44 protein-coding genes (1 of these 44 only partly in view) are annotated in these 49260 nt (G+C 72.3%); 26 read left to right on the top strand and 18 right to left on the bottom strand.

Annotation, left to right across the window (positions count from 1 at the left end; translation table 11 throughout):
• Positions 1–256 precede the first annotated feature (256 nt).
• Positions 257–2803, bottom strand: a complete 2547-nt coding sequence (locus ACZ63F_RS08850) for a helicase-associated domain-containing protein (protein WP_469709799.1) — start codon at positions 2801–2803, stop codon at positions 257–259.
• A 237-nt stretch (positions 2804–3040) separates the two neighbouring features.
• Between ACZ63F_RS08850 and ACZ63F_RS08845 the strand changes: the two genes are divergently transcribed.
• The 3 genes from ACZ63F_RS08845 (at position 3041) to ACZ63F_RS08835 (ending at position 6686) form a co-directional block, all read left to right on the top strand.
• Complete coding sequence (locus ACZ63F_RS08845) at positions 3041–4669, top strand: PstS family phosphate ABC transporter substrate-binding protein (RefSeq protein WP_469709798.1); 1629 nt, start codon at positions 3041–3043, stop codon at positions 4667–4669.
• Positions 4670–4748: 79 nt separating this feature from the next.
• Complete coding sequence (locus tag ACZ63F_RS08840) at positions 4749–5687, top strand: hypothetical protein (protein WP_469709797.1); 939 nt, start codon at positions 4749–4751, stop codon at positions 5685–5687.
• A 354-nt stretch (positions 5688–6041) separates the two neighbouring features.
• Positions 6042–6686 (top strand): HAD family hydrolase, encoded by a 645-nt coding sequence (locus tag ACZ63F_RS08835; RefSeq protein ID WP_469709796.1) that lies wholly within the window; start codon positions 6042–6044, stop codon positions 6684–6686.
• On the opposite strand, the gene ACZ63F_RS08830 is transcribed toward ACZ63F_RS08835, so the two are convergent.
• Complete coding sequence (locus ACZ63F_RS08830; protein WP_093501502.1) at positions 6659–6913, bottom strand: hypothetical protein; 255 nt, start codon at positions 6911–6913, stop codon at positions 6659–6661. The genes ACZ63F_RS08835 and ACZ63F_RS08830 overlap by 28 nt on opposite strands.
• A gap of 188 nt (positions 6914–7101) precedes the next feature.
• Between ACZ63F_RS08830 and ACZ63F_RS08825 the strand changes: the two genes are divergently transcribed.
• The gene (locus tag ACZ63F_RS08825) at positions 7102–7485 is read left to right on the top strand and encodes a cold-shock protein (protein ID WP_093501504.1); all 384 of its coding nucleotides are present in this window, start codon (positions 7102–7104) and stop codon (positions 7483–7485) included.
• A gap of 66 nt (positions 7486–7551) precedes the next feature.
• On the opposite strand, the gene ACZ63F_RS08820 is transcribed toward ACZ63F_RS08825, so the two are convergent.
• The 4 genes from ACZ63F_RS08820 to ACZ63F_RS08805 form a co-directional block, all read right to left on the bottom strand.
• The gene (locus ACZ63F_RS08820; RefSeq protein WP_469709795.1) at positions 7552–8400 is read right to left on the bottom strand and encodes a 1,4-dihydroxy-6-naphthoate synthase; all 849 of its coding nucleotides are present in this window, start codon (positions 8398–8400) and stop codon (positions 7552–7554) included.
• Positions 8390–9142: a futalosine hydrolase gene (locus ACZ63F_RS08815; RefSeq protein WP_469709794.1), complete on the bottom strand. Its 753-nt coding sequence runs from the start codon at positions 9140–9142 to the stop codon at positions 8390–8392. The genes ACZ63F_RS08820 and ACZ63F_RS08815 overlap by 11 nt, the downstream gene beginning before the upstream one ends.
• Positions 9112–9585: a DUF2771 domain-containing protein gene (locus tag ACZ63F_RS08810; protein ID WP_469709793.1), complete on the bottom strand. Its 474-nt coding sequence runs from the start codon at positions 9583–9585 to the stop codon at positions 9112–9114. Before ACZ63F_RS08810 ends, ACZ63F_RS08815 begins: the two co-directional genes overlap by 31 nt.
• Positions 9586–9647: 62 nt before the next feature.
• Positions 9648–10991, bottom strand: coding sequence for an MFS transporter (locus ACZ63F_RS08805; protein WP_469709792.1), 1344 nt, complete (start codon positions 10989–10991; stop codon positions 9648–9650).
• Between the two features lie 532 nt (positions 10992–11523).
• On the opposite strand from ACZ63F_RS08805, the gene ACZ63F_RS08800 reads away from it, so the two are divergent.
• The 4 genes from ACZ63F_RS08800 (at position 11524) to ACZ63F_RS08785 (ending at position 18036) form a co-directional block, all read left to right on the top strand.
• The gene (locus ACZ63F_RS08800) at positions 11524–12450 is read left to right on the top strand and encodes a DUF3027 domain-containing protein (protein WP_469709791.1); all 927 of its coding nucleotides are present in this window, start codon (positions 11524–11526) and stop codon (positions 12448–12450) included.
• Positions 12451–12926: 476 nt separating this feature from the next.
• Positions 12927–16043 (top strand): sacsin N-terminal ATP-binding-like domain-containing protein, encoded by a 3117-nt coding sequence (locus tag ACZ63F_RS08795; protein ID WP_469709790.1) that lies wholly within the window; start codon positions 12927–12929, stop codon positions 16041–16043.
• 109 nt (positions 16044–16152) lie between these two features.
• Positions 16153–17079, top strand: a complete 927-nt coding sequence (locus ACZ63F_RS08790; RefSeq protein ID WP_469709789.1) for a hypothetical protein — start codon at positions 16153–16155, stop codon at positions 17077–17079.
• A gap of 174 nt (positions 17080–17253) precedes the next feature.
• Entirely contained in the window at positions 17254–18036 is a 783-nt protein-coding gene (locus tag ACZ63F_RS08785) for a hypothetical protein (RefSeq protein WP_469709788.1), read from the top strand.
• A gap of 117 nt (positions 18037–18153) precedes the next feature.
• On the opposite strand, the gene ACZ63F_RS08780 is transcribed toward ACZ63F_RS08785, so the two are convergent.
• Positions 18154–20556: an HAD-IC family P-type ATPase gene (locus ACZ63F_RS08780; RefSeq protein WP_469709787.1), complete on the bottom strand. Its 2403-nt coding sequence runs from the start codon at positions 20554–20556 to the stop codon at positions 18154–18156.
• A gap of 328 nt (positions 20557–20884) precedes the next feature.
• On the bottom strand, positions 20885–21139 hold the full coding sequence (locus ACZ63F_RS08775) for a DUF2530 domain-containing protein (protein WP_293989033.1): 255 nt from the start codon (positions 21137–21139) through the stop codon (positions 20885–20887).
• Between the two features lie 112 nt (positions 21140–21251).
• Between ACZ63F_RS08775 and ACZ63F_RS08770 the strand changes: the two genes are divergently transcribed.
• Positions 21252–22703, top strand: coding sequence for an NCS2 family permease (locus ACZ63F_RS08770; protein ID WP_469709786.1), 1452 nt, complete (start codon positions 21252–21254; stop codon positions 22701–22703).
• On the opposite strand, the gene ACZ63F_RS08765 is transcribed toward ACZ63F_RS08770, so the two are convergent.
• The gene (locus ACZ63F_RS08765; protein WP_093501526.1) at positions 22696–22890 is read right to left on the bottom strand and encodes a ribbon-helix-helix protein, CopG family; all 195 of its coding nucleotides are present in this window, start codon (positions 22888–22890) and stop codon (positions 22696–22698) included. The two genes, ACZ63F_RS08770 and ACZ63F_RS08765, sit on opposite strands and share 8 nt — an antisense overlap.
• Positions 22891–23044: 154 nt before the next feature.
• On the opposite strand from ACZ63F_RS08765, the gene ACZ63F_RS08760 reads away from it, so the two are divergent.
• Together ACZ63F_RS08760 and ACZ63F_RS08755 are read left to right on the top strand one after the other, a co-directional pair.
• Positions 23045–23482 carry a MarR family winged helix-turn-helix transcriptional regulator gene (locus tag ACZ63F_RS08760; RefSeq protein ID WP_351957023.1) on the top strand — a complete coding sequence of 146 codons (438 nt, stop codon included), beginning with the start codon at positions 23045–23047 and terminating at the stop codon, positions 23480–23482.
• 29 nt (positions 23483–23511) lie between these two features.
• Positions 23512–24861, top strand: a complete 1350-nt coding sequence (locus ACZ63F_RS08755; protein WP_469709785.1) for an MFS transporter — start codon at positions 23512–23514, stop codon at positions 24859–24861.
• 35 nt (positions 24862–24896) lie between these two features.
• Here the strand turns inward: ACZ63F_RS08755 and ACZ63F_RS08750 are convergent, their stop codons facing one another.
• Entirely contained in the window at positions 24897–25415 is a 519-nt protein-coding gene (locus ACZ63F_RS08750; RefSeq protein ID WP_469709784.1) for a GNAT family N-acetyltransferase, read from the bottom strand.
• Positions 25416–25441: 26 nt separating this feature from the next.
• Between ACZ63F_RS08750 and thpR the strand changes: the two genes are divergently transcribed.
• A complete protein-coding gene (thpR, locus tag ACZ63F_RS08745; RefSeq protein ID WP_469709783.1) occupies positions 25442–26014 on the top strand; it encodes an RNA 2',3'-cyclic phosphodiesterase in 573 nt (190 codons plus the stop codon).
• Positions 26015–26202: 188 nt separating this feature from the next.
• On the opposite strand, the gene ACZ63F_RS08740 is transcribed toward thpR, so the two are convergent.
• From ACZ63F_RS08740 to ACZ63F_RS08730, 3 genes are all read right to left on the bottom strand, one after another.
• Positions 26203–27195: an aldo/keto reductase gene (locus ACZ63F_RS08740; protein WP_351957027.1), complete on the bottom strand. Its 993-nt coding sequence runs from the start codon at positions 27193–27195 to the stop codon at positions 26203–26205.
• Between the two features lie 66 nt (positions 27196–27261).
• On the bottom strand, positions 27262–27849 hold the full coding sequence (locus tag ACZ63F_RS08735; protein WP_469709782.1) for a Uma2 family endonuclease: 588 nt from the start codon (positions 27847–27849) through the stop codon (positions 27262–27264).
• An 88-nt stretch (positions 27850–27937) separates the two neighbouring features.
• Complete coding sequence (locus ACZ63F_RS08730) at positions 27938–28621, bottom strand: GDSL-type esterase/lipase family protein (RefSeq protein ID WP_469709781.1); 684 nt, start codon at positions 28619–28621, stop codon at positions 27938–27940.
• A 94-nt stretch (positions 28622–28715) separates the two neighbouring features.
• On the opposite strand from ACZ63F_RS08730, the gene ACZ63F_RS08725 reads away from it, so the two are divergent.
• The 3 genes from ACZ63F_RS08725 (at position 28716) to gcvH (ending at position 30973) form a co-directional block, all read left to right on the top strand.
• The gene (locus ACZ63F_RS08725; protein ID WP_469709780.1) at positions 28716–29714 is read left to right on the top strand and encodes a TolB-like translocation protein; all 999 of its coding nucleotides are present in this window, start codon (positions 28716–28718) and stop codon (positions 29712–29714) included.
• 149 nt (positions 29715–29863) lie between these two features.
• Positions 29864–30403, top strand: a complete 540-nt coding sequence (locus ACZ63F_RS08720; RefSeq protein WP_469709779.1) for a hypothetical protein — start codon at positions 29864–29866, stop codon at positions 30401–30403.
• Positions 30404–30619: 216 nt separating this feature from the next.
• Positions 30620–30973 (top strand): glycine cleavage system protein GcvH, encoded by a 354-nt coding sequence (gcvH, locus tag ACZ63F_RS08715; protein ID WP_469709778.1) that lies wholly within the window; start codon positions 30620–30622, stop codon positions 30971–30973.
• Here gcvH and ACZ63F_RS08710 read toward each other — a convergent pair.
• Together ACZ63F_RS08710 and serC are read right to left on the bottom strand one after the other, a co-directional pair.
• A complete protein-coding gene (locus ACZ63F_RS08710) occupies positions 30907–31383 on the bottom strand; it encodes a hypothetical protein (RefSeq protein WP_469709777.1) in 477 nt (158 codons plus the stop codon). The two genes, gcvH and ACZ63F_RS08710, sit on opposite strands and share 67 nt — an antisense overlap.
• A 194-nt stretch (positions 31384–31577) precedes the next feature.
• On the bottom strand, positions 31578–32696 hold the full coding sequence (gene serC / locus ACZ63F_RS08705) for a phosphoserine transaminase (RefSeq protein ID WP_469709776.1): 1119 nt from the start codon (positions 32694–32696) through the stop codon (positions 31578–31580).
• Between the two features lie 156 nt (positions 32697–32852).
• On the opposite strand from serC, the gene ACZ63F_RS08700 reads away from it, so the two are divergent.
• Together ACZ63F_RS08700 and ACZ63F_RS08695 are read left to right on the top strand one after the other, a co-directional pair.
• Entirely contained in the window at positions 32853–35750 is a 2898-nt protein-coding gene (locus ACZ63F_RS08700) for an FAD-binding and (Fe-S)-binding domain-containing protein (protein ID WP_469709775.1), read from the top strand.
• Positions 35747–36511 (top strand): metallophosphoesterase family protein, encoded by a 765-nt coding sequence (locus tag ACZ63F_RS08695; protein WP_469709774.1) that lies wholly within the window; start codon positions 35747–35749, stop codon positions 36509–36511. Before ACZ63F_RS08700 ends, ACZ63F_RS08695 begins: the two co-directional genes overlap by 4 nt.
• Here ACZ63F_RS08695 and ACZ63F_RS08690 read toward each other — a convergent pair.
• On the bottom strand, positions 36445–36981 hold the full coding sequence (locus ACZ63F_RS08690) for an NUDIX hydrolase (RefSeq protein ID WP_469709773.1): 537 nt from the start codon (positions 36979–36981) through the stop codon (positions 36445–36447). The genes ACZ63F_RS08695 and ACZ63F_RS08690 overlap by 67 nt on opposite strands.
• A gap of 207 nt (positions 36982–37188) precedes the next feature.
• On the opposite strand from ACZ63F_RS08690, the gene ACZ63F_RS08685 reads away from it, so the two are divergent.
• The 6 genes from ACZ63F_RS08685 to ACZ63F_RS08660 all read left to right on the top strand — a co-directional run bounded on the left by ACZ63F_RS08685 (position 37189) and on the right by ACZ63F_RS08660 (position 44409).
• On the top strand, positions 37189–37833 hold the full coding sequence (locus tag ACZ63F_RS08685) for a cysteine hydrolase family protein (protein ID WP_469709772.1): 645 nt from the start codon (positions 37189–37191) through the stop codon (positions 37831–37833).
• Between the two features lie 408 nt (positions 37834–38241).
• Complete coding sequence (locus tag ACZ63F_RS08680; RefSeq protein ID WP_469709771.1) at positions 38242–39369, top strand: lipid II:glycine glycyltransferase FemX; 1128 nt, start codon at positions 38242–38244, stop codon at positions 39367–39369.
• Positions 39370–39655: 286 nt separating this feature from the next.
• Positions 39656–39787 carry a hypothetical protein gene (locus ACZ63F_RS08675; protein WP_382721057.1) on the top strand — a complete coding sequence of 44 codons (132 nt, stop codon included), beginning with the start codon at positions 39656–39658 and terminating at the stop codon, positions 39785–39787.
• A 101-nt stretch (positions 39788–39888) separates the two neighbouring features.
• Positions 39889–42120: an ABC transporter ATP-binding protein gene (locus ACZ63F_RS08670; protein WP_469709770.1), complete on the top strand. Its 2232-nt coding sequence runs from the start codon at positions 39889–39891 to the stop codon at positions 42118–42120.
• 172 nt (positions 42121–42292) lie between these two features.
• Positions 42293–43144: a hypothetical protein gene (locus ACZ63F_RS08665; protein WP_469709769.1), complete on the top strand. Its 852-nt coding sequence runs from the start codon at positions 42293–42295 to the stop codon at positions 43142–43144.
• Positions 43145–43356: 212 nt separating this feature from the next.
• Positions 43357–44409 (top strand): EamA family transporter, encoded by a 1053-nt coding sequence (locus ACZ63F_RS08660; RefSeq protein ID WP_469709768.1) that lies wholly within the window; start codon positions 43357–43359, stop codon positions 44407–44409.
• Here the strand turns inward: ACZ63F_RS08660 and ACZ63F_RS08655 are convergent.
• A complete protein-coding gene (locus tag ACZ63F_RS08655; RefSeq protein ID WP_469709767.1) occupies positions 44379–45236 on the bottom strand; it encodes a TIGR03943 family putative permease subunit in 858 nt (285 codons plus the stop codon). The two genes, ACZ63F_RS08660 and ACZ63F_RS08655, sit on opposite strands and share 31 nt — an antisense overlap.
• A complete protein-coding gene (locus ACZ63F_RS08650) occupies positions 45233–46243 on the bottom strand; it encodes a permease (protein ID WP_469709958.1) in 1011 nt (336 codons plus the stop codon). Before ACZ63F_RS08650 ends, ACZ63F_RS08655 begins: the two co-directional genes overlap by 4 nt.
• 302 nt (positions 46244–46545) lie before the next feature.
• Here ACZ63F_RS08650 and ACZ63F_RS08645 point away from each other — a divergent pair, with 302 nt between their 5' ends.
• The 3 genes in view from ACZ63F_RS08645 to ACZ63F_RS08635 are tightly spaced (each overlapping or abutting the next) and all read left to right on the top strand, a layout consistent with a single transcriptional unit that may run on beyond the window.
• Positions 46546–47340, top strand: coding sequence for a TIGR03084 family metal-binding protein (locus tag ACZ63F_RS08645; protein WP_469709766.1), 795 nt, complete (start codon positions 46546–46548; stop codon positions 47338–47340).
• The gene (locus ACZ63F_RS08640; RefSeq protein ID WP_469709765.1) at positions 47337–49046 is read left to right on the top strand and encodes an acyclic terpene utilization AtuA family protein; all 1710 of its coding nucleotides are present in this window, start codon (positions 47337–47339) and stop codon (positions 49044–49046) included. The genes ACZ63F_RS08645 and ACZ63F_RS08640 overlap by 4 nt, the downstream gene beginning before the upstream one ends.
• Positions 49043–49260 carry the 5' end (the start) of an acyl-CoA carboxylase subunit beta gene (locus tag ACZ63F_RS08635; protein ID WP_469709764.1) on the top strand. 1381 nt of this gene lie beyond the right edge of the window, so only the first 218 of its 1599 coding nucleotides appear in the window; it begins with the start codon at positions 49043–49045; its stop codon lies beyond the right edge, outside the window. The genes ACZ63F_RS08640 and ACZ63F_RS08635 overlap by 4 nt, the downstream gene beginning before the upstream one ends.

Genomic DNA, 49260 nt, shown 5'->3' with positions numbered 1-49260 from the left:
GCGCGGCCGCGGCACCGGCGCCGGTACGGGACTGCTAGCGGGGGCGCAACGCCCCGATAGGGGCGCGGGGAACTGCGCGACCGGCCCCCACGGCGCCGCAGCCGAACGACGGCCCGTCGCGGCCGCGGCACCGGCGCCGGTACGGGACTGCTAGCGGGGGCGCAACGCCCCGATAGGGGCGCGGGGAACTGCGCGACCGGCCCCCACGGCGCCGCAGCCGAACGACGGCCCGTCGTGGCCTCTTCAACGGCGCGTGTCAGTCCTCCGCCAGTTCGGCCACGCCCGTCACCCGGTGCAAGGGATACGTGCGCACCTCGTCGGCCGTGTGGTCGTACGCCGTGACGAAGCCGCCCTCCACGCGGATGGGGGCGATGACGCGCTGGCTGGCCGTGCCCTCGGCGTTGACGTAGCCGATCCAGAGGGTGTCGCCGGTGAGGACGGCGGCCTGCATGGTGGCGAGGGTCTCGGCGGCGGTGGTGCGCGGGAGTTCGCCGCCCTTGACGGCGGCACCCGCGGACTTGCGCGGGGTGGTGGCGGCGAGGTCGCCCGCGCGGATCGCGCGGATCGCCGCCGCGAGGAGCGTGGGGTCCGGTGGCGGCGGGCCCTCCGGTACCGGCTCGGGGGCCGTGCGCGGCGGGGTCCGGTGCGCGTGGGCGCGGGTGATCAGGACGTCGCCCTCGGCGGACTCGGCGGCGGGCGCGTAGCCCATCGCGCGCAGGCCGTCCAGGAGGGCGGCCGGGTCGGCCTGGGTGGCGAGGACCGTCGGGGCCAGGCGGCGCAGGCGCAGGCCCGAGGCCCGCTTGTCGGCCATGATCTCGTTGAGGACGGTGTCGTCGTCGCAGCGGACGTACGCCGAGGCCGCGCCCACCCGCAGGTGTCCGTGCCTGCGGGCCACGTCGTCGATCAGGTAGGCGAGCGGCTGCGGGACCGGTGTCCGGGAGTGCGTGGTGAGGAAGGCGTGCAGGTCGGCGGCGGTCTGGCCGGCGTCCAGGGCGCGGCGGACGGAGGCGGGCGTGAAGCGGTAGACCGTGGCGCCCCCCTTCGACTCGACGTCGGCGAGGACGCCCAGCGCGTCGGCCAGCGGACGGCGCAGCGGGCCCGGGGCGACCGCGGTCAGGTCGGCCTGGAGCAGGACGTGGTCGAGGGGCTCGGGGAGCAGCGGGGCGAGCAGCCGGCCCGCGGTGGCGGTGGCGACGGCCTGCTCGGGCGGGGAGAGAGGTTCGAGGGCGGGGGCGAGGTGGTGATGGCGTACCGGGAGCTTGTCGCCCGGGCCGGGCGGCTGGGCCGCCTGCCCGCCGGGCGGCTTCTCCGCGGCCGGTGCGCCGAGGAGCGCGCGGCCGTGCGCCGACAGTGCCCCGCGCCCGGTCACGCCCAGCAGTTCGGCCTCGGACAGCGTCCAGCGGGCCAGCCGGGTGCGCAGGTCGTCGCCGTGCTGCTGGGGGCCGCGCAGCGGGCGTTCCCAGCGCAGCCGCGCCAGCACCGAGTCGGTGGCGGGGGCGGCGCCCTCCGGGAGCGCGGCGAGGAGGGACAGCACCCGGTGCCGTACCTCGGGGGCGGCGGAGCGGTCGAGGCCGGGGCCGAGCGCGGACAGGGCGCGGTCCTTGGCGTCCCGGCCGCCGACCAGGCCGGAGGTGCGGGTCGCGGTGAGCCAGGCCTCGGCCAGCTGGGCCCAGCGTTCGGCGGGCGGCCGGTCCAGCCACTCGTCGTAGGCGGGGGTGGCCGCGTAGCGTTCGTCGGCCTCGCCGTCGGAGGCGAGCAGCCCGGCCGCGTAGGCCAGCTCGACCCAGAACGCGGCGACCGGCTCGGGCACGTCGAGGGCGACGGCGGTCCGCTTGAGGTCCCGGACGCTCAGGCCGCCCGCCCGCAGCACGGCCGGGCCGCCCTCGTCCCAGTCCTTCAGCAGCTCCTCGACGGTCGCGAGCGCGGTGTACGCCTGCCCGGCGGCGGTCGCGTCCACAACCTGTGGACGGTGGGCGGCGGCCGGCTCGACGGGCGGCGGCACGGGCTCCGGTTGGCGGTGGGCGCGGCCCTCGCGCAGGTGCAGGGCGACCTCGCGGGGCAGGACCACGGTGCCTGGCGCGGTCGGCAGCAGCAGGCCGCGGTCGAGGAGCCAGCGCAGATGGGCGGCCGGCTCGGGGGTGATCTGCCCGTACGGCGGTCCCCAGACCAGCCGGGACAGGACCTCGCGGGACTCGGCGGGCGCGGCGGCGAGCAGCTTCGCCATCTTCTTGCGGTGCCCGAACAGCTTGGTGAGCGCGTCCACCGCGGAGACCGAGTCGTGCGTGGAGGGCAGCCCGGCGGCGGCCACGATCTCCTGGATCCGGCCCGGCGACATCCCCGAGGTGGCTTCCCGCACGGTCGGGCCGAGACCGGTCGGCGACGGGTGCTGCGGGGACGGGGCGAGCACTTCCCGGGCGGTCCGCACCAGCCGCAGCCGGTCGTCGCCGCCCCACACCAGCGCCTGGTCGCGGAGCGCGGCGACGGCCCGCGGCAGCTCGCCCGCGACGGCCGGGTCCCGGCCGTCCCCGCCGTCCCCGGCCATCAGGCCCAGCAGTTCCTGGTACGACGCCGGGTCGCCGGCCACCGCCAGCGCCTCCGCGGTCTGCAGGGCGAAGCGGTCAAGGCGTTCCAGGGCGCGCAGCACCGAGGCGCGGGTGCCGGCCCGGGTGGCCAGCTGGGTCAGGTCGGTGGGGACGGGGGTGACGAGGTCGGGGCGGGCACGCAGGAGTACGGCCAGGGAGGCGTCGTCCCTGGCCCGGAGCGCCTCCGCGAGGGAACGCGGCGGGGTGGCCGGGTTGCTCATCCGACCCACGGTAGCGGGTGCGGGGCGGGCACCGGGATCACCTGTCCCACGGCCGTTTCTGTGTAAAGGGCAGCCACCCGGCGAACAGGACGTTGCGCAGATGTCCGGCGAATGAATTTCAGCGGGAGGATCGCGGCACCGCTGGCACCCCTCGGCACCCGGTCGTCACCCTGGGCTCCCTGACCACCGCGCGATGTCAACCACGCGGTGTGACACGGCGATTCGGGGGATGCGGTCGTGCGAACGCTCGGCGTCGAACTCAACTTCAACAACGTCGTCGCGATCTTCAGCGTCGTGATCCCGGTGCTCGCGTTCTTCTGGGAGTTCGTCGTCATCCGCCGCAAGCGGCTCGGCTACCGCCTCCAGATGGACACCCTGGCCACGGACACCGCGCACGCGCCGAGCGCCGATGTGCTCGCGCGGATGCGGGACGACGGCCACGAACTGGTGGAACCCTCGTTCGTGCTGGTGCGGATCGAGAACGCCGGCTGGCGGGAGATCGTCTCCGGTGACTACCTGACCCCGCCCGACGACAAGACCGGCATCCGGGTGCTGTTCCGGGACCGCCGGGTCGTCGGCATGGCGGTGACCGAACTCAGCCAGCCCACCCTCCGGCACTTCTTCGTCACCACCCGCGACGGCCGGACCCAGGAGACCGACGGCTTCGGAAAGGACTGGGAGGACGGCGTCGGCGTCATCCGGCTGCCCAAGGTGACGCTGAACCCCGGCGCCCACTACAAGATCCTCGCGGTCCTGGAGCGGCGGGGCGGCAGCGAGCACGCGCCCTTCCCGCCGCCGGAGTTCCAGGCCGCCGTGACCGGGGGCATGGACCACTCCTTCGCCTGGGTCCGCTGGCTGGCCCGGCTCAAGCTGGCTCACACCGAGAGCCACACCTTCGCCTCCCGGCCGGCCGTGGGCGGTCTGGTCCTGCTGGCGGCTGCGGTCCTCGTCCAGGCGAGCCTCACCCTGTTCTTCCCCGCCAAGCCCGCCCCGCTGGACTGCGTCGGCGGCACGCTCCACCTGTCCGGCTCCACCGCTTTCGCGCCCGCGGTCACGGCGGCCGCGCAGGAGTACACCAAGCTGTGCTCGGCCAAGGGCGCGCGGATCCCCATCGGCGACGGCACGTTCGTGAACAGCACGGACGGCGTCACCAGGCTGGAACAGGCGGGTACGGACGCCGGGATCAAGGGCGACGACGGGCTCGGCAACCACATCGCCTTCTCCGACGGGCCGTCGCAGGGCAAACACCCCCAACTGCTGCCCCGGCCGGTGGTCTACACCCTGTTCACCCTCGTCGTGAACGAGGACGCGCACGTCAGAACCCTCTCCCTCCAGCAGGTCCGCGACATCTACGCGGGGAAGATCACGCACTGGTCCCAGGTGGGCGGCAACCCCGAACTCCCCATCCACCTGATCAACCGCAACGTGGGATCCGGCACCCGCAACGCCCTCGAACAGCGGGTCCTCGGGAACAAGCCCGTGCCGTCGGCGAAGGTCGCCGACTGCACGGCCCTGGACGACGACCGGTACGGCGTCTGCGAGGTCACCGGCACCGACAACCTGCTGCAGGCCGTGAGCAGGGATCCCGGCGGCCTCGGCTACAGCGAGGTCAGCAGCGTGCCGTCCGGCAACCTGGTCAAGCTGGAGATCGACGGCATGCCGCCCACCCTGGTCGGCGTCGAGCAGGGGACGTACCCGTACTGGCAGACCGAGTACGCCTACACGTACGGCGAACCGCCCGCCGGCTCCATCGCCGCCGCCTTCCTGCGCTACCTCACCGACCAGGGCGGCAAGGACATCCTGCGGGAGTACGGCAACCGCCCCTGCTCGGAGACCCGCTACCCGCTGGTGTGCCGGCCGGCATGAGCCGTGGCCTGCGCTACCGTCGTCCCGACGGGGTAATCCAAGTCGTCCAGGGCAACGCACCGGCCCCGGAGGGGACTTCGTGGGTATCGAGAGCGATCAGGTCGTCTACGAGTATCTGAGCCGCGTCGGGGACATCGCGCACCAGCGCCAGTTGTCGTCGGCCGAGCGGATGCGGCTGGTCTCCGGGCTGCGCAACGACATCGACCGGCAGCGGGCGAAGGCGACCGTCGACAGCCCGGCCGCGGTACGGCGCATCCTGGACCGGCTGGGCACGCCCGACGAGGTCGTCGAGGCGGCGGGCGGTACGGGTACGACGTCGGCGAGGGCAACGCAACCGCCGCCGGGCACGGTCCCCGTCCAGCGGGACGCTGAGCCTTCTTCACCGGCCGAGGACCTGCGGCGCGTGGTACCGCGCCCGCGGCCCGCGGAGCCGGACGGCGGCGGGGCGACGGCGCCGCCGGACTGGTGGCGGGTGGACAGCAGCCCGTTCGGGGACGGCGACGGGGTGCCCGGGTTCGTCGGCGGGGTGGAGATTCCCGAGCTGCTCAGCAGGCCGAGCCTGCGGAAGGCGGAGCCGCCGGACGAGCCGGGCGAGCCGGGCGAGCCGGAGAAGGCACCGGTGGTGGAGGAGGCCGCACCGTCCGGACGGCGCCGGATCCGTGTCGTCCCCCGCCCTGCCACCGGCTGGAGCAACCCCCTCCTGCTGCTCGCCGCCGCCGCGCTCGTGGTGGGCGCGGTCCTCGGCAACTGGTTCGCGCTCGTCCTCGGCTGGGCCATCGCCTACGGCTCCCGGCGGCTCACCCCCGCGGAGACGAAGCTGGCGGTGATGTGGGTACCGGGACTGTCCGTCGCGGCCGGGCTGGTGTGGCTGTGGGGGCGCAGCGCAGGGCGCTGGGGCGCGCCGATCGCCCAGGGGCAGATGAGCGGTGCGGTGGGGGAGACGTGGCCGTGGGTGGTACGGGGCGCTGCGCTGGCCTCGGCCGTGTATGTGGCGTGGCGGTCACAGAGGGCGCGGTAGGGGTAGGCCGGCGCGGTAGGGGGAGGCCGACGCCGTAGGGGGTGGGGCGGTCGGTTGTCGGGCGGCTGCGGGTGGTTCGTGGCTGGTCGCGCAGTTCCCCGCGCCCCTTACGGGGCGCTCCCGCCACCGCTTCTCCCCAGCCGCGCGTCTGTCACAGCTCACAGCCGAGGGCAGCGTCACAGCCTCCCAGCCGCGGGCAGTCGTGCCGCTGGGGCGGCACGGGTGGGCGCGGGCGGCACCCGGCCAGCGCCGGTGAGCGTCCCCACCCCGGCCCCAGCCCCCACCCGCGCAAGCGCTTCCTGCCCACCCCAGCCCCCCACCCACAGTCACCCTCCACCCTGCACAATGACCCATATGACTTCTCGCCCCCTCACCGTCGGCTTCGATCTCGACATGACGCTCATCGACTCCCGGCCCGGCATCCACGCCACCTACGTGGCGCTCGCCGAGCGGACCGGGACGTTCATCGATGCCGATCTGGCGGTGACCAGGTTGGGGCCGCCGCTCGCGGAGGAGCTGGTGCACTGGTTCCCGGCCGAGCGGATCGCGGAGATGAGTGGGCTGTACCGGGCGATGTATCCGGAGATCGCCATCGCGGCGACGCCCGCGATGCCGGGTGCGCGGGAGGCGATCGCGGCGGTGCGGGCGGCCGGCGGCAAGAGCGTGGTGGTCACCGCCAAGTACGAGCCCAACGCGAAGCTGCACCTCAGCCACCTCGGCATAGTCCCCGACGCGGTCGTGGGCGACCTGTGGGCCGAGCAGAAGGCGGTGGCGCTGCGCGAGCACGCCGCGGGCGCGTACGTCGGCGACCACGTCGGAGACGTACGCGGGGCACGCAAGGCGGGAGCCCTGTCGGTGGCGGTGGCCACCGGGCCCTGTGACGCCGAGGAGCTGCGCGCGGCCGGTGCCGACGTGGTGCTCGCCGACCTCACCGAGCTGCCCGGCTGGCTGGCCCGCTACCAGGAGGACGGTTACCGGGAGGACGCCTCCCGCGCCTGACGGCGGCCTGCCGCGACCGACTGGAGCACTCCGGCGGCCGCGACCAGGAAGCCGACGCCCATGAGCATGCTCAGCAGGTACATGTACGTCGGAAAAGGCTTCGCACCGAGGAACAGCGGTATCACGGTGACGAGTGTGGCCACCGTACCGATGAAGAAGACCACGGCTCCGGCACGGACCAGTCGGTCACCGGGCCCGGCGGAATTCGCTTGGGTTTTGTCACGCACTCGACCAGGGTAGTTCCCTGCCCGAAGGAACAACCGGGCGACGTCTTGTCACGCGCCCGAAGACCATTAGCCTTGGTACCGGCGGGTCGTGGTCGACCCGCCCGAGTGCTATCAAGGCCCGTTCCAGAGCTGTTGCATTCAGAAGTTTTCCGAGCAGTTTCCGACGAGATACGAGGACGAGGACAGACGTGCCTACCGGCAAGGTCAAGTGGTTCAACAGCGAGAAGGGCTTCGGCTTTCTCTCCCGTGACGACGGCGGTGACGTCTTCGTCCATTCCTCGGTTCTCCCCGACGGGGTCGACGCTCTCAAGCCGGGCCAGCGCGTGGAGTTCGGTGTCGTCGCCGGTCAGCGCGGTGACCAGGCGTTGTCCGTGGTCCTGCTCGACCCCACCCCGTCGGTCGCCGCCGCCCAGCGCAAGAAGCCGGACGAGCTGGCCTCGATCGTGCAGGACCTGACGACCCTGCTCGAAAACATCACGCCGATGCTGGAGCGCGGCCGTTACCCGGACAAGGCCGCCGGCGCGAAGATCGCCGGGCTGCTGCGCGCGGTCGCGGACCAGCTGGACGTGTAGCCGGGAAGCCGGGCGACCGCGCAGCGGCATATGCCTCTCGGAAGCGGGTAAGTCCCGTGCTTTTTTTCAGGGGAAATCGAGTGCGTGCGGGCCGAGGGGCGGGACGAGTCCCTCGGCCGCCGCGCGGGTGAGCAGTCCGCGCACCGCCGCGTAACCGTCCTCGCCGAGTTCCGAGGTGAACTCGTTGACGTAGAGCCCGATGTGCTGGTCGGCGACGGCCGGGTCCATCTCCTGGGCGTGCGCCATGACATACGGCCGGGAGGCCTCGGGATCGTCCCAGGCCGCGTGGACGGACGTACGGATCGAGTCGGCGAGGCGGGTGAGCGCCTCGGCGCCCAGCGAGCGCTTCGCGATGATCGCGCCCAGCGGGATCGGCAGGCCCGTCGTGTTCTCCCAGTGCTCGCCCATGTCCGCGAGCTTGTGCAGGCCGTAGTTCTGGTAGGTGAAGCGCGCCTCGTGGATCACGAGCCCCGCGTCGACCTTCCCGTCGCGTACGGCCGGCATGATCTCGTGGAAGGGCATGACCACGATCTCGCCGACACCGCCGGGGAGCGTGTCCGCGGCCCAGAGGCGGAACAGCAGGTACGCCGTCGACTTCTCGCTCGGCACGGCGACCGTACGGCCGGTGAGGTCCGCTCCGGCCTCCCGGGTCAGCACCAGCGGCCCGCAGCCCCGCCCCAGCGCACCCCCGCAGGGCAGCAGGGCGTACTCGTCGAGGACGTACGGCAGGACGGCGTACGACACCTTCAGCGCGTCCGACTCGCCGCGCTCGGCCATGCCGTTGGTGATGTCGATGTCCGCGAAGGTCACGTCGAGCGCGGGCGCGCCCGGGACTCGGCCGTGGGCGAGGGCGTCGAAGACGAAGGTGTCGTTCGGGCAGGGCGAGTACGCGATCTGCAGGGGCTCACTGGTCATGCTGGTTCCAACTCTCCAGGGCGGGCACGAGCTTCCCGAAGGCCTCGGTCAGGGCGGCCAGGGCGTCGCCGATGCGCCAGGCGGCGCGGTCGCGGGGGCCGACGGGGTTGGAGACCGCGCGCAGCTCCAGCACGGGTACGCCGTGCGCGGCGGCCGCCTCGGCGACGCCGAAGCCCTCCATGGCCTCGGCGAGGGCGCCCGGATGCCGGCTCCGCAGTACGGCCGCGCGGGCGGCCGTTCCGGTCATCGTGGAGACGGTGAGTACCGCTCCCGGGCGGGCTCCGGTGACCTCGGCTGTCACTCGTACGAGTGAATTTGACGGACGGTGGCTGACGGTCCCGAAGCCGAGTTCGGTGACCGGGAGGAATCCGTCGGCCGTCTCGGCGCCCAGATCGGCCACGGTGATCTCGTCGGCGACGACCAGGGAGCCGACGGGGGCCTCCGGCTGGAAACCGCCGGCGATCCCGGCGGAGACGACCAGTGCGTAGGGGCGGCCGTCGAGCGCGGCGGCGGTGAGGGCGGTCGCGGTGCCGGCGGCGGCGAGGGCCGGACCCACCCCGGCGGCGAGCAGGTCGTACCCGGCGGTGGTGCGCAGCAGTGTCGCGCCCGGCAGCCGTACCTCCGCCGCCGTACCGTCCGGGAACGCCCGTGCCACCGCGTCCCGTTCGGCCGGGACCGCGGTGGCTACGAGGATCCGCGCGGCGGACGTGGTCAGGCGTCCTTCTTGAGCTTGAAGGACCACAGACCCAGCACCGACTTGTCGCCCTCCTTGATGGAGACCAGGGTCGAGTTGCCGGAGGCGCCGTACTGGGCGTTGAAGAACACGCTGCCCGGGATGGTGCGGTAGGTCTTGGTGCTGGAGTCGGTCAGCGCCTGACCGTTCATCAGGATCGTCCAGCCGTTGTCCGCGATCTTCGGGTCGACGCCGAAACGGACCGTGTCGTCCGGGTCCACCTTGATGGACTTGATCCCGGTGTCCTTCAGGCACTTCGTGAGGGAGGCCGTGTCCAGGGCCTTGCCGTCGTTGTAGCAGGTGGCCTCGGAGTTGACCGAGGACGTACCGACCGTGATCGTGGCGATCGGCGTCGGCTTGTCACAGGCAGACAGGACGAGCAGTCCGGCGGAAACGGCGCCGGCGGCGGCGACGACGCGGCGGCGTCGCGAGCGGGAGTGCAGCGTGGTCATGGCCGAAGGCTATCGGGCGGTCCGGGCCGTCTCCCCATGTGGGGTACGGCGTGCCCGGTTCGTTACGCCACTCGCGGGCGGCTGCGGGTGCCGTGCCGGGCGGAGCCGAGCAGGCCGCGCAGGGTGGCCAGCCAGCCGGCCGCCACGATCGCGGCGGCCACCACCAGCCCCAGGGTGCCGTTCAGCGGCATCACGATGCCCACCGCGCCACCGAACACCCAGGCCACCTGGAGCAGCGTCTCCGAGCGGGCGAACGCGGACGTGCGCACCAGTTCCGGAACGTCCCGCTGGATCAGCGCGTCCAGGGACAGCTTGGCCAGCGCCTGCCCGAAACCGGCCGTCGCCGCCAGCACCGCCACCAGGAAGGCGCCGAAGAACAGCGCCGCGACGATCGCCGTACCCAGCACCAGGGCCACCGCCGCCACGATGATGATCTCCGGCGCCCGGGAGCGCAGCCACGACCCCACCGCCGTACCGAGCGCATTGCCCGCGCCCGCCGCGACCCCCACTATCCCGAGCGACACGGCGGCGCTCTCGCCGGTCAGCGGGTGCTCGCGGAGCAGGAACGCCAGGAAGAAGATCAGGAAGCCGGAGAGGCAGCGCAGGGCCGCGTTGGCGCCGAGGGCGTGGGTGACGGCGGGCCCGACCGTCCGCAGCCCCGGCCGCCGCGTCTCCTTCCGGAGCGGGCCGTGCAGATGCTCCTCGTCGGCGGCGAGCAGTGCCACGTCCTCGCCCTTGGCGGAGTCCACCTTGGGCGGCAGCGAGAAGGAGAGAAAGGTTCCCGCCACGAAGATCACGAAGGCGCCGTAGAGCGGCCACGGGTCGCCGATCGCGTGCAGCCCGGCCCCGACCGGGGCGGCCACCCCGGTGGCGAGCAACCCGGCCAGGGTGACCCGCGAGTTGGCCTTCACCAGCGAGAACCGGGGCGGCAGGAGTCTGGGCACGACGGCACTGCGCACCACGCCGTACGCCTTCGACGCGACCAGCACCCCGAGCGCGGCCGGATACAGCTCAAGGCCGCCGCCGGCCACCGCGCCCGCGATGATCAGCGCGAGCAGCGCCCGGGCGAGCATCGCACCGGCCATCGCGGCGCGCCGCCCGTGCGGCAGCCGGTCGAGCAGGGGGCCGATGACCGGGGCGAGGACGGTGAAGGGCGCCATGGTGATGGCGAGGTAGAGGGCGACGCGGCCGCGGGCCTCGTCGGTGGGCACCGAGAAGAACACGGTGGAGGCGAGAGCAACGGTGATCATGACGTCGCCGGCGCCGTTGACCGCGTGCAGCTCGATCAGTTTCCCCAGCCCGGACTCGCCGGCGCCGTGCGCGTGGGTGGCCTTGCGGATGGAGCGGGCGGTACCGGTCACCGGAAGGTGCAGGGCACGCCCGACCGAGCGGACGGCACCGCGCATCCGGCCCGCACCGCTACCGACCCCGACAGCGCGTTGGGGTGACCTCGCGGTTGCCACGTGCTTCATAGTGCCCTGAGAGTGCGGTTCCTAGTGCACTTTGTGGCCAAGCGAGTCGGATGGGGCCGGGGGCGCCGGGGGTACTCCTGGCCGAAGGCCGGGGGAGGAACTGCGCGACCAGCCCGCACCCACCCGCACCCACCCCACAACCCGCCACCACCCCGAAAAAGGCCGCCCCCGCCCTCAGAAAGAACGCCCTCCCCGCGCCCACCCCAAGACCCACCCACGCCCCGTCTCGGAACCGGCCCCCGCCCCACCCCGTCGGCTCTCCCCCTCCCCGCTCGCACGCCGGACTGTCCCCCACCACCGGCGACGGGGTAGCGTGCGTATCTCAGCCATAAAGCAGAATGGATGGCATAGGTGCGCCCGAGCGCGATCGGACGCGGACGTCGATGCGGCCCACAGGTCCGCTCCGTCCGCCCCACCGCCGGAGGCAACCGCACTCGTGAGACGGCGTAGGAGAGAAGCGATACCTGTGAGCGCAGCGACAACGCGAAGCCGCACCCCCGACCGCCTGTGCGCCGAGGCCGTCGACCTCGCCCGTGGAGCAGCCGAGGAGGCCGCCGCACCGGGGGTGGTCGGCGAGCACGCCGGGGCGGTGGCCGAGGGCGATCGCGTGGTCACGCACTTCTTCGAGTGCAAGGAGCTGGGCTACCGCGGCTGGCGCTGGGCGGTGACGGTGGCCCGTGCCTCCCGCGCCAAGGTCGTCACCCTGGACGAGGTGGTCCTCCTCCCCGGCCCCGACGCCCTCCTCGCCCCCGAGTGGGTGCCGTGGAGCGAGCGGCTGCGACCCGGCGACATGGGTCCCGGCGACCTGCTGCCGACCGAGGCCGAGGATCTCCGCCTGGAGCCCGGTTACACCGGCGAGGACGAGCCGGAGCCGAACTCCCCGATCTCCGAGGAGATGGAGGAGCTGGCGGAGGCGGAGGACGCCGAGGTCACCGCGGGCACGCCCGCGCACCTGCCGACGGTCCCCGCCCGCGGCACGATCGCCTCGGTCGCCGAGGAACTCGGCATGCGCCGCGCCCGGGTCCTGTCCCGCTACGGCCTGCACATCGCGGCCGACCGCTGGGAGGAGGCGTACGGCGCCAAGACCCCCATGGCCCAGGCCGCCCCCGCGACCTGCGTGAGCTGCGGCTTCCTCAGCCCCATCGGCGGCTCCCTCGGCCAGGCCTTCGGCGTCTGCGCCAACGAGTTCTCCCCGGCCGACGGCCGGGTCGTCTCCCTCTCCTACGGCTGCGGCGGCCACTCGGAGGCCGCGGTCATGCCGAAGACCCCCCAGCCGGCCCCGCCGGTCATCGACGAGACCAGAGTCGACCCCTTCCCCCTCCGCCCCGCGTCCGACTCCGGTTCGGTACCGACGACGGAGGACGAGACGTCGGCGGAGCTGGGCCACTCCTAGCCGGCCCTCGCCCGGCCTGCCCCCGTCGGCGTGGAGATCCCGTGCAGCATGCTCGGGATCAACACCCCGCTCCGGCTCACGGCCCGCCCGATCCGTCCGCTCCGGCTCACCGACCCGCCGGTCCGCCTGCTCCGGCTCACCGCCTGCCCGGTCCGCCTGCTCCGGCTCACCGCCTGCCCGGTCCGCCCGCTCCGGCTCACCGACCCGCCGGTCCGCCTGCTCCGGCTCTGCGACTGCCTGGTCGGCGCCGCCTTCCGGGGGAGGCGTCGAGCACCGGGGCGACGTCAACCCGGAGGTCCCGCCCGACAGCGTCCGGATGCGGACCCTCGGCTTCAGGATCACCGCGGGGCTGCCGTCCGGCGGCGGAGCCGGCGGCTGAACCGTCCCCGTCGCTCCCGGTCACGGTCGGCGGCCTCGAGCCGACGCTTCCCCGGTGAGGCGGTACCTTCGTGCTCACGTCGACGAGGAGAGACAACGTGAGCAAGTTCGTGCGGCCCGCAGCCGAGGGTGCCGACCCGTTCGGGACCGCTCGTCTTCGGCGAGGTGTCCTCGACGCCTGGGCCACCAGCCCCGCCCGGTTCCGGGAGGACGCCAACGCCGAGGAGGACCTGGTCCTCGGCGGGTACCGGGACCGGCTCGTCGTGGAGCTCGCGCAGAACGCCGCCGACGCGGCGGCCCGGGCCGGGGTGCCCGGACGGTTCCGGCTCACCCTCCGCGACGGCGTCCTGTTCGCCGCCAACACCGGTGCTCCGCTGGACGCGGCCGGCGTCGAGTCCCTCTCCACCCTGCGCGCCTCCGCGAAGCGGGGGGACAGCGAGGGGGCGGTGGGACGGTTCGGCGTCGGGTTCGCCGCCGTGCTGGCCGTGACCGACGAACCCGCGGTCGTGGGCCGGCACGGAGGGGTCCGCTGGTCGCTCGCCGAGGCCCGGGAGCTGGCCGAGGAGACCGCCAGGAACAGCCCGGGGCTGGGCGACGAGATCCGCCGGCGGGACGGTCATGTCCCGCTCCTCCGGCTCCCGTTCGCCGCCGAGGGCACCGCCCCCGACCCGTACGACACGGTCGTGATCCTGCCGCTGCGGGACACCGCCGCCGCCGATCTCGCCGAGCGCCTCCTCGACGCCGTGGACGACGCCCTGCTCCTCGCCCTCCCCGGCCTCGAGGAGGTCGTGGTCGAGAACGCCGACACCACCCGCACCCTGCGCCGCAGTACGGACGGCGCGCTCACCGTCGTGGCGGACTCGCGGGAGGGCACCACCCGCTGGCGTACCGTCTCCGCGCACGGCCCGCTCACCCCCGACCTGCTCGCCGACCGGCCGGTCGAGGAGCGGCTGCGGCCGCACTGGTCGCTGACCTGGGCCGTGCCCACGGACGGCCAGGGCGCCCCCGACCGGCCGCGCACCGCAGCCGTCCTGCACGCACCCACCCCCAGCGACGAGCCCCTCGGGGTCCCCGCCCTGCTCATCGCGTCCTTCCCCCTCGACACCACCCGCCGGCACGCCGCCCCCGGCCCGCTCACCGACTTCCTGGTGCAGCGCGCGGCCGACGCGTACGCCGAACTCCTCGCCGACTGGCGGCCGGTGGGGGAGGGGATCATCCACCTGGTGCCCGGCCCGCTCGGCAAGGGCGAACTGGACGGCGCGCTGCGCCAGGCGATCCTGGAGCGGCTGCCGCGCACCGCGTTCCTGCCGCCCGCCGTGGCGAGCGACGACTCCGACCTCCCGGAGGCGCTGCGGCCGCGCGACGCCGAGATCGTGGAGGGGGCCGGAGCGGACACCGTCCGGGTCCTGGCCGAGGTGCTGCCCACGCTGCTCCCCGCCGGTCTCGAACGCCGTGTCGAACTGCGCACCCTCTCCGTCGCCCGGCTGCCGCTCGCCGACGCCATCGACCGCCTGGCCGGGCTGGAGAGGGACCCGGACTGGTGGTGGCGGCTCTACGACAGCCTCGCCGGCGTCGACCCCGACCGGCTCTCGGGGCTGCCGGTGCCGCTCGCGGGAGGCAGGACCACCATCGGTCCCCGGCAGGTTCTGCTCCCCACCGCGGACGCGGCCGCCGTCGACCTCGAGGTGCTGGCCCGGCTCGGCCTCAAGGTCGCCCACCAGGACGCCGCCCACCCGCTCCTGGAGAAGCTGGGCGCCCTGCCCGCGAGCCCCCGCGCGGTCCTCACCACCCCGCAGGTGCGGGCGGCGGTCGCGGCCTCGCTGGACGACGAGGGGGGCGCGCTCTGGGAGGAGGACGCCCTGGACGCCGAGGAACTGGCGGACACCGTGCTCGCGCTGGTCCGGGACGCCGGTCTCGAACCCGGCGACGAGCCCTGGCTGGGCGCGCTCGCACTCCCCGACGAGGACGGCGAGCCCGCCCCGGCCGGCGAACTGGTCTTCCCCGGCAGCCCGTTCGCCCAGGTGATCAGGCAGGACGAACTGGCCTCGGTGGACGCCGAGCTGGCCGAGAAGTGGGGCGAGGGACCGCTCGCCGCCTGCGGGGTGCTCGCGAACTTCGCGCTCGTCCGCGCCACCGACGTCGTCCTCGACCCGGACGAACTGGAGCCCCGCGAGGGCGACTTCGCGGAACCCGACGACGCGGGCCTGCTCGACGCCGTCGACGTCTGGTGCGAGGACATCCTCGACCGCTTCCCGGACACCCCCGTCCCACCCGTCGCCACCGAGCTCGTCGCCGTCCGCGACCTCGACCTCGTCGACGAGGACCACTGGCCCGAGGCCCTCGCCCTGCTCGCCCAGCCGCCGCTGCGCGACGCCCTCACCCAGCCGGTCCGCATCCTGCTGCCCGACGGCACCCACGAGGTCGTACGCCCGTACACCGCGTGGTGGCTGCGCGGGCACCCGGTCCTCGACGGCCGCCGCCCGGCCGGGCTGCTCGCGGCCGGCGGCGACCCGCTGCTGCGCGGCCTCTACGAGGAGGCCGACGCGACCGGCTTCGAGGACGAGCAGGTGCTGCGGGCGCTGGGCGTACGGACCTCGGTGGCCGCCCTCCTGGACGAGCCGGGCGGCGCCGCCGAACTCCTCGACCGGCTCGCCGACCCGGACCGCTCCGTCTCCGGCGCCCAACTCCACGCGCTGTACGGCGCGCTGGCCGACCTGGACCCGGAGCAGGTGACGCTCCCCGACGAGCTGCGGGCGGTGATCGACGGCCGGGTGGAGGTCGTGGACGCGGCGGACGCGGTGGTCGTGGACTCACCCGACCTGCTGCCGTTCACGGCCGGTGTCCCGCTGCTGCCCGTCCGCCCGTCCCGGGCCGCCGAGCTGGCCGAGCTGTTCCAGGTGCGGCGGCTGAGCGAGTCGGTGACGGGGTCGGTCGACTCGGAGGGCACCGAGCACGACGTCCCCGATCCGGTGCACGTCCTGCTCGGCCCGCGCACCCCGCGGACGTACGTCGAGCACGAGGAACTGGTCGTCGACGGCGTCGAGATCGACTGGCGCCTCACCGGCGACGGCGTCCTGCACGCCGCGACCCTGGAGGGCGTGGCGGCCGGTCTGGCCTGGGCGGCGGGCCAGTGGCCCCGCCGCTTCGAGGTGGCGGCCCTCCTGGAGGACCCGTCCCGGACGGAGGAACTGGCGCGGGACCGCTGGTTCGACTGATCTTCACGGGCCGAGCACAACTCTCAAAGTCTGTACAACTGTTCCCCGGCCTCCGGAGTCTGATCAGCGAGTCAGCAAGACTCGCTGATCAACTCAACGTGGGGAACTCATGCGTATACGCGTCACCGTGGCCGCCGTCTCCGGCGCCCTGGCCCTCTCCGCCCTCGCCGTGCCGGCCGCACAGGCCGGCGGCGGTTCCTCGTACAGCCCCTCCGGCCTGGCGAAGCTCGTCCAGGAGCACCAGGGCACCGTCGGCCGGTCGGCGTACACCGCCTCGACGGCGGACGACGCCGGGGACCCCTACCCGCTGAACCTGACCTTCTCCGCCGTGAAGGTCAACAAGGGCAAGCCGCTCGTCGCGGGCACCACCACCCACGGGACGTTCCCCGTCACCTACACGGTGACGCACGGCGCGGACGTCGACATCCACGCCGACGACTTCCTGATGGACGTCGAGATCTACCGCGGCAATCCCCTCGACCCCACCAACGAGCTCTTCGGCGTCGACTGGCCGACCTGCACGGACACCTCGGCCACCACCGCCGACTGCAAGGGCACCATCGACGTCTACGCGGACGAGGAGCTCTCCAACGCCGACGCCACCACCTGGAAGGCGCTCGGTTTCGCGATCGCCCTCAACGGCCAGGACCCGACCGGCGACGACTGGAGCAAGATCGGCTACGCAGAGCAGGACAACCTGGCCACCACCAGGCTCCAGCGCCTGTCGAAGCTGACCGTGAACGCCGCCCCGGAGCCGGTGAGGAAGGGCAAGACCGTCACGGTCACCGGCAAGCTGTCCCGGGCCAACTGGGACGACGGCAAGTACCACGGCTACGCCGGCCAGTCCGTGCGGCTGCAGTTCCGCAAGAAGGGCTCCAGCACCTACACCACGCTGAAGACCGTCAGGACGTCCTCGACCGGCACCCTGAAGACGACGACCAAGGCGGCGAAGGACGGCTACTACCGCTTCTCCTTCGCCGGTACCGCCAGCACCCCGGCGGTCAACGCGACGGGCGACTACGTCGACGTGAAGTAGCGGCACCGCGAGTAACCCCAAGGGCACGTAATCCGGCCGTCAAAAGAAAAACAACCTGGCCGGATTACGTCTCACTCGTACAACCTTGCTCACCCCTCGTGGATCTGATCACCCGAGTCAACAGACTCCCTAGATCACTTGGGCCTCGCGCCCACTGTTCCCACTGGGGAATCCATGCGCATTCGTGCCACCGTGGCCGCCGTCTCCGGCGCCCTGGCCCTCTCCGCGTTCGTCGCCCCGGCCGCGCACGCCGCCGGCAGCACCACGCTGGACATCACCTTCTCCAACATGACGGTCAACGCCGGCAAGGCGATCGTCGTGCCCGCCACGGGCACCGTGAAGGTCCCGGTCACCTACAAGGTGACCCACGCCGCGAGCCTGAAGACCAGCGACTTCTACGCCGTCCCGGTCATCTACCACGGCACCTCGATCAAGACCTCGGAGTACGGCGTCGCCCCCGACACCGACCCGACCTGCACGGACACCTCGTCCACCGTCCAGAGCTGCAAGGCCACCCTCAACGTGAGCCGCGCCGACCTGGTCAACAGCATCGCCGGCACGTGGCAGAAGGGCGGCATCGCCTTCGACAAGGACGGCAGCCCGACCTTCCAGGACGCCATGGGCAAGGTTCTGGTCCAGCGCCAGTCCAAGCTGACGGTCAACGCCACCCCCGAGCCGGTCAAGAAGGGCAGGACCATCACGGTCACCGGCTCCCTGACCCGCGCCAACTGGGAGACCGGCAAGTACGCCGGCTACGGCAGCCAGTCGGTGAAGCTGCAGTTCCGCAAGAAGGGCTCCAGCACCTACACCACGCTGAAGACCGTCAAGTCCTCCTCCACGGGCGCCCTGAAGACCACGACCACCGCGTCGGTCGACGGCTACTACCGCTACTCCTTCGCGGGCACCTCGACCACCCCGGCCGTCAACGCCACGGGCGACTACGTCGACGTGCAGTAGAGCATCCCCGTAAGGGACAGGGCCCCGTAAGGGGCGCTGGGGGTCCCCCCGGCCGAAGGCTGGGGGAGGAACTGCGCGACCAGCCCCCACCGGGCCCGCGCAGTTCCCGCCACCGCATCACACCGGGTACTTCCGCTCCACCCACTTCCAGAGAAGCTCCAGCACCGCCGACCCCACCACGGCCACGCCGACGGCAGTCCACGGCATCGCCACCCCCACCAGCTTCAACGCGAAGAAGCTCTGCAGCGCGGGCACGGCGAGCACGAACACGAAGGCCACGCCCATCGCGGCCACCAGGGCGATCCGCCACCACGTGTACGGGCGGGCGATGATCGCCAGCACCCACAGCGAGATCAGGAACAGCGTCAGGGTCGCGGCACTGGTCTCGGCGTCCAGGGACCCCGCCCCCGTGTAGTAGTGCCGGGCGACCAGGTACGTCACGAAGGTCGCGACGCCGGCCACCACGCCACCCGGGATCGAGTAGCGCATCACCCGGCGCACGAAGTGCGGCTGGGCCCGCTCCTTGTTCGGTGCCAGGGCGAGGAAGAAGGCCGGGATGCCGATGGTCAGGGTGGAGAGCAGGGTCAGGTGCCTCGGCAGGAACGGGTACTCGACCTGCCAGCAGACCACCAGCACCGCGAGCAGCACCGAGTACACCGTCTTGACCAGGAACAGCGTGGCGACCCGGGTGATGTTGCCGATCACCCGCCGCCCCTCGGCCACCACCGAGGGCAGCGTGGCGAAGCTGTTGTTCAGCAGCACGATCTGGGCGACCGCCCGGGTCGCCTCGGAGCCCGAGCCCATCGAGACCCCGATGTCGGCGTCCTTGAGGGCGAGTACGTCGTTCACGCCGTCGCCGGTCATCGCGACCGTGTGCCCGCGCGACTGCAACGCCCCCACCATGTCCCGCTTCTGCTGCGGGGTGACCCGCCCGAACACGGTGCCCGCGTCGAGCGCCTCGGCCATGCCGTCCCGCTCGGCCGGCAGCCGGCGCGCGTCCACCGTCGTACCGCTGAGGCCGAGCTTGGCCGCCACCGCACCCACCGACACCGCGTTGTCACCGGAGATGACCTTGGCGCGGACGTCCTGGTCGGCGAAGTAGCGGAGGGTGTCGGCGGCGTCCGGGCGGAGCCGCTGCTCCAGGACCACCAGCGCGGTGGCGCGGGCCCCCTGCGACACCTTCGGGTCGTCGAGGTCCCGGCCGGCGCGGGCGAGCAGCAGCACCCGCAGTCCCTGCTCGTTGAGGCGCACGGTCTCGGCCAGCGCCGGATCGTCGGCGCCCAGCAGCACATCCGGCGCTCCCAGCAGCCAGGTACTGGTCTCCCCGTCGCCCTCGCTGAACGTCGCCCCGCTGTACTTGCGGGCGGAGGAGAAGGGCAGCGACTCCACGCACCGCCAGTCCTCGCTGTCGGGGTAGGCGTCGATGATCGCCTGGAGGGAGGCGTTGGGACGCGGGTCGGACTCGCCGAGCGAGCCCAGGACCTTGCGTACGTACGTCTCGTCGACGCCGTCCAGCGCCCGCAGCTCGGTGACGTCCATGCCGCCCTCGGTGAGGGTGCCGGTCTTGTCGAGGCAGACGGTGTCGATGCGGGCGAGGCCCTCGATCGCGGGGAGTTCCTGGACCAGGCACTGCTGGCGGCCCAGCCGGATCACGCCGATCGCGAAGGCGACGGAGGTGAGCAGCACCAGGCCCTCGGGGACCATGGGGACGATGCCGCCGACGGTACGGGCGACGGCGTCCTTGAGCCCGTTGTTCTTGACCACGAGCTGGGTGGCGACCAGGCCGATCGCGGCCGGGACCATCATCCAGGTCACGTACTTGAGGATGGTCGAGATACCGGTGCGCAGCTCGGAGTGGACGAGCGTGAACCTGGACGCCTCCTCGGCGAGCTGGGCGGCGTACGCCTCCCGGCCGACCTTCGTCGCCGCGAACGCGCCGCCGCCGGCCACTACGAAGGAGCCCGACATCACCTGGTCGCCGGGGCGTTTGACGACCGGGTCGGCCTCACCGGTGAGCAGCGACTCGTCGATCTCCAGGCCGTCGGCCTCGGCGCAGACCCCGTCCACGACGATCTTGTCGCCGGGGCCGATCTCGATCAGATCGCCGAGCACGATCTCGCTCGTGCTCACTTCGACGGCGGCTCCGTCCCGGCGCACGGTCGGCCGCGACTCGCCGATCACCGCGAGCGAGTCCAGGGTCTGCTTCGCCCGCCACTCCTGCACGACGCCGATGCCCGTGTTGGCGAGGATCACGAAGCCGAACAGGCTGTCCTGGATCGGCGCGACGACCAGCATGATCAGCCACAGCACACCGATGATCGCGTTGAACCGGGTGAAGACGTTCGCGCGCACGATCTCGCCGAACGAGCGGCTGCTGCGGACCGGTACGTCGTTGACCTGGCCGCGCGCGACCCGTTCCGCGACCTCGGCGGTGGTCAGGCCGGCCGCCCGGCCCGGCGGCACCGGCAGCGGTACGGGATGCACGGGGTCGAGCTCGGCGCCCGCGTCGATGTGCTGCATGCATTCGACGGTACGTGCGGATTTGCGCGTTCACCTGCCGAGTGCCCGGAAGATCCGACCAGGGGAGGACCGAACTCGTGCGCAGGTTGTAGACGCCGAGGCCTTTGCCCACCCGCCCGCCCGACTCGGTCCTCTGAAAAGCCGGGGCACTCCCCGTCCTGCCCGGCTTCGAGCAGGACGCCTGGGCGCTCCGCCGGAAGTGCCGCGATCTGCCGACTGCCGCGCCGTCGTGGCTGGTCGCGCAGTTCCTCCCCCAGCCTTCGGCCGGGGGGGACCCGGTAGCGCCCCTCACGGGGCGCTGCCCGTCCGGCGTCCGAGGGCGAGGTCCCTACTCGGCCGTCGCCCGATGTGCCTTGATCGCCGCGTCCCGTCGCTTCACGTAGTACACGCCGATCAGGCCGAGGCCGCCGCCGGCCAGGCAGGTCCAGATCCACCAGGTGTGGCCGTGGTCGGAGTACCAGCCGTAGAAGGGGAGCTGGGCCAGGAAGAGGACGAACCAGATGATCGTGCCGCCGATGATCGTCGGGACGACAGGGCCCTCAAGGGGCTCGGGTGCCTCGTGCTGGGGGGTCCACTTCGCCATGGCGCTCAGCTTACGCACTCGCCAGGTCTACGCGCGGAGATAGCGATCTGGGCATCATATGTTCATACTGAAACCGTTTATGTTTGACCACTTTCGATCGTAGGAACCTCCAATGTCGACCCCGGCTTCCACTCAGGCCCCCGCCCCCGAACAGCCGGGTGCGACCCCCGCGTACGGCGCGCTGGATCGTTACTTCAAGATCTCCGAGCGGGGCAGCACCCTGGCCCGCGAGGTGCGCGGCGGCTTCGCCACGTTCTTCGCCATGGCGTACATCATCGTGCTGAACCCGATCATCCTCGGCAGTGCGAAGGACATGTACGGCCACCACCTCGACCACGGTCAGCTGGTCACCGCCACGGTCATCACCGCGGCCTTCACGACGCTGCTCATGGGCGTCATCGGCAACGTCCCGATCGCGCTCGCCGCCGGCCTCGGCGTCAACTCCGTCGTCGCGCTCCAGCTGGCCCCGCGGATGTCCTGGCCGGACGCCATGGGCATGGTGGTGCTGGCCGGCATCGTCGTGATGCTGCTGGTCGCCAGCGGTCTGCGCGAGCGCGTGATGAACGCCGTCCCCTACAGCCTGCGCAAGGCGATCTCGATCGGTATCGGCCTGTTCATCATGCTGATCGGCCTGGTGGACTCCGGCTTCGTCACCCGCATCCCGGACGTCGCCCAGACCACCGTCCCGCTCCAGCTCGGCACCGACGGTCACCTCAACGGCTGGCCGGTGCTCGTCTTCGTGCTCGGCGTGCTGCTCACCCTCGCGCTGATCGTCCGCAAGGTCTCCGGCGCGATCCTGATCTCGATCGTCGCGATGACCGTGCTGGCGCTGGTCATCAACGCCGTGGCGCACGTGACCACCTGGGGCCTGACCGTCCCGACCTGGCCCGGCAACCCCGTGGCGACCCCGGACTTCGGCCTGCTCGGAAAGGTCAGCCTCTTCGGCGGGTTCGGCAAGGTCGGCGTGCTGACCGGCATCCTCTTCGTCTTCACGGTCCTGCTGTCCTGCTTCTTCGACGCCATGGGCACGATCATGGGCGTCAGCGACGAGGCCAAGCTGACCGACGCCCAGGGCTACATGCCGGGCATCAACAAGGTCCTCTTCATCGACGGTGTCGCGGTCGCGGTCGGCGGTGCCAGCTCCTCCTCGGCCACCACCTGCTTCGTCGAGTCGACGGCGGGCGTCGGCGAGGGCGCCCGCACCGGCTTCGCCAACGTCGTCACCGGCGGCCTGTTCGCCGTGGCGCTGTTCCTCACCCCCGTCGCCACGATGGTCCCGTCCCAGGCGGCCACCCCGGCGCTGTTCGCGGTCGGCTTCCTGATCCTGGCCGGGTCGGTCAAGGAGATCGACTGGGCCGACTACACGCTCGCGATCCCGGCCTTCGTGACCATGGTGATGATGCCGTTCACCTACTCGATCACGAACGGCATCGGCATGGGCTTCATCACCTTCGTGGTGCTGCGCCTGGCCGCCGGCCGGGCCCGCGAGATCCCGGTCGCGATGTACGTGGTCTCGGCGGTGTTCGCCTTCTACTACCTGATGCCGGCGCTGGGTCTCACGTGACCTTGACCTGGTCGCCGTAGAACCTCTCCGTCTCCTCGACGGCGGCCGAGAACCGTTCGTCGAAGTCGTCCCGAATGAGCGTCCGGACCACGTAGTCCTGGACGCTCATTCCCCTTTTCGCGGCGTGGCACCGGAGCCGGTCGAGCAGCTCCCCGTCTATCCGCAGGCTGAGCACACTGGTCCCCATGGGTACGAGGGCGCCACATCCGGGCGCCCGATGCGTCACTTTCCGGTGATGACTCACCCGGAAGGGTGATCGGAGGGGTTCAGTGGCCGAGGTCACGGGCATATCGGCGTGTCCGAGTGGTCTTTAGGAAGAGTAATGAGTTACTCTAAAGAACATGCCGGACCTTACCCATGGCGACGACGCGGCCGCCGTGAACTCCCTCCGCTCCGCCGTGATGCGACTCTCGCGACGGCTCAAGCACCAGAGGGTCGACGAGTCACTGAGCCCCACCGAGATGTCGGTGCTGGGCACCCTTTCCAACTGCGGCCAGGCCACCCCCGGTGAGCTGGCCCGCAAGGAACACGTGCAGCCGCCCTCGATGACCCGCATCGTGGCGCTGCTGGAGGCCAAGGGACTGGTCCGGCTGGAGCCGCACCCCGAGGACCGGCGCCAGAAGGTCGTCACCAAGACCGAACAGGCCGAGACGATGCTCGAAGAGAGCCGTCGCAAGCGCAACGCGTTCCTGGCCGGCCTGGTCGACGGTCTCGACGAGGACGAGTGGGCGAAGCTCCGCGCCGCCGCCCCCGTCCTGGAGAAGCTCGCACACCTGTAACAGCCGAGAGAAGGAGGAGGCGAATCCGTTTGAGTACGGGACCCGGAACACCTTCCGCCCCCGCACCGACCGCCCCTACTACCCCCGCAGCCCGCAAGTCCTCGATGTTCAGCTCGCTGAGGGTCAGGAACTACCGGCTCTTCTTCGCCGGCCAGGTCGTCTCGAACATAGGCACCTGGATGCAGCGGATCGCGCAGGACTGGCTGGTCCTCAGCCTCACCGGCTCTGCGACCGCCGTCGGCGTCACCACCGCCCTGCAGTTCCTGCCGATGCTCCTCTTCGGCCTCTACGGCGGGGTCCTGGTCGACCGCCTCAACAAGCGGCGCGCCCTCCTCGTCACGCAGACCTCGATGGCCCTGACCGGCATCGCGCTGGCCCTGCTGACCCTCTCCGGCCACGTCCAGGTCTGGCACGTCTACCTCGCCGCCTTCGCCGTCGGCCTCGCCACGGTCGTCGACAACCCGGCCCGCCAGTCCTTCGTCTCCGAGATGGTCGGCCCGGACCAGCTGCAGAACGCGGTCAGCCTGAACTCCGCGAACTTCCAGTCCGCCCGCCTCGTCGGCCCGGCCGTCGCCGGCCTCATGATCACCGGCGTGGGCACCGGCTGGGCGTTCCTCTTCAACGGCCTGTCCTTCGTCGCCCCGCTCGTCGGCCTGCTGCTCATGCGCGGGCGTGACCTGTATGTCGTGCGCCGCACCCCGAAGGGGAAGGGCCAGCTCAGAGAGGGCCTGCGCTACGTCGCCGGACGCCCGGACCTGACCTGGACCATCATCCTCATCGGGTTCATCGGCACCTTCGGCTTCAACTTCCCGGTCTACCTCTCCGCCTTCGCGGACGACGTCTTCCACGCCGGCGCCGGCTCCTACAGCCTCTTCAACACCCTGATGGCGGCCGGTTCCCTGGCCGGCGCCCTGCTCGCGGCCAGACGCGGCACGGCGAAGATGCGGGTGATGCTGGCGGCGGCGGTCGCCTTCGGCGGGCTGGAGCTGGTGGCCGCGGCCGCCCCCTCCCTCTGGCTGTTCTCCCTGCTCATGGTCCCGATCGGCATGTTCGGCATGACGGTCAACGTCACCGCCAACACCACCGTCCAGATGGGCACCGACCCGGCCATGCGGGGCCGGGTGATGGCCCTCTACATGATGGTGTTCATGGGCGGCTCCCCCATCGGCGCGCCCATCGCCGGCTGGATCACGGACACCTACGGCGTCCGGGCGGGCCTCGCCGTCGGCGGTGCGATCGCCGCCGCGGCGGCGACCGGCATCGGCCTCGTCCTGGCCCGGGTCGGCAACCTCCGCCTCTCGGTCGGCTGGCACGGCGGCCACCCACGGGTCCGTTTCGTCCCGAGAGAGCAGCAGGAAGAGCTCGCACCGGCGGCCTGAGACACCTGAAGCCGCGACTGCCGGCCCGGAGGCGACTACAGCCTCCGGGCCAGCACCTGTCCCGGCCAGTCGCGCAGCGCCGTGTAGGTGTCGGTACGGGTGAAGCCGTTGCTCTCGTAGTAGCGGACGAGCTTCCCGTCGGCGCCCGCGTAGCAGTCCACCCGCAGCAGCGCGACGCCCGCCCGCCGGGTCTCCTCGGCCGCGTGCGCCAGCAGGGCGCTGCCGATGCCGTGGCCCTTGAAGCGGCGGTCGGAGGCGAGCCAGTGGATGAACCGCTCGGGCTCACCTGGAGACGGCAGATGGGCCAGGTAGGCGCCGGGCGCGTCGGTCAGGGTGAGCGTGGCGGCCGGTACCCCGTCCGCCTCGGCGAGGTACGTGACCCCCTCGGCCATGTACCGGGCGACCGACTCGGCGGTCTTCTCGTTCGCCGACAGCGGCGTCGTCCCCCACTGCTCGGTCCGCCCCTGCCCCACCAGCCACTCCACGCAGCTGTCGAGCATGCCGAGAATCACGGGTATGTCGTCGGGTCCCGCTTCTCTGATGGTGATCCGCATCGCCCCATGATGGCAGGGTGGTCCGCATGAGACTCTTCGCCGCCGTGCTTCCCCCGGAGGACGTGGCCGCCGAACTCGCCCAACGTGTGGCCGAGTTGAAGAAGCTGCCCGGTGCGGGGGCGCTGCGCTGGACCGGCCGGCCCGGCTGGCACTACACCCTCGCGTTCTACGGCGAGGTCGACGACGACGTCGTACCGGACCTCTCGGACCGCCTCGCCCGCGCCGCCCACCGCACCCCGCCCTTCGCGCTGGCCGTCGCGGGCGGCGGGCAGTTCGGGCACGGCAGGGCGCTGTGGGCGGGGGCCGAGGGCGACCTGGACACCCTGCGCCTGCTGGCCGACCGCGTGGAGGCGGCGGCCCGGAAGGCAGGCCTGCCGATGGGGGAGCACCGCCGCTACAAGGCCCACCTGACGGTGGCCCGCAGCCGGGACGCGGTGCAGGTACGGCCGTACGTGGCGCTGCTCGCCGAGTTCGCGAGCCGGACCTGGACGGTCGGGGAGCTGGCGCTGGTGCGGAGCAGTCTGCCGACGTCGGGGGTGCCGGGGGAGCAGCCGCGGTACGAGGTGGTCGGCCGCTGGGAGCTGGGGGCGGCCGGTTAGGCTCGGTGCCGTGGACCCGAAGACCAGGAACCGGATCATGGCCGGTGCGCTCGTGTTGTTGTTCGTGGTGGTGGCAGTGGCGTCGGCCATGAGGTGAGGGCCGGCCTGCTGGGGAACTGCGGCCGCCGTTGCCGGCCGCGGGCCGTCTGTGGCTGGTCGCGCAGTTCCCCAGCAGGCCGGCGGGGCGCTTACCAGGCGAAGGCCTCCGGAGAGGGGCCCGGGCCCGGGAAGATCTCGTCCAGGCCCTCCAGCAGGTCCGCGCTCAGTTCAAGCTCCACGGCCCGCAGCGCCGACTCCAGCTGCTCCGCGGTCCGGGGGCCGACGATCGGGCCGGTGACGCCGGGGCGGGTGAGCAGCCAGGCCAGGGCGGCCTCGCCGGGCTCCACGCCGTGCTTGTCCAGCAGGTCCTCGTAGGCCTGGATCTGGGCGCGGATGGTGGTGTTGGCGAGGGAGTCCGCGGCGCGGCCACTGGCCCGGCGCCCGCCCTCGACCTCCTTCTTGATCACACCGCCGAGCAGCCCGCCGTGCAGCGGCGACCAGGGGATGACCCCGAGGCCGTACTCCTGCGCGGCCGGGATGACCTCCATCTCGGCGCGGCGCTCGGCGAGGTTGTACAGGCACTGCTCGCTGACCAGGCCGATGGTCCCGCCGCGCCGGGCGGCGATCTCGTTGGCCTGGGCGATCTTGTAGCCGGGGAAGTTGGAGGAGCCGACGTAGAGGATCTTCCCCTGTGTGACGAGGGTGTCGATCGCCTGCCAGATCTCCTCGAAGGGTGTCCGCCGGTCGACGTGGTGGAACTGGTAGACGTCGATGTAGTCGGTCTGCAGCCGCTTGAGGCTGGCGTCGACCGCGCGCCGGATGTTCAGCGCGGAGAGCTTGTCGTGGTTGGGCCAGGCGTCCCCGTCGGCGGCCATGTTGCCGTAAACCTTGGTGGCGAGCACGACCTTGTCGCGGTGGACGGGGCTCTTGGCGAACCAGTTGCCGATGATCTCCTCGGTCCGCCCCTTGTTCTCACCCCACCCGTACACGTTGGCGGTGTCGAAGAAGTTGATGCCGGCGTCGAGGGCCGCGTCCATGATCGCGTGGCTGTCGGCCTCGTCGGTCTGAGGGCCGAAGTTCATGGTGCCGAGGACGAGTCGGCTGACCTTGAGTCCGGTACGTCCGAGCTGCGTGTACTTCATGGTCACCCAGCCAACGGCGTGGAGTGCGCTCTAGGCAAGGGCTTCGGGGCGGTCGGCCGGGGGGAACTAGTCGGTCGGGAACTCGTCGGTCCTGAGGACGAGGCCCACCACCGTGCCGGTCAGGTCGATGTCGGTGCCGAAGTCCACCCTCGTCTCGGTCGCGTAGTCCTCGCCCTTGGGGTTGGTGAAGACGTGGCAGCGGCGCTGGTAGGGGTCGGCGATCAGGTAGACGGGGACCTCGGCCACGGCGTACGCGGTCTTCTTGAGGCCGTAGTCGTTGGCCGCGGTGCCCTTGGAGATGACTTCGGCGACGAACTCGACGTCCTGATGCCGCCAGAGCCCGCTCTCCGTCTTGGCGGCGTCCTCGGCCATCACCGTCACGTCCGACGCGAACCCGTTGAGGTGTCCCGGGTAGTCGATACGGACGTCGGACTTGACCCGCTTCCGGGGATACTTGGTCCGCAACTGCTCGTAGATGGCCGCGATGATCTCCCAGTGGGTGTCCCGCTGCGGCGACATGAAGACGGTCCCCTCGACGATCTCGACCTTGTATCCCTCGGGGGCGGGCATCTTCTCGATCTGCTCGAACAGCTCGTCGAGCGTGATCTCGTCGTCGCTCTTGGCCATCGCGATCCTGTCTTCGAGGACGGTCATCCTGGCGCTCCTCCCCGGCTGCTCTCCGCACGAGTGCAGCCGCGCGGTTCAACGATACGCAGGGTGACCGGGTAGCGGCCGAATTCGGTCAACTGCTGCCGGCCGCGTACTCCCCGCCCAGGTCCCAGCCCTGCCACATCGCCTCCGCGAACGCCGCCGCGATCCGGTGCTCGCCGTTCGCGTTCGGGTGCGTGCCGTCGTAGGTGTCCGTGTCGATGTCGTACGGCTCCGGCGGCGCGGCCATGAGGACCGGGGAGCGTGGCTCGTCGAGGTCGGCCGCCGTCTTCGCCAGGAGTTCGTTGAAGAGGGCCACCTGTTCCGCGAACGGCTCGTCCGTCATCGCGCGGATATTGGGGATCACGGGGAGCAGCACCATGTGGATGCCCGCGTTGGCCTCCCGTGCCGCTGCGACGAAGGTCCGCGCGTTCGCCGCCGTCTGCTCGGCGTTCGTGTAGAAGCCCAGGTCGATCAGGCCGAGGGAGACGAGGAGGACGTCGGCGCGGCAGGCGCGCACCGCCTCCTTGATCAGCGGCGCCATGTGCAGCCAGCCCTCGCCCCAGCCGGCCAGGTGGGCGCGGGGGAAGCCGGGGTCGGCGTAGGCGTACGAAGTCGGCGCCTCGGCCGTCTTGTCGTACAGCGTCTCGCGGGGGCCGACCAGCGTGAACGGGTCGCCGTACGTCGCGCACAGGTGCCGCCACATGCGGTACCGCCATGTGTGCTCGCCCGCGCTGCCGATCGTCATCGAGTCCCCGACGGGCATGAACCTGAGCATCCGCTCATGATGGACGATCAGGGGGAGCGGCGGGGTGTGAGGACCGCCACGTCCGCCGCGTTCGGACACAGCGCGGGATGGCAGGCTTGGGGCCATGCGTCCACGATCGCTCGCCCTCCTCGCCGGTGTCCTGCTCACGGGCGCCCTCGCCGCCGCACCCGCCTTTGCCGCCGGTGACGGCACCGGTGACAAGGGATTCACGATCACGGACCCGCGGATCGCCGAGTCCAGCGGTCTCGCCGCCTCCCACCTGCACCCCGGCATCTACTGGACGCACAACGACAGCGGCGACGGCCCGTACATCTACGCCGTCGACAGCGCGACCGGGAAGACCGTCGCCAGGATCACGCTCAGCGGCGTCGGCACGCCCAGGGACGTAGAGGCCATCTCCATCGGCCCCGACAACCGGATCTACGTCGGCGACATCGGCGACAACCTCGACGGCAGCTGGCCGTACGTCTGGATCTACCGGCTGCCCGAGCCGAAGAAGCTGGTCGACCAGACCGTCCGGGCCACGCAGTACGTCGTCAAGTACTCCAACGGCGCCCGGAACGCCGAGTCGCTGGTGGTGCAGCCCAAGACCGGGCGGGTGTACATCATCGACAAGAAGGAGGACGGCGGGCACCTGTACGAGGGCCCGGCGACCCTCTCCCCGACGGGCACGAACATCTTCAGGCCCGTCGCCTCCGTCGACCTCTGGGCCACCGACGCCGCCTTCTCGCCGGACGGGAAGCAGCTCGCCGTACGCGGCTACTTCGGTGGCATCTACTACGACTGGAACGGCGGGAAGATCAAGCGCGAGGGCCGGCTCGACGTGCCGCTCCAGAAGCAGGGCGAGTCGGTCACCTACTCCGCCGACGGCACCAAGCTGCTGTACGGCAGCGAGGGCGCCGACAGCCCGGTGCAGGCCGAGGACGTGCCGGGCGGGTCGGGCAGGGCGTCGTCGCCGTCGGCCGGCGGCTCGGCCGCCGGGGGCGACGGCGGGAGCTCGCCGAGCGCCGGGGCCAAGGTCGGTGCCGTCGCCGTCGGGGTCGCCGTGCTCGCCCTCTTCGGGCTGCGGCGGCTGCGGCGCCCGTCCGCCCGCCGGCACTGACCGGGCGTACCCCGCACGGCCGCCGGATGTCACTCGTCCGGCCCACCGGCCGGGCGCCCCCGCACCGGGCCGGGCAGGCTGGGAACCGTCCCGCGGGACGGAGCGGCACCAGGCGGCACCGGGTCCCGCCGCACGGAACGGGAGCACCCATGCGCCGTAACGCCCCGCGCCTGACCGCACACGTCGGCCTGCTCACGGCCGCCCTGGCCCTGACCGTCCCCGTCACCGCGGGCCCCGCCGCGGCCGGGAGCGCCCCGCCGGCGCGGGCCGCCGCCGTCGCCGTCCCGCAGGTCCGCTCGGTGCGCCTGCCGATCAGGGGCACCTTCAAGGGCCCGGCCGAGAACATCGCCGTCACGGGCACCCTCGACGTCTCCGTCATCACCGTCCCGAACGCCGCCGGCGGCGGCACCGCGCAGATCATCAGCAGCCTGGACGACACCTCCGGCACCGGCGACCCGAGCGGCGGGACGTACGACCTCGTCGGCGCGGACCGGGCCGGCCTGCCCTTCTCGGCGGCGGCGACCACGACGCTCAAGATCAGTCCCCGCTTCCTGCTGATCTCCCCTCTGGTGCCGCCGAACCCGGTCGTCCCGCCCAACCCGATCCGGCCCGTCACGGTCTCGGTCACCCTCGCCAGCACCGGCGCGATCGGCGCCGTCACCGCCACGGTCGGCAACCCCAGCACCTGACACCCGACGCGGGCTGGCCGGGGTGCCGCCGGGCGGCACCGTGCCGAGCGCGACCTCTACGGCAGGCCCGAGGCGGGCGGCGGGCCTGCCGTACCGCACGGGAGGTGACGCGCTGTCACCTGCATGGTCGACCACGGTGCCCGAAATGCACGGATGTGCGGAGAGGTGACGTCAGGCTGTTCCCGATCGCACCGCGACCGCCGAAGGAGCCCCGACATGTCCCTAGTGCCTGCCGAGCTGCGCTACACCGACGAACACGAGTGGATCCGCACCGAGGCCGACGGCAGCGTGACCGTCGGCATCACCGACCACGCCCAGAACACGCTGGGTGACATCGTCTTCTTCGAACTGCCCAAGGTCGGCAACGAGGTCCGGGCGGGTGACGCCATCGGCGTGGTCGAGTCGGTCAAGGCCGCGTCCGACATCTTCAGCCCGTTGGACGGCGAGATCGTCGCGGTCAACGAGGAGGCCGTCGAGACCCCCGAGGACGTCAACTCCGATCCCTACGACACGTGGCTCTTCAGGATCAAGGCCAAGGGCGGGGCGTCCAGCAGGCTGACGCCGTTGTAGACGCGGCTGCGGATGGCGAGCGCCGGAGTGACGGCGAACGTGACGAAGACCGAGACGACGCTGACCGGGAACAGGGCCGGCAGCGACTGCCCTTCGGGCAGGGTCCTGCCGCCCTCGTGGACGGCGTAGGCCAGGGCCGCGAAGAAGGCGACCACGCAGAGGGCGGCCAGGACGCCGAAGACGACCCTGGTCCTTCGGGCGCGGGCCTCGGTGCGGACCTCGGCCAGCAGGGACGCGTCGCAGACGGGGCAGGTGAGCTCCACGGTCTGCTTGCCGGACTGCGGGCGACGCACCCGGAAGACGCCGTCCTTCCAGGTGATGCGGCGGGTCCTGACGAGGAAGCCCGTGACCTTGTCGCTGAGGATGTGGCGCACCGCGACCTCGACGGTGCCCGGTATCGGTCTGTTCATGTACGCGTGGATCCCCTTCGTCGCACGGCCCGGCAGGGGCGCATGGGGCACACAGTGTCCGGTGTGCGACGAAGGGGACTCAACGGTCCGCGGAAGGCTTTGCCCTGATCATGCCTTCCGCGTAAACCAGCAGCTTGTTACGGGAGTTGGCGTCGGGAAGGCAGAGATCCCCGGGATGCGGCCCGAGGTGCGGGTCAGAGCTTCTCGATGACGAAGTCGATGCACTTCGTCAGCGCCTCGACGTCCGCCGGGTCGATCGCCGGGAACATCGCGACGCGGAGCTGGTTGCGGCCGAGCTTGCGGTAGGGCTCGGTGTCGACGATGCCGTTGGCGCGCAGTGCCTTGGCGACGGCGGCCGCGTCGATCTCCTCGGCGAAGTCGATCGTGCCGATGACCTGGGAGCGCTGGGCCGGGTCGGCGACGAACGGGGTGGCGTACTTGGCCTCCTCCGCCCAGGTGTACAGGCGGGTCGAGGAGTCCTTCGTGCGGGCCGTCGACCAGGCGAGGCCGCCCTGGCCGTTCAGCCACTGCAGCTGCTGGTCGAGCAGGAACAGGGTGGCGAGGGCCGGGGTGTTGTACGTCTGGTTCTTGCGGGAGTTGTCGATCGCCGTGGGGAGGCTGAAGAACTCCGGGACGTGGCGGCCGGACGCGTGGACGCGCTCGGCGCGCTCGATCGCGGCCGGCGAGAAGACGCCGATCCACAGGCCGCCGTCGGAGGCGAAGGACTTCTGCGGGGCGAAGTAGTAGACGTCGGTCTCGGCGATGTCGACCGGGAGGCCGCCGGCACCGCTGGTCGCGTCCACGAGGACGAGCGCGGTCTCGTCGGCGCCCTCGACGCGCCTGATCGGCATGGCGACGCCGGTCGAGGTCTCGTTGTGCGTGAAGGCGTAGACGTCGACGCCGGGCTCGGCCTGCGGCTGCGGGTGGGTGCCCGGGTCGGAGGCGATCACGGTGGGGTCGGCCAGCCAGGGGGCGAGCTTGGCGGCCTTGGCGAACTTGGAGGAGAACTCGCCGAAGTTGAGGTGCTGCGACTTCGCGTCGATCAGGCCGTGGGTGGCGACGTCCCAGAAGGCGGTGGAGCCGCCGTTGCCGAGGACGACCTCGTAGCCGTCCGGGAGCGAGAAGAGGGAGCTGATGCCCTCGCGGACCCGGCCGACCAGGTTCTTGACCGGGGCCTGGCGGTGGGAGGTGCCCATGAGGGAGGTACCGGTGGCGGCCAGCGCGTCCAGCGCTTCCGTCCGCACCTTGGAGGGGCCGGCGCCGAATCGACCGTCGGCGGGCTTGATGTCAGCGGGGATCTGGATGTCAGCCACGGGGTGAGGTTAGCCGGTGGGGGAAACCTGGGCGAAACCTCGTCCGTCGGGTGAGACGGGAGGGCCGAACCCCGAACTCGTGGGCTAGTACGACGATATTCGCGTGGCTGTGGACAAGTGCCGGTGACCGAGCGTGAGCGGATGCATCCTGGACGCATGACAGAACTGGCGGCGGAACTGCGCGGTGCGGTCCGGGGCGAGGTCGGCTTCGATGTCACGTCCCGGGCGCTGGCCACCATGGACGCGTCCAACTACCGGCGGGTTCCGGCCGGGGTGGTGGCCCCCCGGGACGCGGACGACGTCGCGGCCGTACTGGAGGTGTGCCGGGCCCGTGGCGTGCCGGTGGTGGCCCGCGGCGGCGGCACGTCGATCGCGGGCCAGGCGACGGGCACGGGCGTGGTCCTGGACTTCACCCGCCACATGAACCGCCTGGTCGGCCTCGACCCAGCCACCCGTACGGCCGTCGTCCAGCCGGGTCTGGTCCTCGACCGCCTCCAGGAGGCCGCCGCCCCGCACGGCCTGCGCTTCGGCCCGGACCCCTCCACGCACGGCCGCTGCACGCTCGGCGGGATGATCGGCAACAACTCCTGCGGCGCGCACAGCGTGGCCTGGGGGACGACCGCGGACAACGTCCGGGAGCTGGACGTGCTCACCGCGCGGGGGCGGCGGCTGCGCCCGGGGCGGGACTGGGCCGGGGCGCCGGAGGGCCTGCGGCAGCTGGTCGAGGGGGACTTGGCGCGGCTGCGCACGGGCTTCCCCGACCTCCCCCGCCGCATCTCCGGCTACGCCCTGGACGCGCTCCTCCCCGAGCGGGGCGCGGACGTCGCCCGCTCCTTCTGCGGCAGCGAGGGCACGCTGGGGATCCTCACGGAGGCGACCGTACGGCTCGTGGACGCGCCACGGGCGCGTGCGCTGGCGGTGCTCGGCTACGGCGACGAGAGCGCGGCGGCGGAGGCGGCGGCCGGGCTGCTGCCGTACGGACCGCTCACCGTCGAGGGCATGGCGGCCGACCTGGTGCCGTCCCCGGCCGGACTGCCCCGGGGCGGCGCCTGGCTCTTCGTCGAGACGGGCGGCGGGACGGCGGCGGAGGCACGCGCGCGTGCGGAGGCGATCGTCCGGGCCGCGGACGTCCTGGACGCCCTGGTCGTCACCGACGCGGCCGGGCAGCGCGCGCTGTGGCGCGTCCGCGAGGACGCCTCCGGTACGGCGACCCGGATGCCGGACGGCACAGAGGCCTGGCCGGGCTGGGAGGACTGCGCGGTGCCGCCGGCCCGCCTGGGCGCGTACCTGCGCGACTTCCGTGCCCTGCTGACGGCCCACCACCTGCGCGGCACGCCGTACGGCCACTTCGGCGACGGCTGCATCCACGTCCGCATCGACTTCGACCTGCTGAGCGAGGCGGGCGTGGCCCGCTTCCGGCGGTTCTCGGAGGAGCTGGCGGACGTGGTGGTGGCACACGGCGGCTCCCTGTCCGGGGAACACGGGGACGGCCAGGCACGGGCGGAACTGCTCCCGAAGATGTACGGCGCGGAGCTGGTGACCCTGTTCGAGCGGGCCAAGGGCGTCTGGGACCCGGACGACCTCCTGAACCCCGGCATGCTGGTCCGGCCCGCGCCCCTGGACACGAACCTCCGCTTCGCCGTCCTCCCGCGCGAGCCGGTGCCCGTGGCCTTCGGCTACCCGTCCGACGGCGGGGACTTCGCCGCGGCGGTCCGCCGCTGCGTGGGCGTGGCGAAGTGCCGCACGACCGGGCCGTCCGGCGCTTCCGTCATGTGCCCGTCCTTCCGGGCCACGGGCGAGGAGGCGCACTCCACGCGCGGCCGCGCCCGGCTGCTGCACGAGATGCTGGCGGGCGAACTGGTGACGGACGGCTGGCGCTCGACGGAGGTCCGCGACGCCCTCGACCTCTGCCTGTCCTGCAAGGGCTGCCGGTCGGACTGCCCGGTCGGGGTGGACATGGCGACGTACAAGGCGGAGTTCCTGCACCACCACTACGCGGGCAGACGCCGGCCGGCCGCCCACTACAGCATGGGCCGGCTGCCGCAGTGGCTGGGCTGGGCGGCCCGGACCCGCACGGCGCGGCTGGTCAACGCGCTCGCCTCGGTACCGCCGCTGGCGGCGCTCGCCAAACGGCTGGGCGGGATCGCGCCGGAGCGGCGGATCCCCCGCCTGGCGGCGCAGCCGTTCAGCCGCTGGGAGCGGCGCCGGGAGCGCGGGCGCCCACGGGAGCGGACGGCGTACCTGTGGCCGGACACGTTCACCGAGCACCTGTCGCCGTCCGTGGGCCGTGCCGCCGTACGGGTCCTGGAGGCGGCGGGCGTGACGGTCCTGCCACTGCCGGACCGGCGGGGGACGCGCGGCGGCGGGGCGTTCCCCCAAGGGACCCGCAGGGAGCGCGCCTGCTGCGGACTGACGTACCTGTCGACGGGCCAACTGGACCAGGCCCGCGCGGTGCTGCGCCGGACGCTGGACCTCCTGGAGCCGCTCCTGCCGCCGGCGGCCCCGGACCCGGCCCCGGACCCGGCCCCGGACCCGGCCGACGGGGCCGGGTACCCGCCGCCGTTCGTCGTCCTGGAGCCCAGCTGTGCCGCGGCCCTCCGTGCCGACCTGCCGGAGCTGCTCCCGGACGACCCCCGGAGTGCCCGGCTCGCCGCGCGGGTGCTCACCTTCGCGGAGGCGCTGGAACGCCTGGCCCCCGACTGGACCCCGCCCCGCCTGGACCGCCCGGTCACCGGCCAGACCCACTGCCACCAGCACGCGGTCCTCGGTGACGCCCCCGACCGCCGTCTCCGCGAGGCCGCCGCCCTCACCGGCGACCTCGTCGGCGGCTGCTGCGGCCTGGCCGGCAACTTCGGGTTCGAGAAGGGGCACTTCGAGGTGTCGAGGACGTGCGCGGAGGAACAGCTCCTGCCGGCGGTACGGGAGGCGGAGCCCGGCACGGTGGTCCTGGCCGACGGCTTCTCGTGCCGGACGCAGCTGGAACAGCTGGCGGGGGTGCGGGGGAGGCATCTGGCGGAGATGCTGGCCCAGGCGCTGGACGGAGAGGGCGAGTGACGGGCGGCGAGGCCGGGCTGGGCCGGGTGGCGGTGCTCTCCGACGTCCACGGGGTGCTCCCGGCGCTGGAGGCGGTGCTGGCGGAGCCGGAGGTGGCGGCGGCCGACCGCATCGTCCTCACCGGCGACGTCACGGCGGGCCCGCAGCCGGCCGAGACGATCGACGCGCTGCGCGGCCTGGGCGACCGGGTGCTGTGGCTGTCGGGGAACGCCGACCGGGAACTGGTGGAGTACCGCAGGGGGGAGCGCGCCGGGATCCCGGACCCGATAGGCCCGTTCGCGGCGGACGCGCTCCGGGACGACCAGGTCGACTTCCTGGCCGCCCTCCCCGGGACGGCCACCCTTGCGGTCCGGGGCCTCGGCCGCGTCCTCTTCTGCCACGCGACACCACGCGACGACGAGGAGATCGTCCTGGTCGACTCCCCGCTGGAGCGCTGGGCGGAGGTCCTCGCCGCCGTCCCGCCCGACGTCGGCACCGTGGTCTGCGGCCACACCCACATGCCCTACCTGCGTCTCGCCCACGGCCGCCTGGTCGTCAACCCCGGCAGCGTCGGCATGCCGTACGGCCGGCCGGGCGCCCACTGGTGCCTCCTCGGCCCCGGAGCCGACCTGCGCGTCACGCGGTACGACGTCCCGGCGGCCGTCGCCCGTCTCGTGGCGGAGTGCGCCTACCCGGGCATCGGGGAATGGGCCGACTACTTCCTGCGGGCCCGGGCGTCGGACGGGGAGGCGCTCGGGGTGTTCGGGGCGAGAGCGCGATAGCGGGCCAGGGCCTCGCGGGCGTCGGGGACGAAGGAGTCGCGGGCGGCAAGGCCGGAGAGTTCGGACTCCGTCGCCCACGCGTACCAGGCGACCTCCTCGGGATCCGGCCGGAGCGGTCCCGTGACGACGACCTCGTGCAGGCCCAGCCAGTAGGGGGAGATCGCGCCCCGGCACAGGAACTTGAGCACGAAGCGCGGCCGGGCCCGGACCCCCAGCTCCTCGGCCAGCTCCCGTGCGGCGGCCTCCTCGTACGACTCGCCGCTGCCCGCGCCCCCGCCCAGCATCCAGTCGAATTGTCCGGGGAAGCGGGGCATGGTCTCGGCTCTGCGGTGCACGAGAAACCGCCCGTCGGCGTCCCGGCACACGGTCGTCGCTATCCGGTGCAGGAGCCGGCGCCGGACGGCCTCGCCCCGCTCCACCACGCCCACCACTCGGTCCAACTCGTCCACCTGGTCGACCAGTTCGCCCATGACTCCAGGATGGCAGGCACCGGCGCGGCGCCTGCCGTACCGCGGGGCGCGCGCCCGGAGGCGTCCCGGGCCGCCCGCTTGCAGCATGGAGGGGAGTGATCTGTCCACGTTTGACTCTGAGGATGATGAGCGTCATCCTCATTGCGGGTGAGTCCCCGGCAGCGCGGAGATCGTGCGCGGGCCAAGCCCCCCGTGACCTGGGGGTTCGTGACCTGGGAACAGACCGAACAGGAGACCGCCATGGGCTACGACGCCTCGACCACCGCCATTCTGCTGGTCGACCCCTACAACGACTTCCTCAGCGAGGGCGGCAAGGTCTGGCCCCGCGTGAAGGCCGTCGCCGAGGAAGTGCACCTCCTCGACCACCTGCGGGAAGTGGTGGCGGCCGCGCGCGCCCGCGGCCTGAAGATCGTCTTCGTGCCGCACCACCGCTGGGAGCCCGGCGACTACGTCTCCTTCGACTTCCCCACCCCCTACCAGCTCGTAGCGGCCGAGAAGGAGGTCTTCGCCAAGGACACGTGGGGCGGGACGTTCAGCGACGACTTCCAGCCCCAGCCCGGAGACGTCGTCGCCCACGAGCACTGGGGATCGAGCGGCTTCGCCAACACAGACCTCGATCTGCAGCTCAAGCAGCACGGCATCCGCCGCATCGTCCTGATCGGCCTGATCGCCAACACCTGCGTCGAGGCGACAGGCCGCTTCGGCATGGAGCTCGGGTACCACGTCACCCTGGTCAAGGACGCCACCGCCGCCTTCGCCCAGGAGGGCATGCACGCCGCCCACGCCCTCAACGGCCCGACCTTCGCCCACGCGATCCTCACGACCGAGGAACTGCTCGCACAGCTGGGATGACGGCCCGGACACCCCGGAGGCGCCGGACACCCCAAATGTGCCGGACGCGCCGGACGCCCCGGATGGCCGGGGCGCATCGGCGGCGGGTGCGCCGTGGCCGTGCTGCCCGAGGACGTCGGCCCACGCCGACGGGCGAACGCGGGCCGCGTCGGGCGCCGGGTGCCCGCACCAGGTGCGCGCCGTCCCCGCACTCCGCCGACACGCCCTGGCCCACCTGCGCGCCGACACTCCTTGGCCCACCTGCGCGCCGACACTCCTTGGCCCACCTGCGCGCCGAAACGATTCCCGGCAGGCGTGCGTCTGTTGTCCTGGAAGCCGACGCCACCGGTCCCGTCCGCATCCCGTCCGCCGCCCGGCCGGTGGGCGTCGCCCAGTGAGCCGTCGCCGACCTGCCGAGGAGCACCGCCCATGACCGCAGCCCTCCGCCTCCAGCCCATCTCCCGTGCCGAGCACCTCGCCTTCGCCGGGTCCCGCCCCTCCGTCAGCCATATGCAGCTGCCGTCCTGGGGGGACGTCAAGCCCGACTGGGCGGCCGAGAGCCTGGGATGGTTCGACGGGGAGGGACGGATCGTCGGGGCCGGGCTGGTGCTGCTGCGGGCGGTGCCCAGGGTGAAGCGGTATCTGGCGTACCTGCCGGAGGGGCCCGCCATCGACTGGCACGACCCGGAGCTGGAGCGGTGGCTCGACCCGCTGCTGGCGTACCTGAAGGGGCGCGGGGCGTTCGCGGTGAAGATGGGGCCGCCGGTCGCCGTACGGCGGTGGAGCGCGGAGGCGGTGAAGGAGGCCATCGCCGATCCGGCCGCCCGGCGGCTGGGGGACACCGAGCCGACGTCGTACGACGCCCTCGGCGCCGGCCTCGCCGAGCGGCTGCGCCGGACGGGGTGGCGGCAGGCCGAGGCGGGCGGCGAGGAGGGGTTCGCGGCCGGGCAGCCCCGGTACGTGTTCCAGGTGCCGTTCGCGGGGCGGTCGTTGGAGGACATCCAGCGCGGGCTCAACCAGCAGTGGCGGCGCAACGTGAAGAAGGCGGAGAAGGCCGGGGTCAAGGTGGTCCGGGGCGGGTACGAGGACCTCCCCGCCTTCTACGGCCTGTACACGGAGACCGCCGAGCGCGACCGCTTCATCGCGCGCCCCCTCTCCTACTTCCAGCGCATGTGGACCGCGCTCACCGCCGAACACCCCGACCGCATGCGCCTCTACCTCGCCCACCACGACGGCGACGTCCTCGCCGCGGCCACCATGCTCACCGTCGGCGACCACGTCTGGTACTCCTACGGCGCCTCCACCAGCCGCCGGCGCGAGGTCCAGCCCAACAACGCCATGCAGTGGCGGATGATGTGCGACGCCCACGAACTCGGCGCCGCCGTCTACGACTTCCGGGGCATCACCGACACCCTGGAGGAGTCCAACCACCTGCTGGGGCTGCTCCGCTTCAAGGTGGGCACCGGTGGTGAGGCCGTCGAGTACGCCGGGGAGTGGGACTTCCCGCTCAACAAGCTGCTCCACAAGGCGTTCGACCTGTACATGGCCCGCCGCTGAGGCCTGTCCTGGGTTCGCCCGGCCCGGGTTCATAAGCTGGCTCTCAGGTTCATAAGAGAACTCTCAGGTTCGGGGTCGTTATACAGCTGTTACCCAGGTATTCACAGCGCCTGTTTGCCGTTCGGAAGCCGACTTTGCCGTTGCTTGGGAGCTGGGCCGTGTAAGTTTCTCGGTGTCGGGCGGCGGGGATTGCCGAGGATGACGATCCGAAATCCCCGGACGTTGCCCCAAGAGAATTCTCGTACCATCCCGCACCACTTGCACTTCGAACTCTCAAGGAGTCGGAATGAGCCTCAGGAAGCTCGCCCCGCTGCCCCCCAAGCCCAAGAAGCAGCTGCCCCCGCCCCCGCCGCCGAAGCCCAAGAAGAAGGCTCCGAAGCCGGCTCCGAAGCCGATCCCCGGCGGCCAGGACAACTGAGCCGACCGTAAAAAGGACCGACGGTTCGCCGTCGGTCCTTTTTCGCTCGCGAATATCGGTAATTCGTTGGTTCTGGCGTCGGAGGGCGGAGGTGGTGCGAAATGCGCGCGAAGGAGAGCGAAGAAGCGGAATTCGAGGACGAAGTCGCCGGCTCGGAATACGAGGTCGACGACGAGGAGCACGACGAGGGCAAGGATGAGAACGAGGACGAGTACACGCCCACCATCCCGGCCCGCGTCGCCTTCCGCCGTTTCTGGCCGCTGACCAGGGGCCTGCGCGGCTGGCTGGTGATCGTCTGGGTGTGCACGGTGATCGCCGCGCTCGCCGAGACCGAGGCCATCCTGCTCTTCAGCGACCTCACCGACCATGCCCTGCAGAAGGGCTCGCTGAGCGCCTTCTGGAGCCCGGCGGGCACATGGCTGGCCCTCGCGATCGTCGGCGCGATCGTCGCGTACGCCGGGAACTCGCTGGCCGCCTGGGTCACCGAACGCTTCGTCATGCGGCTGCGCGAACACGTCTTCGACCACGTCCAGCAGCTGCCTCCGCACTTCTTCCAGCGCCATCGCCAGGGTGACCTGCTCTCCCGACTGACCAGCGACGTCGAGGCCATCGAGACCATGGTCGTGTCCGGGCTCGTCGGCGCGGCGTCGGCCCTGTTCAGCGCCGTCTTCTACGCGGCCGCCGCGTTCTGGCTGCGCTGGGACCTGGCCGCCGCCACCTTCGTCCTCGCGCCCCTGTTCTGGCTCGCCGCCCGCCGCTTCTCCGGCTCCATCAAGGACGTCTCGCGGGAGGGCCGGGTCGCCGACGGCGCGATCACCTCCGTCGTCGAGGAGTCCCTCGGCAACATCGTGCTGACGCAGGCGTACGACCGCCGCGACGCCGAACGCCGCCGGCTGAACGAGGAGGCGAGCGCCTGGTTCCGCGCCTCCGTGCGCTCCACCCGGCTCAACGAGGCCTACGAGCAGCTCGTCCAGGTCATCGAGACGATCTGCGTCCTCGCCGTCATCGGCATCGGCGCCTGGGAGATCTCCACCGGCCGCATGACCCTCGGCCAGCTCCTCGCCTTCTCCGCCTTCCTCGGCTACCTCTACCCGCCCGTGCGGGGCCTCGCCCAGCTCGGCCTCACCGTCACCGCCGCCACGGCGGGCGCGGAACGGCTGATCGAGATCCTGGACGTGCGGCCTTCGGTCACCGACCCCCGCCGCGGCTCCGGCACCGACGCCGGCCGCCCGGACGGCGCCGTCGAGGTCCGCGACGTCGGCTTCCGCTACCCCGGCGCCGACCGGACCGCCCTGGAGGGCCTCTCCTTCGCCGTCAGCCCCGGTGAACTCGTGATCATCACCGGCCCGAGCGGCGCCGGCAAGTCCACCGTCTCCAAGATGCTGCTCCGCTTCTACGACCCGGACAGCGGCGAAGTCCTTCTCGACGGCGTCCCGATCCGCGACTTCCCGCTGGCCCGGCTGCGCGAGTACGTCACCCTGCTCCCCCAGGAGACCCTCGTCCTGCACGACACCGTCCGTGCCAACATCGCGTGCGGCCGCCCCGGCGCCAGCGACCAGGCCATCGAGGACGCGGCCAGGGCGGCCGACGCCCACGACTTCATCGTCCGGCTCCCCGACGGCTACGACACCAGGGTCGACCCCAACTCCGCCCGGCTGTCCGGCGGTCAGCTCCAGCGCCTGGCCATCGCCCGCGCGATCCTGCGCGACGCCCCCGTCCTCGTCCTCGACGAACCGACCACCGGCCTGGACGCGATGGCCGCCCGCCGGGTCGTCAAGCCGCTGCGCCGCCTGATGGCAGGCCGGACGACCATCATGATCACCCACGACCTCAACCTCGCCCCCGACGCCGACCGCATCCTCGTCGTCGACCGCGGCCGCATCGTCGAGACCGGCCGCCACGACGAACTCCTCGCCCGCGGCGGCGCCTACGCCCGCCTCCACCGCTCCCAGAACAACGCGGTGATGGACACCGGCGAACTCCGGCTCCCGCTGTTCGTGGAGCAGGGCGGCACGGCACCGGCGGCGAACGCCGTGGGGGCCGGAGTACCCCAGGCCTCCTATGCGGCGGTGCAGGGCGGCGGAGACGGTGGGTACGCCTACCAGCAGCCGTACGGGAACATGTACGACTACGACGCGTACGCGGCCGCGGGGCTGTGGCCCCAGCCCGTGTACGAAGCCTCCATGGAGTCAGCGCACATGCAGTCCGCGCATATGGAGTCCGCGCATATGGAGTCGGTCCCTGTGCAGGCCGACTACGGGGCGAACGTGCCCACTGCGCTCCCCGACGGCCGGCCTCTGTTCCGTGACGAGGAGCCCTGGGCCGGCGGCTGAGTCCAACGGGGATGGCGGGCAACACTGGTGAGTCTCCGTCACATAGGTGTTGTTACACACCTATTGCACAAGGGATCTTCAAGATTCCTCCACTTGGTTCGTAGGCTGCGTACGCCAATGGGCTCGGCCGGGGGCGACTCGCCGGGCCCCTCGCGATCCCAGGGGGATTCACATGCGCATACGCGTCGCGGCCACCGTTCTCTCCGGGGCGGTCGTCCTGTCCGCACTCGCCGTTCCGGTGGCCGCTCAGGCGGCGGAACGTTTCGGCCTGCACGATGGGCTCGCCTCCTTCTCCGCCAAGGCCGTCCATCCGAAGGACGCGACCGGGAACATCAAGTTCTCGAAGGGTGTGGTGAACGGCGGGAAGGACATCGTCCTCGGCACCACGACCAAGAAGTCCGTCACCGCCACCTACACCGCCACCAGCGACAACGGCGTCGCGCTGACGGTGGCCGCCCTCTGGCAGGGCACCGACAGCTCCAGCGCGGACGGCATCACCGGCGAACTGGACACCGACGACAACCCCAACTGCGTCGAGTCGACCACCCAGACCGGCGTCTACAGCTGCAAGGCCGTCTTCAACCTCGACGCGTCCACCGACCTGAAGAACAACGGTGCCGCCGGCACCTGGAAGCTGTTCCTCGGCGGCTTCGATCTCTCCACGAACGTCAGCATCGACGACAACGTCGCCACCGCCAAGATCAAGAAGGCGTCCAAGCTGACCGTCAACGCCACCCCGGAGCCGGTGAAGAAGGACAAGACCATCACCGTCACGGGCAGGCTGACGCGCGCCGACTGGAACACCGGCAAGTACACCGGCTACGCGTCGCAGAAGGTGCAGCTGCAGTTCCGCAAGAAGGGCAGCACCACGTACACCACCCTCAAGACCATCACCGCCGGCTCCGGCGGCGCCCTCAAGACCACCACCAAGGCCACCGTCGACGGCTACTACCGCTACTCCTTCGCCACCAACGCCACCACCGGCGCCTCGACGGCCACCGGCGACTACGTCGACGTGAAGTAACGTCCGGCCACCAGCCGAGGATCTCTGAAGATTCGTTTCACTACGGTCGGCCTCGCCCCACACCAAGGGGGCGAGGCCGACCGCGTACCGGCTCGGCGGCGCCGCATCTCACGATCCAGGACAGTTCCATAAGGGGTTCACGCGCCTGTCGAAGTCCATTACCCTGGACTGAGAAGTCCATCGTAATGAACAGCGAATCTCCAGGACCGCCCGTGACCACCCCCAGCACCTCGCAGCCGACGCCGACGTCCACGGCCGCCCCGGTGTCCGCCCCCGCCCCCGCCGCCTCCGGCCTCCCGGGCCGGCTCGGCGCGCTCGGGCCCGTCGGGCTGGTCCTGGCCGGCGGGATCTCCGTGCAGTTCGGCGGCGCCCTCGCGGTGACCCTGATGCCCCGGGCGGGCGCGCTCGGCGTGGTGACCCTGCGGCTGCTCGCGGCCGCCGTGATCCTGCTCGTCGTCTGCCGGCCACGGCTGCGCGGCCACTCCCGCACCGACTGGGGCACGGTGATCGTCTTCGGCATCACCATGGGCGCGATGAACGGCCTCTTCTACGAGGCGGTCGACCGCATCCCCCTGGGCCTCGCCGTCACCCTCGAAGTCCTCGGTCCGCTCGCCCTGTCGGTGCTGGCCTCCCGGCGCGCGATCAGCGTGCTGTGGGCGGGACTGGCGCTGGGCGGTGTCTTCCTGCTCGGCGGCGGAGACTTCAGCGGCCTCGACCCCGTGGGTGTCGGCCTGGCCCTGGCCGCCGGAGCCATGTGGGCCACCTACATCATCTTCAGCGCCCGCACCGGCCGCCGCTTCCCGCAGGCCGACGGGCTCGCCCTGGCCATGGCGGTCGCGGCCCTGCTCTTCCTCCCGCTCGGCATCGTCGGCGCCGGCGGCAGGCTCCTGGACCCGACCACCGTCGCCCTGGGCTCGTCGGTCGCGGTCCTCTCCTCGGTCCTGCCCTACACCCTCGAACTCCTCGCGCTGCGGCGCCTGCCCGCCCACACCTTCGCCGTCCTGATGAGCCTGGAACCGGCCATCGCCGCCCTCGCCGGCTTCCTCGTCCTCGGCCAGGCCCTGTCGGCGACCCAGGCGGCCGCCGTCGCGCTCGTCATCGCGGCGAGCATCGGCGCGGTCCGCTCCCAGGTGGGGCGCGGCCGGCGGCAGGCGGTCGCCGCACAGCCGGGCTCGGCGGTCGCCGCGCAACCGGACTCGGCGGGCGGGGTCCGGCCGGAGCCGGCGGCCCCGACTCAGCCGGAGGGGAACGGCAGCGCGTCCTGATAGCCGTTCGACGGCCGCTGGATCTTCTTCACGGTCTGGGCGTCCAGCGCGACCGGCGCGGACTTCGTGCCCAGCTTCCCACCGGGATGCCAGTTCCCGGTGACGGACACCCAGGTGTTGGCCGCCGGGATGCTGTCGCTGTAGATCCGCACCTTCACGGACTGCGCGTCGGCCGCGCAGCAGGAGATGATGATCCGGGTCAGGTCCCAGGACCCGCCCCCGGGGACGGGCGTGACCAGCCCGCTCATCTCCACGGTCCGCGCCTTGATGGCCAGCGAGCGGTCCTGCTGCACCCGGGTGGTGAAGTCCGTGAGGGTGATGGGCAGCGGCGAGGTCTTCGGCAGCGGGTCGAAGTCGTCCTGCTCCGCGACGACTTTGGCGGGCTGCCGGGACGCGGTGTACGCGCCGAGCGCCGGCGGGGCGTAGAAGAGCAGACTCAGCGCCGGGAGCAGGAGCAGCCAGGCGATCCGGGGGACCGTCGAGTGGTCGTGACCATGGTGCTGTTCGGGCTCGTTGTGGGGTCCGGTCCCCTGTGCGGTGGCTCCATGTCCGTGGGGGCCATGTCCGTGGGGGCCATGTGCGTGGGGGCCATGTGCGTCGGCTCCATGTGCATGGGCGCCATGCCTGCCGTGCCCCTTCCGCTCGCCCCGCCCCTTCCGTGCCGCCGCCTCCACGACGCCCAGTGCCAGCAGCACGAACCCCGACGCGATCAGCAGCGGCCGCATCCCGGGCTTGACGTAGCGCAGGCACAGGTCGGTGAAGAGGGAGGCGTGCAGCAGGCCGAGGCCGCTGAGGACCAGCAGGGTCACCTGAAGCGGACGTCTCACAGCAGCACCCCTCCGACCAGCACACTGCACAGGACCGCGACCACCGTCGTGGCGGCCGAGAAGCGGGCCGCGAAGGCCCGCCCGAACGTGCCCGCCTGCAACGCGATCAGCTTGAGGTCGACCATGGGCCCCACCACCATGAACGCCAGCCGCGCGGTGGGCGAGAAACCGGTGAGCGACGACGCCACGAACGCGTCCGCCTCCGAGCACACCGCGAGGATGACCGCCAGCGCGGCCAGGAACAGCACCGACAGCCAGGGCGAACCGGCGAAGGTGTCGAGGACCGAGCGCGGTACGGCCACGTTGAAGGTGGCCGCGGCCATGGCGCCGACCACCAGGAAACCGCCGGCCTGGAGGAAGTCGTGCTGGAAGCCGCGCCGGAACTCCGTCCAGCGGCTGTGCCCCGGTTGGTGCCCGGTGTGCCGTACGGCGGGCCGCAGCCACTCCTCCCGCCCCAGCCAGAGCCACAGCCACCCCATCACGGCCGCGGTGACCAGCGAGGCGACCAGCCGGGCCAGCACCATGAGGGGGGTGCCGGGGAAGGCGATGGCGGTGGCGGTCAGCACCACCGGGTTGATGGCGGGCGCGGAGAGCAGGAACGCGAACGCGGCGGCCGGGGTGACCCCGCGCCCGATCAGGCTGCTCGCCACCGGCACCGACGCGCACTCGCACCCCGGCAGCACGACCCCGGCGACCCCGGCGACCGGCACGGCCAGCGCGGGCCGCTTGGGCAGCAGCCGCGTGAACACCCGCTCCGGCACGAACGCGTTGATCGCCCCCGAGAGCGCGGTACCGAGCAGCAGAAACGGTGTCGCCTGCACGATCACCGCGAGGCACACCGTCTGCCAGGCCTGCAGCGCGGCCTTGCTGACGCCCTGGCCCACGAGGAAGAGGGCGGTACCGGGCAGGACGGCGGCGGCGACGAGGAGGAGCGGCCAGAAGCGGGGCGGTTCGCGCGGGGGCGGATCGGCCTCGGTCCCCGCGTCCGCGTTCCCCGCGTCCACCAGGTGACCGCTCGCCGGAAGCGCCAAGGCGACGGTCGTCTCCGCCGCTACGGCGAGTTCATCTGTCCTCCGCACGCCCCGCACGCCTCACACATCACTCCATCGCCGGATGTTCGCATCGAACATAGGGCATGCCGGTCCCCCTGCCGTGACGGGTTGGGCCAAGTATTGCCCCAGGGTGACTCCCGATGTCGCCAAGGGCGCCGCCCGGGGCGGCGCTTCCGTGCTCCCGGCCGTGGCCGTGACTGTGCCAAATTCATGCAAGCGTGCTTGATTGTTTCCGGGGGCGCTGCCATGCTCCCCCCATGTCCGATCCGACGCCCGTCATCGACGACCTGCGTGAGGAAGGTGCGGAACTCGACCGGCTGGTAGCCGGGTTGGGAGCCGAGCAGTGGGCTCTCGCCACCCCCGCACCCCGCTGGACCGTCGCCCACCAGATCGCGCACCTCGCCTGGACCGACCACTCCTCGCTGCTGGCCGTGACCGACCAGGACGCCTTCTCCCGCGAGGTCGAGAAGGCGCTGGCCCAGCCCGGGGACTTCGTGGACAACGGGGCGGAGGAGGGCGCCGCCAAGCCCCCCGCCCGGTTGCTTGCGGACTGGCGGGCCGGACGCGAGGCCCTGGACCAGGCGCTGCGCGCGGCGCCCGCACGGGCGCGTTTCCCCTGGTACGGCCCCCCTATGTCGGTCGCCTCCATGGCCACCGCCCGGCTCATGGAGACCTGGGCGCACGGCCTCGACATCGCCGACGCGCTGGGCGTGACCCGCACCCCCACCGACCGGCTCCGGCACATCGCCCGGCTCGGTGTCCGCACCCGGGACTTCGCCTTCGGGGTGCACGGACAGCCCGTGCCCTTCGAGGAGTTCCGCGTCGAACTGACCGCCCCCTCCGGCGAGCTGTGGACGTACGGCCCCGAGGACGCAGGCGACCGCGTGACCGGCCCCGCCCTCGACTTCTGTCTCCTGGTCACCCAGCGCGCCCACCGCGCCGACCTCGCCCTCGAAGCCGCCGGGCCGGACGCCGACCGCTGGCTGGACCTCGCCCAGGCCTTCGCGGGCCCGCCCGGCACCGGCCGCGCCCCGAAGGGCGGCACCCCGTGACCCTGCGGATAGGCAACGCCTCCGGCTTCTACGGCGACCGCTTCGACGCGCTGCGTGAGATGCTCACCGGCGGCGAACTCGACGTCCTCACCGGCGACTACCTCGCCGAGCTGACCATGCTCATCCTGGGCCGCGACCGTCTCAAGGACCCCGGCGCCGGATACGCCCGCACCTTCCTGAGCCAGCTGGAGGACTGCCTGGGCCTCGCCCACGAGCGGGGCGTGCGGATCGTCACCAACGCCGGCGGCCTCAACCCGGCCGGACTCGCCGACGCCGTACGGCGGCTGGCCGACCGGCTCGGCATACGGGTGCGCGTCGCACATGTGGAGGGCGACGACCTCACCGCCGCCCACCCCGGCAGCCTCGCCGCCCACGCCTACCTCGGCGGCTTCGGGATCGCCGAGTGCCTGCGGGCCGGCGCCGACATCGTGGTCACCGGCCGGGTCACCGACGCGGCCCTGGTCACCGGCCCCGCCGCCGCGCACTTCGGCTGGCAGCCGGGGGAGTACGACCGGCTCGCGGGCGCCGTCGTCGCCGGGCACGTCCTGGAGTGCGGAACCCAGGCCACCGGCGGCAACTACGCGTTCTTCGCCGAGGCGGCGGCCGCGGGCCGGGACCTGCGCCGCCCCGGCTTCCCGCTCGCCGAACTCCACGAGGACGGCAGCTGCGTCATCACCAAGCACCCCGGCACCGGCGGCCTCGTCGACGTCGGCACGGTCACCGCCCAGTTGCTGTACGAGACCGGGGGAGCCCGGTACGCGGGCCCCGACGTCACCGCCCGGCTGGACAGCGTCCGGCTGAGCCAGGACGGCCCGGACCGGGTGCGGATCGAGGGTGTCCGGGGCGAGGCCCCGCCGCCCACCCTCAAGGTCGGCCGCAACCGGCTCGGCGGCTTCCGCAACGAGGTCGTCTTCGTGCTCACCGGACTCGACATCGAGGCGAAGGCCGCGCTGGTGCGCGAGCAGATGACCGACGCGCTCGCGCTCGCCAAGTCACCGCCCGCCGGGATCCGCTGGGAGCTGGTCCGCACCGACCGCCCCGACGCGGACACCGAGGAGACGGCCGGCGCGCTGCTCCGGCTCGTCGTACGGGACCGGGACCAGGAGACGGTCGGCCGGGCGCTGACCGGAGCCGCCGTGGAACTCGCGCTCGCCAGTTACCCCGGATTCCATGTGCTGGCCCCACCGGGAAAGGGCGCGCCCTATGGGGTCTTCGAGGATGTGTACGTCCCCCATGGGGAGGTGCCCCATGTGGCCGTCCTCCATGACGGGCGACGGATCCCGGTGCCGCCGGCCCAGGACACCCTCGTACTCCAGGACCCGCCCGAACCACCGCTGCCAGAGCCGCCGACCGAGCCGTACGCGGCCGGTGGTCCCACCCGGCGGGTGCCGCTCGGGCTCGTCGCCGGGGCCCGCAGCGGGGACAAGGGCGGGAACGCCAACGTCGGCGTCTGGGTGCGCTCGGACGAGGCGTGGCGCTGGCTCGCGCACACCCTGACCGTCGACACCTTCCGCCATCACCTGCCGGAGACCGCCGAGCTGCCGGTCACCCGGCACCCGCTCCCCAACCTCCGTGCCCTCAACTTCACCGTCGAGGGCATCCTCGGCGAGGGGGTGGCCGCCCAGCACCGTTTCGACCCCCAGGCCAAGGCCCTCGGCGAATGGCTCCGCTCCCGCCACCTGGACATCCCGGAGGCCCTGCTGTGACGGTCATCGAGACCACCCTCGACACGCACACCCCCGACCACCGGGCGAACCGCGAGGCCATGCTCGCCAAACTCGCCGACCTGGAGGCCGAGCACGCCAAGGCCCTCGCGGGCGGCGGCGCGAAGTACGTCGAACGGCACCGCAAGCGCGGCAAGCTCCTGGCGCGCGAGCGCATCGAGCTCCTCCTCGACCCCGACACCCCCTTCCTGGAGCT

Source organism: Streptomyces sp. NPDC104761, from assembly GCF_055583445.1.
This window is presented reverse-complemented; position numbering and strand designations above follow the sequence as displayed.

What these genes read in the sequence shown, in the direction of transcription:
- ACZ63F_RS08850 (WP_469709799.1), bottom strand. Translation starts at nt 2,803, where the DNA reads ATGAGCAACCCGGCCACCCCGCCGCGTTCCCTCGCGGAGGCGCTCCGG.
- ACZ63F_RS08835 (WP_469709796.1), top strand. Translation starts at nt 6,042, where the DNA reads ATGACTTCTCGCCCCCTCACCGTCGGCTTCGATCTCGACATGACGCTC.
- ACZ63F_RS08820 (WP_469709795.1), bottom strand. Translation starts at nt 8,400, where the DNA reads ATGACCAGTGAGCCCCTGCAGATCGCGTACTCGCCCTGCCCGAACGAC.
- ACZ63F_RS08810 (WP_469709793.1), bottom strand. Translation starts at nt 9,585, where the DNA reads ATGACCACGCTGCACTCCCGCTCGCGACGCCGCCGCGTCGTCGCCGCC.
- ACZ63F_RS08805 (WP_469709792.1), bottom strand. Translation starts at nt 10,991, where the DNA reads ATGCGCGGTGCCGTCCGCTCGGTCGGGCGTGCCCTGCACCTTCCGGTG.
- ACZ63F_RS08790 (WP_469709789.1), top strand. Translation starts at nt 16,153, where the DNA reads ATGCGTATACGCGTCACCGTGGCCGCCGTCTCCGGCGCCCTGGCCCTC.
- ACZ63F_RS08785 (WP_469709788.1), top strand. Translation starts at nt 17,254, where the DNA reads ATGCGCATTCGTGCCACCGTGGCCGCCGTCTCCGGCGCCCTGGCCCTC.
- ACZ63F_RS08780 (WP_469709787.1), bottom strand. Translation starts at nt 20,556, where the DNA reads ATGCAGCACATCGACGCGGGCGCCGAGCTCGACCCCGTGCATCCCGTA.
- ACZ63F_RS08775 (WP_293989033.1), bottom strand. Translation starts at nt 21,139, where the DNA reads ATGGCGAAGTGGACCCCCCAGCACGAGGCACCCGAGCCCCTTGAGGGC.
- ACZ63F_RS08770 (WP_469709786.1), top strand. Translation starts at nt 21,252, where the DNA reads ATGTCGACCCCGGCTTCCACTCAGGCCCCCGCCCCCGAACAGCCGGGT.
- ACZ63F_RS08765 (WP_093501526.1), bottom strand. Translation starts at nt 22,890, where the DNA reads ATGGGGACCAGTGTGCTCAGCCTGCGGATAGACGGGGAGCTGCTCGAC.
- ACZ63F_RS08760 (WP_351957023.1), top strand. Translation starts at nt 23,045, where the DNA reads ATGCCGGACCTTACCCATGGCGACGACGCGGCCGCCGTGAACTCCCTC.
- ACZ63F_RS08750 (WP_469709784.1), bottom strand. Translation starts at nt 25,415, where the DNA reads ATGCGGATCACCATCAGAGAAGCGGGACCCGACGACATACCCGTGATT.
- thpR (WP_469709783.1), top strand. Translation starts at nt 25,442, where the DNA reads ATGAGACTCTTCGCCGCCGTGCTTCCCCCGGAGGACGTGGCCGCCGAA.
- ACZ63F_RS08740 (WP_351957027.1), bottom strand. Translation starts at nt 27,195, where the DNA reads ATGAAGTACACGCAGCTCGGACGTACCGGACTCAAGGTCAGCCGACTC.
- ACZ63F_RS08735 (WP_469709782.1), bottom strand. Translation starts at nt 27,849, where the DNA reads ATGACCGTCCTCGAAGACAGGATCGCGATGGCCAAGAGCGACGACGAG.
- ACZ63F_RS08730 (WP_469709781.1), bottom strand. Translation starts at nt 28,621, where the DNA reads ATGCTCAGGTTCATGCCCGTCGGGGACTCGATGACGATCGGCAGCGCG.
- ACZ63F_RS08725 (WP_469709780.1), top strand. Translation starts at nt 28,716, where the DNA reads ATGCGTCCACGATCGCTCGCCCTCCTCGCCGGTGTCCTGCTCACGGGC.
- ACZ63F_RS08720 (WP_469709779.1), top strand. Translation starts at nt 29,864, where the DNA reads ATGCGCCGTAACGCCCCGCGCCTGACCGCACACGTCGGCCTGCTCACG.
- gcvH (WP_469709778.1), top strand. Translation starts at nt 30,620, where the DNA reads ATGTCCCTAGTGCCTGCCGAGCTGCGCTACACCGACGAACACGAGTGG.
- ACZ63F_RS08710 (WP_469709777.1), bottom strand. Translation starts at nt 31,383, where the DNA reads ATGAACAGACCGATACCGGGCACCGTCGAGGTCGCGGTGCGCCACATC.
- ACZ63F_RS08700 (WP_469709775.1), top strand. Translation starts at nt 32,853, where the DNA reads ATGACAGAACTGGCGGCGGAACTGCGCGGTGCGGTCCGGGGCGAGGTC.
- ACZ63F_RS08690 (WP_469709773.1), bottom strand. Translation starts at nt 36,981, where the DNA reads ATGGGCGAACTGGTCGACCAGGTGGACGAGTTGGACCGAGTGGTGGGC.
- ACZ63F_RS08680 (WP_469709771.1), top strand. Translation starts at nt 38,242, where the DNA reads ATGACCGCAGCCCTCCGCCTCCAGCCCATCTCCCGTGCCGAGCACCTC.
- ACZ63F_RS08675 (WP_382721057.1), top strand. Translation starts at nt 39,656, where the DNA reads ATGAGCCTCAGGAAGCTCGCCCCGCTGCCCCCCAAGCCCAAGAAGCAG.
- ACZ63F_RS08670 (WP_469709770.1), top strand. Translation starts at nt 39,889, where the DNA reads ATGCGCGCGAAGGAGAGCGAAGAAGCGGAATTCGAGGACGAAGTCGCC.
- ACZ63F_RS08665 (WP_469709769.1), top strand. Translation starts at nt 42,293, where the DNA reads ATGCGCATACGCGTCGCGGCCACCGTTCTCTCCGGGGCGGTCGTCCTG.
- ACZ63F_RS08645 (WP_469709766.1), top strand. Translation starts at nt 46,546, where the DNA reads ATGTCCGATCCGACGCCCGTCATCGACGACCTGCGTGAGGAAGGTGCG.